The following is a 51,618-nucleotide window of genomic DNA, read 5'->3' as shown; positions in this document are numbered from 1 at the left end:
GTGGTTATTAAAACAAAAGGGGGCGGGGCTGCCATGCAGCCGCGCCCGCTTTCTCTTTGCCATGACGATCAGGCCGTGATCACGTCGAGCACGTAGTTGTACATCTCTTTTTCCTTCTCGTGCGAAGTCGCCAGCCTGTTGATCAGGCGATCGACGAGAACGTCACCGGCCGATCGGATGGTGAAACCGGTCGACTTGATGTACTCCGCGCCCCACGGCTTGAGATTGTCGAGGAAACGTACGCCGTTGCTGAACTCGTTGCTGCTGATCGTCTCGCTGCCACCGGCCTTGAACATCGTCAGGTAGCGCATCTTGTCGCCGCAGATGCCGGTGTTGAGCGTGAGGATCGAGATGAGCGGAATATTGAGCGCATATCCTCGATACCACTCGGTGAAGGCAAACGGCCGGCGGTGCAGCGAGTCCACCGAGTTGCTGTTTTCCCAGTATCCGCGGGCCTCGGCGCAGAACGCATTGATGCGCACCGCCTCCACCAGGCGCCAGATGAACTTCACGACCAGCTCGGTGGCCGACACCACGAGGTTGACGATCGCACCGGCGCCAAAACCCACGGCATCCATCGTCAGCGCACCAACGCCCTTCAGCGTCTGATACAGCCCGTCGAACAGGCTCAGCGTCATGGCGCGTGTGATGGACTGCACGATCACCGCCGGATGACCCTGTGCCACTTCCACGTCACGTCCGTCCTTCCAGGCGCGGAAACGCGTGATGGCCGCATCGATGGTCTTGCCCACACCGCGCACGATGTCGAGACTCGCGCCGACGAACGGGGCCGCCTTCGAAGCCACCACACTCACGATGCCCTTCACCAGCGTCTTCACCATCCCGGCAATGCCTTCCACCGTGCCGAACTTCTGCTTGATGATCTCCTGGACCTTCTGCACGAGCATGTCGAACCACTCCTGCAGCTTGTCCTTGATCACCTGCAGGTTGGAGCGCGAGGCGAGCTGATTGGCGCGCTCGGCGTCGCGCAGCAGTTGCTCGGAGGTGACCAGGGTGGCCCGGGCACCCGCTTCGATGCTCGGCTTGGCGTTCTGCGGGAGCGACATGTTTTGGGGCTGCACCTGCGGGATCAGCTTGCTCTCGATCTTGTTGCCGACCCATCCCACCGGACCGCCCGTGCTCTTGCCGACCTTGGAGACGATACCCTTGTCGTGATCGCTCGCACCGCCGATATCCATCGACTGACCGGCGATATCGAAACCGCCTTCGAGCACCAGCTTGAATAGTCCGGGCGCCACACTGACGCGACTGAACAGGTACAGCACCCCCAGACGCGCGTTGATGAGATCTTCGTGCATGAAGTCGGGTGCCCGGCCATCGGAGAACGCATTGTCGTCGTCCCCCTTGCCATCGAGCATCGCCTGGAGCTTTTCGGGCGCGCGCAGGTGGTTGCGCGCGCTCTTCTTCCAAGCGTCACCGGTGCCTTCCTTCTTCTTCCACGCATTGAAGGCGTTGAGCAGCTTCTGTCTGGCGGCCGGCGTACCGAGTTTTTCGAGTTCGAGGAACGCGGTATCGATCGCCTTCAATTCATTGCTGCGCGTACGACCGATGCGGGCCGTGTCCTTCATCCACGTATCATGATCGATCAGGGGCACTGGAATATCTCGGTGATTGGGGAAGAGGAGGGGAGGGGATTGCTGCGGAACTAGTGGGTCAGACCGTACACCACGTAGTTCGTGGCGAACTTGTAGGCGTCGTTGGAGAGATTGACGGGGTACCACCCCTCGCCGGACCACTCCATGTAGTCACCGATGTCGTTGTTGAAATTGATGACCACCTGCAGACGCTTCGTCGGATCGTTGTCCTCGTGGATGCCCAGATAGACCGCCTTGGCGGCCCGGGTGGCCGGATGGGTCATACCTTCGAGGGTCTCGATCTTGAAGAACGAATTGAACACCGGATGGGAAACATTCAGCAGCTCGATGCGCCCCTGCGGCAGCACCTTTTTCATGCCGGCTTCGAAAACGGCCCATTGCTGGGCAAAGTAGAAATCGTCCACGATGAGGAAGCCGCCCTTGAGGATCCAGTTGCGCAGCCCCTCGGCTTCCTGATCGGTGGGGTACCAGTAACCCGGCTCGGTGAGGTAGGCGACCGGATAGCGTGCCAGTTCGGGGTCGTCGAGCGTGTGCACATTGCTTCCGCGCCGGTGCAGGCGGAGGGTGGACAGGTCACCCAGAATGGCCATGAAGTTGCGTTCCATGGCCGGGTAGTCCGCGCTCCAGGCCATGCGATAGCCCTGGGTATACCGGAGGCGCACGAAGGTGAAGCGTCCATCGTAAGCCACATTCGGCTCGATGAACACGCGTCCACGCTGTGACCACGCGATCGGCGCGATCGCCAGGGCCAGCAGCAGGGTTCCGAGCGCGGTACGACGCATTACGGACGGGCGCATCCTCATAAGGTGCGCCTTCCCACGGCCCCTCACAACAGCGGGTGTGAACCTGGTACCTGGAGCGCGAGGAGAGGCCTGCGGTCAATCCACGAGGTCGGCCAGCTCGCGCGGCGCCACTCGCCGCCAGCCCTCCAGGATGATCACCTCGAGCTGGTCGAGCGGGATCTCGTCCAGGCGGACGAGCACGGCCGGATAGCCGTTGTAGTGCGGTTCGGTGAAGAAGATGCCGGGTTCTGCGGCGATCATGAGATCACGCTCCGCCACGCTACTCGTGCGGACCGCCACCATACGCGGATTGGGGACGCGTGCTTTCTTCGGGTGGAACCGCTCCAGCCAGACCCACACGAACCCCTTGGGTTTGTCCTTCACCGTCACGAAGAACGCGAAGCGGTCGTCGGCCTCCTCGGCGCCCGGGAGGGACAGCACAATGCGACGGACGTCGTCCTGGGTGGCCATGTGCACCTCGGCGTGGGACGGAGCCGGTTGGTGGATGTTCGGTGGACGCGCGATTGACGCTTACGGATCGCGGCCAGCGGAGACGAGGCGTGCGATGGCCGCCAGTCCCTGGTCGCCCACATCGAGGGAGTGCTCGTTCACGTAGAGTGCGATGTGCTGCGCGCACACCTCCGGGGACATCTCCTGCGCGTGAGCGCGCACGTACTCGCGACTCGCCTCGGGATGATCGAAGGCATACTGCACCGACGCACGGATGGCCTGCTCCACTGCGGTCGTCATATCGGCATCGAGATCGGCGCGGGCGCAGATCCCCGCCAACGGGACCGGCAGCGACGTCTCCCGTTCCCACCAGTCGCCGAGGTCGATCACCTTGTGCAGACCATGATCGGCGTAGGTGAAGCGGCTCTCGTGAATGATGAGACCCGCGTGCACCGCTCCGTCGGCCACGGCGCGCAGAATGCGGTCGTAGCGCAGCTCCACCGTGTCGGTGAGCGACGGCGCCGCGAGACGCAGCAAGCGGTATGCCGTGGTCTCGCGGCCCGGAATGGCGACCGGGCCGCCGGCAATGGCCGCCTCGAGTGACATGGGTGCGCGTGCGACCACGAGGGGACCCACGCCCTTGCCGAGTGCCGCACCGCTGCGGAGCAACCGATAGCGATCGCCGACGGCGGCAAACGCCCCGACACTCAGTTTGGTGAGATCGAACGCGCCATCGTGTGCCCGGCGATTGAGCTCCTCGATATCGAGCAGCACCGGTTCGATGGTGAACGGTGCGTCGACCAGTCCATGCGCGAGCGCATGGAACGCGAAGGTGTCATTGGGGCAGGGCGAGTAACCGAAGATGAGTGTGCGCATGACGGAGAACCGATGAGCGATGTTACGCGTCGGTCCAGCGACGCAGCAGCACACTCGCGTTCACGCCACCGAAGCCGAAGCCATTGGAGAGCGCGTATTCGACGGACGCAGCCCGCGCGACCGGGCCCACGACATCCAGTCCCTCGGTGGCCGCATCGCGTGTGGTGAGATTGAGCGTGGGCGGCAACATCTGATCACGCAGCGCCAGTGCGGTGAAGATGGCTTCCACGCCGCCTGCGGCGCCGAGGGTGTGACCGGTGGCGGATTTTGTCGCACTGATGGCGGGTGATGCGTGCGCGCCGAACACCGAGCGGATGGCCGCGAGTTCCGCCTTGTCTCCCACTGGCGTGGACGTCGCGTGTGCATTGAGATGTCCCACCGCGTCCGGCGCCAGATGGGCCTGCGCGAGTGCGGCGCGCATGGCCCGTGCGGCGCCATCCCCCGTTTCCGGACCCGCCGTGATGTGATAGGCGTCGGCCGCCGTACCGTATCCCACGATCTCGGCGATCGGTGTGGCACCGCGGGCCTGTGCATGCTCCAGTGATTCGATCACCAGCACACCCGCGCCCTCGGCGATCACGAACCCATCGCGGTCGATATCAAAAGGACGGGACGCCTGCGTGGGACGATCGTTGAAACCTGTCGACAGAGCACGCGCTGCGGCGAACGCCCCGATGCCCACGATGTTGAGCGCGGCCTCGGTGCCCCCGCATACCGCGATATCGGCCTCGCCGGCGCGGATGTGTCGTGCCGCATCACCGATGGCCTGCAGGCTGGCCGCGCAGGCGGTGCCTGGAGCGCCAAGCGGGCCCTTGAAACCGTGACGGATGGACACCCAGCCCGCCGCCATGTTGGGCAGGAAGGACGGCACCGTGAACGGCGAGAGACGACGCGGACCCGCACCATCGGTGGTGCGCACGGCATCGGTGATGTTGAGGAACCCACCCATGCTCGACGCGATGATCGTCGCTGTGCGGGCGCGTTGTTCGTCGTTTTCCGGGTGCCAGTTGGCCTGGGCGAGCGCCTCGTCGGCGGCCGCCAGTGCGAACGTGATGAAACGGTCGACCTTCTTGAGCTCCTTGGACGGCAGCACCTGCGTGGCATCGAAGCCATGCGGTTCGTCGGCACCGGGCACGACACCCGCGATGCGACTGGAAACATCACCGAAGACATCCGGCGGGAGCGCGCGGATACCGGAGGTACCGGCGAGGAGGCGCGTCCAGACCGCTTCGGTCCCGACACCAAGCGGGGAGACGAGACCCATCCCCGTGATCACGATGCGAGTGGAGTTCACGTGGTTCGATGCGTGTCAGTGCGTATCAGTGATTGGCGATCGGCTGGCGGAGCGCGTCGCGCACCGCGGCGACCAGCGCGGGCGTGGCATCGGTGATGGCTTTGAACGCCGCATCGAAGTACCAGCGGGCGCGGTCCTGTTCTTCGATCTCGTTGGAGATGGCGCGGACCTCGATGGCCGGCACGCCCGCCTGCTGGGCGGCGCGCAGCACACCGAACCCCTCCATGGCCTCTACCTCGCAGGGATCCATGAACGAGCGCGCGGCGGCGTCGATGGTACCACCCACGCTGGCTGTGGTGCCGATGGGCATGGCCGGTATGGAGGGGAAGAGACGTCGTATTCCGGCCAACAGGAGCACGGAAGCGGGGATGGTGTTGGGCGCCCAATCGGCGGGCACTCCGAGATCCACGTAGCGTGCTTCACTACCGACCACGAGCGCGGCCGGCGCGAGGTGCGCGCGGCGGCGGGCGCCAGCGATCCCCACGTGCAGGATGGCCGACGGACGTTCATGGGCGATGGCGGAGGACGTGGCGATGGCCGCTTCCACCGGCCCCACCCCGCATTGCAGAGTCCGCCACCCCTCCGGTGGCGCGAGTTCGCGGGCCGTGGCCGCCACGACCAGGATTCGTGCAGTAAGAGGCATGGGTGGGAATGTAAGGGATCGACCTATTGCGGATCGGACCGGACTGGGGAAGTTCGGGGGGAGCGGATGTTGGCGTCGGGAGCCGGACGCGACCGGTGCGCCGGACCGTTGCCGTCACACACACAGGAGGATTCGTGCAGAAGAACATGGGTACGCTGGACCGTGCCATTCGGACCGTGCTCGCGCTGGTGATCGTGGCGTTGTATTTCACCGGCAAGATCAGCGGGACGTTGGCGATCGTGCTGGGTGTGATCGCGGTGGCATTTCTGGTGAGCAGCCTGGTGTCGTGGTGCCCGATGTACGCGCCGTTCCGGTTTTCGACGCGGAAGTAGGTGGAGGCGGGACGGGAAGGACATGCACCGTCATGAGAGGCGGATGATGGGAGTGATTGCGTAGAAGAGACACGACCGGGAAGGAAACGATGACGGTCCGAGGCGTGTGCACGCGTATGCTCTGGTATGACCGGAGAACGTTTGTTGACCCGTGTGCGGAACCGTGGGACGGTGCGTCGCTACAGTCCGCGCACGGTGGACGCGTATGTCCGATGGATCCGGCAGTATGTGCGGTTTCACGGGATGCAGCATCCCTCTGCATTGGGTGGCCATCAGGTGGGGGAGTTTCTCACCTGGTTGGCGCGCGAGCGGCGGATTGCGGCGTCGACACAGAATCAGGCGCTTGCCGCGCTGCAGTTTCTGTATCGGGACGTACTGGAGCAGCCACTTGGCGCAATCGGTGGCTTTCTGGCGGCCAAGGTTCCGCATCGTCTGCCGAACGTCCTGTCCAGAGATGCAGTGCGGCGTGTATTGCAGCAGATGGATGGCGCCCCGTTGCTGATGGCGTCCCTGTTGTACGGCGCCGGCCTGCGTTTGAGCGAGTGCTGCCAGGTTCGGGTGAAGGATCTCGATCTCGACCGGAAAGAATTGCGGGTTCGCCAGGGAAAGGGCGGGCGTGATCGCATCACCATGGTGCCGGACGCATTGGTCGCTCCCCTGCGGGCGCATCTCCGACAGGTGAGAGCCCTCATGGCACGGCGGATAGCGGCCGGCGGCGGGTACGTGGCCCTGCCTGGGGCAATGGATCGCAAGGCACCCCACGCGAGTCGGCAGTGGGGATGGTGCTGGGTGTTCCCCGCGGCACGCGAGTACCGGGAAGGTCTGAGCCTGCAACGGCGCACGCATCACGTGCATCAGACCGTCCTGCAGCGCGCCGTGGCCGCGGCCGCAAGACAAGCCGGGATAGGACAGCGGGTTGGGTGCCACACATTCCGGCATTCGTTCGCCACGCATCTGCTGGAAGACGGCTACGACATCCGTACGGTGCAGGAGCTACTGGGGCACCGCGATGTCTCGACCACGATGATCTACACGCACGTGCTCAATCGCGGTGGCCGGGGTGTCCGAAGCCCGCTGGATGTGCCGAAGGGGTAGCGCCCAGGTCGACTCTCTGCGCGATCGAGTCTTATGCAGCGTTCGCTGCAGCATAAGATGACAGGGGCATTTTGACCGATAGGCCCAAGTGAGTCTTGCTCAATGACTTGGGAAATTGAAGAGTTGTGTCCGTCAGAGATTTAGGCGGCAAGGATCGCGAATATAAGACGGTGCTTGCAGTGATCCCCCGCAGGCTAATACGCGTTAGGCTGGCCAAGGAGCTTCTTCTTGACGAAGAGTATCCATTGGGATACATTTCTAAATGAGCGTTCTCCTTCGGACGACGGAGTTCGATGAGTGGTTGAAGGCCCTCCGCGACCCGATCGGGAAGGCGCGCATCCTGGCGCGGCTTCGTGCGGCCGAGCTCGGCCACTTCGGGGATCACGCGGCCGTAGGCGAGGCGGTGTTCGAACTCCGGATCCACACCGGACCGGGGTATCGGGTGTACTACTGGCGGGAGGGCCGCGTGACGTACTGGCTGCTGTGTGGCGGTGACAAGGCCAGCCAGCGTCGTGATATTCGGCAGGCCCAAGCGCTGCGGACCAAACTGGAGAGGGAGCGATGAAGAAGCCCGTGGCCTTCGATGCGGCCGACTACCTCGATAGCGAGGAGGTCATCGCCGAGTATCTGAATGTGGCCCTTGCGAGTGAGCATCCCGATCTCTTCCTCCAGGCCATCGCGGATGTGGCGAAGGCGCGAGGGATGGCGCAATTGGCGAAGGAGACGGGCCTGGGTCGCGAGAGTCTCTACAAGGCGTTGGCGCCCGGCGCGAAGCCGCGGTACGATACGGTCTTGAAGGTGATCCGCGCCCTGGGCGTCGAGCTGCAAATGACGCCTGTCCCGCGCAAGGCCTAACGTGGCTTGCTGCAGACGGGCGAGCTATGGTAAGCGCGCACGGCGTGCGCGCACTCCATTTCATTCGCCCGCAGCAGAAGCTTGGCGTTAGACATCCCGATCAACAGCGCTCCGTGCCACAACCGACGTCGCGTCCCATCGATGCAATTCTTCTGGGACCGTCCGTCCTGCGTGCGTTGACGGTTCATGGCGCGACGCGCAAACTTGAGAGGTACAGGAGCGGCGCCGTGCGCGCGTGTCCGCTCGGCCTGGTTGATACGCGAACTTCCTCATGGCTCGATGCGACGTCTTCGATTGATTGGGCTGGTAGCTCTCAGCAGCGTGTTGCCCATCTTCGCCGTGCGCGCGCAAGCCCCGGCCGCGGACTCGACGGGCTTTCGCGCGGGGCAGTGGGGCGCGGAGTTCTCGCTCGGGAGTAATCTCGGCAGTTCGACGGGGGTCGGCGTCCTGCGCTTCCACACCGGACGCCGCGCGCTCGTGCTGGATGTGGCGGGGCAGGTGTCCCGGCAGTCGGGCAACGCTCCGTTGACGCAAACGCAGTCGTTCGCGCGGCTGCGGCTGGGCACCCGCTGGTATCGGCCCGTGGCCGGGAAGGTCCTGCAGTCGCTCACCCTTGGCGTGCTGATGTCGCGCGATCAGCGCGCGCAAAAGAACCTGAACCTGATCTCAGGTGCGTCGGCACAAACGCGCTCGACGTTGACGGGCGGCGGACCCTTTGCCGAACTCGGTGGCAGCTGGATGGTGACGTCGCAGTTGAGTCTCGGGGCCGCGTGGCAAGGCGATATCCTGTACTCGCGCGGCACCCAACGCACGGTCGGCGGAGATTCGACGGTGCGCGTGCCGGACGTGCGCACGACGCTGTGGAGTGCCTCCCTCGGCCAGCTCGTGCTGCGCGCCGGCGTGTACTTCTGAACCCCCATCATCGCGCGGCGGGGTCTAACCTTGCGTTGCTGCAGTCAAACGCTGCGAAGATCAGTGTGGCGAGCGCGGGGCGTTCGCGATAGTGTCAAGGGCCGGTGCGAACGCCCCGCTTGCCTCCGAGTAGGCGTTTGCTGCAGAACGCGAGCGTTAGACGGTCAAGTCATATCGTTGCGCAAATCCACTACCCACCAGTCTATTCTACCAGTAGGAGTGACATTGCATGTGGATCGTATCTGTGATCAACTACAAGGGCGGCGTCGGCAAAACGACTACGACCGCTAACTTGGCGGCCGAACTTGCGTGGCGAGGCCAGCGGGTTCTCCTGATCGACCTCGATCCGCAAGCAAGCCTCACATTCTCGCTGGTTACGCCCGACGAGTGGGAGCGCGATCTGGCAGCCTCCAAAACGATCAAGTCGTGGTTTGACGCCTTCATGAATAAGTCGACTGGCGCGCTCACCGACCTAGTGGTCACTCCAAGACGAGCGGCCGCTGTCTTGAGGGGAAAAGGAAAGCTTGACCTAATTGCGTCGCATTTGGGACTGATAAACGTAGATCTTGAACTCGCCACTGAGCTGGGCGGAGCGACTCTAAAGCAGAGCAAGCTCAACTACCTTAAGGTCCATCGCCGTCTTGCAGATGGTCTCAGTCAGATCGCGGACGATTCATATGATATCGTGCTTATCGACTGCCCTCCGAACTTCAATGTCGTAACAAAAACCGCGATCGTAGCCAGCGATTTCGTGCTCATCCCAGCAAAGCCAGACTATCTCTCAACGCTTGGTATTGATTACCTGCAGCGAAATCTCAATGAGCTCGTTGAATCGTACAACGAGTATGCCAACCTTGAAGGGACTGCAGGTGTCGCACGGATCTCGCCAGAGATCTTGGGCATAGTGTTTACGATGGTGCAGATCTACGGTGGCCAACCGATTGCGGCTATTCGCCCGTTCATTGCGAAGACGAAGAAGCTTGGAACGCATGTGTTCGATGCCCACATCAGAGAGAACAAGACTATTTTCGGGGACGCTCCCCAAATTGGTCTGCCCGTCGTCCTTCACAGGTATAGCTCTGGGACTCACAACGACGTCGTCCTCGGTCTCGAAGAATTCGTCGACCAGTTTCAGGCAAGACTAGCACACTGGAGCCCAGCATGAAGAAGGCAAGTAGGCAGGGTCAGATACTTCGTGTAGTCGCAGAGTTTCTAGAGGCTCTTTCTGACGCTGAGATAGAGGCACTGCTTGACGGTCGACGGCGGCTTCAGACCAGTGAAGTGCCAGAGATGCATGCGCGGGTACCCCGTTCCGCGAGACGCACGATTGATCATGCGGTGATTCTGGCGTCCCTGCGAGAAGCGAGAACGCGACAAGAGGCAGCACTAGCCCTCGAAGTTGAGGGAGTGTCCAAGGTGACGCTGGAGAGCATTGCGCGTCACCTCGACTTGCCAGTTCTCCGGTCGGACTCCGTTGAGCGGCTTCGTCAGAGGATCGTTGAGGGCACGGTTGGATTTCAGATCAACTCTGACGCAATTCAGGGTAAGTCCCGTTGAGACGCCGTCTAACTGTGCGTTGCTGCTGACAGCGGCCATAAGGTGGCGGCTATCCCTCGCTGCGCTCGGCCGCCGCACCTTATTGTTGGCCGCTGCAGCAGAACGCGCGCGTTAGGCGGCAATACAAACATCTGAGTAATGACTAGCGAGCGACCCGCACTATCGAGTGGCGACACGCTGTTGAAGGCAATCAACAAGCGTATAGCTAAGGAGTTAAAGCAGCTTGCGGCCGTGGCTAAGGACGACGTCGAATTCGATCACGGCGCGGACGAAATCACTCGGCGATTCACGGCTGCAATCCCCGAGATTGTTCAGGAAGGCGCCAAAGCGATCGCCGATAGAATGGAGAAGAGGACCGGCAAACTCCTGCGCCAGCTTCGACGCGACAGGTCTGGCTTTCGGCGACGATTGCACGATCGTTGGGCAGACGGACTGGATCGGCTTGAGGTGCTAGTACACACCGCCGTCGAGTTCGGCCATGAAATGCACGAGCGAATACGCAAGGATGAAGTGTTAGGCAAGAATCCCATCGTCTGTGCATTGCATCGCCTTCACGCACGGGCGTGTCGGGTGTGCGGTGAAATCCTGGCTCTACTGGAATCGGGATATCCAGATGGTGCTCACGCCCGTTGGCGCACGCTTCACGAGATCGCTGTTGTAGCGATGTTCCTGCGCCAAAGTGAATCCGACGTCGCGGAACGCTACTTGCTGCATGACGCTGTGGGCGCTAGTCGCGCGGCCCACCAGTTCGAAGAGCACGTCGCGGCGCTCGGTTGGGATCCTGTCCCTCCGAACGAATTGGCTGAACTACGGTCAAGGCACGACGAGCTCATTGCCCGATTCGGAAAGTCATTCGGCGGCGACTATGGGTGGGCGTGCGCTGCGCTCGATAAAGAACGTGTTACTCTGGCCGATATTGAAGCGCATCTCGATCTCAAACGATGGCGGCCATTCTATCGATGGGCAAGCGAAGCCGTCCACGCTGGCCCAGGCGGACTACGAGCCCTCGGCGTAACCGCTGCACAAGATGATATTCTGCTTGCTGGGAGCGTGAATCATGGACTTGCTGACCCCGGGCAAAATGCCGCGCTATCACTGGAGATGGCGACGGTGGCGTTCGCGCAAGTGCTACCATCGGTCGACCACAGGCTGTATGCGGAGACGTTCATAGTACTGGCGCGTCGATGTCAGTCAGCATTCATGGACTGTCACCGTTCGATGGAGAATGCTCGTGAATCCGACGAGCAACAGTGAGCGAAGAGTTGAGTTCTTCGTGTAGAAGCGTCCCTTTCCTTGCGATGAAGCGAGGGAAGAGCAAGTTCGCGCAAGCATTGAACAGCCGGGATGATGGGTAACACAAAAGTCCAGCAACATGGGTAACACTTGGTGAGTTACCCCGTGATCCGATAGTCGCGCTCGTCGAAGGTGGCGAGCAGGACCATGTTGAAGTGGATCGCCCAGATGCCGTCATCGGTTTCTTCCAGTCCAATGTGCTGATCGACCATCGCGTTGGCGAGATACAGCAAGCGATCGCGGAAGCGAAAGGTGCCGCCCGTCGTCACCTTCTTGACCAGGAAGTGCCCTGGGTAGTCCGGGATCGGCAGCCGCTCCGGATAGGGGCGCGGGGAGTCCCGGTACTGCGACGCCGGCGTTTCCTGACCCAGCCGCTCGTGCGGTCGCTCGGTGTTGTATTCGCGGCGAAAGGCGTCGAAGTTGCGCTGCTGGGCGGCACAAGTGGCGCGCACCGGCTTGATCGCTTGGCGCTTGAGCGTGCGATGCATGCGCTCGTGCGCCCCGTTCTCTTGCGGACAGCCTGGGCGAATACGTTGGTGCGCGATACCGAGCTGCATCCACCACACGTTCAGGTACGAGAGACCATGAATGGCCTGCGTGGCAAACGGGACGCCGTTGTCGGTACGCATCGCGATGGGCAGGCCATGCTCACGAAACACACGCTCAAACACGGGTTTGGCCGTCACCGTTTGCGTGGACAGCAGGCCGCGACACTCGAGGAGGAAGCGCGTGTGCTGGTCCGCGATGGTCAGCGGATAGCAGTAGACCCGATTCCCCGTGCGGAACTGGCCCTTGAAATCGGCCGTCCACAAATCATTCGGCGCGGCCGTGGTGGGCCGCACCACACCAGGATGCATCGACGGCCGACGGCGGCGACGTTTCTGTACGAGGCCGTGCCGCGCGAGCAGATCCGCGGCGGTGCTGGCCGCTGGCCATCGCTCAATTTTCGGATACCGGGTCTCTAGGACCTTGAGCAGCTTGCGCGCTCCCCAGAACGGATGCGCCTGCCGCTCCTGGAGCAGCAGGGCCTCCACCGCCTTTGGAATGCGATGGGGGCACTCATGCGGCGCACGACTGCGATCCCGCAGTCCGGGTCGCCCCTCCGCCTCATAGCGCGCCAGCCACTTGTACCCGATCCGTCGGCTGATGCCGTAGCGCGCACAGAGCTCGCTCATCGTGAAGCGATCACTCAGCGCGTCCCGCACGAATTGCAGACGCTCCTCCATCGGTCCAGTCTCCGTCCAGGGCATCAGCGACCTCGTCAGAAAGGGGCTCGCTGTGCACGTTATGGGGAAACTGTTACCCATGTTCCCGGACTACTCTGTTACCGATCTACCCGGTCTGTACCACAGGACTGCCTAACAATTGGTTGCAAGGGACGAAGGGCCTGGCATGATTTCAGACGGAGTTCCAGGTTACGGCGAGTGGCCCTTCGCCCTTGAACCAAAGGGCGTTAGACATCCTCGAATCGAGCAACCATGAACCTGAAACTTGGCCGACTACTAGGTGATGGAGCGTATAGTGATGTGTATGCGGCCGAAGATGAGATTGGCCGCAGTGTCGCGGTGAAAATAATTCGGCCTGATCGAGATGCAGACAGCGTTGCACTTGGCCATGCAAAGATTCTCGCAAAGGCTGATCACCCGAACATTGTGCGCGTGCTGAGCGTAGAGAGTATCGAAGATCCCGTTGATCCATCTCGGCGAGTCCAGGCTATAGTGATGGAGCAGGTTGAAGGAGAGACGTTGTTTAGTCTCTTACTTCAGGATCGATTAGAACTGTCTATCGCGCGAAGCATTGGGCTCGGAGTTATGGATGCACTACTCCATCTTCACGAGAAGGGCGTGGCGCATGGAGATCTACATACCGAGAATGTCATGATTGCGGATGGCTCGGCAAAGCTTATCGACTTGCTCTACATCACCAATGGAAGCCATCTAACCACTAGGACATTCGAGGAACGTGTAAGAAGAGACACTCTCAGTGCCCGCCTGGTCCTCCAAGAGTTGCTCCAGCAAGTAAAAGAGCCGCCAGGACTGGCGAAATCTTTCAACGATTCTCTAGACATCGCAGTTAGTGCATCAGGTCTTCGATCGTCCTTTGATCAGAAAACAAACGGGGCAATTACAGCAGATTCCACAGAAGCAGTGAGCTATGGGCTGCAACTCGTTCTTGATGAGGCCTTTGTTGAAGGCGATGAATATGCAGAGGCTGTTCTCGAGACGTTGCCATTTACGACTGCACCAAATCTGCTGCTTGCGCTTATAGAAGGAGGTCACGTTCGGGATGTGCATCGCGCAATTATTCGCATCCTACACGCGAAGTGCTTACCACATATTCGCGAGCGCATTGCAGAATTCTTGAGCGATGTTCTTACAGCAGAGGTGCCGAACGGCAATTGGGTGAATCATCTACGCGCTTTGTTGTATTTGGGCGCAGATGGTTGGGAAGCACTCACTCCGCTCTGCAGGCTGCGACTTGAGAACGCGATTGTCAAGGACACGCTCAATGGCAGGGTTGATCTCTTTAGTCCAGTTCGGGTACGCGGAGGTTCTCTCGGTACATGGGCGAACTCACTTTACCCTCGATTCAGAAACCGAGACGCATTGGTCGGCGCACTTGTTGGTCTACTGGAACAAAACTGGTACACTCAAAATTACGTCGCTGACTATTTCATGTCAGTGTTGCCGAAGATTGCCTCCACGGAGGGGCACCGAAGAGCACTGATCTCCGCTTTGCGATCGGCGGTGCAGAACGACGCTAAAGTTGTAAAGCAAAAGCTCACGGTTCTTCCGCAGGAGTGGCAGGATGCTGTAAGAGCAAGATAGGCGAAGAAATGTCTAACGAACCGTTGCTGCCGACGGGTCAGGTTGAGGAGGGCGGCTGGCTCACTTCGTTCGCCTGCCGCATTGTTGTAACTGCCCGCGGCAGAACTTTGCGTTATAGCGCGGACACTTTTCTTGGTGGGCCCGGCGTGGCGTCGTGCTCCGGTGCGCGAGGGTCAGCGGCGAGTTCGTCGTGACTTCCCCGGGGGCGGGTTGGTCCCGGCGCGAGATGGCCCACGGAGGTCCCTGCGGCGGCGGTCCGACTCTACGGCGGGCGACGGCGGGAGGGCCCGGTCCGTCTCGGCCGCCGGCTCGCGCGGGGGCCACTCGCTCAAGGAGTCCGCGTATAACGAGCCGCTGCTGTTGACGGCGCACCTCTATTCGGTCGCGCGCTGCGCGCGCATTCTATGAGATGCGCCGCAACAGAGCGACATGGCGTTAGACATACTAAATCTATGAAAACCTCACTTACGCAAGAGCAAGCGTTCCTTGGCGAGATCGGACGCCAGATCCGATTCGCAATGCAAGCTGTGGAGCAAATGAACACTGCATTGCGAGATGAAAACGCCAGACCGGTCAATCACGGTATGTATTGGCCCGCTCTACAAGACTTTGTGCTTGCCGCTGCGCAGATCTCTAAAATGTTGTGGCCAAACGTCAGCAGCGGTTCAGCTATCGAACGCACTGACCGCGCCAATAGGGGCATCCGACTCCGGGAGTTGTTAGACGTTGCAGACGACAGTGCGCTCCTATCGCGGAAATGTCGCAACCACCTTGAACACTTCGACGAGAGGATAGATGTGTGGCTCGGGCCCTCCACCCCAGGGCACTGGGCTGATTTCAACGTCTTCAGCGGGATTGGTGACGATTCTCCGGCGCTGAAGGGACAAATTCGGGCGTTAAATCTCAGTATGGGTTCGCCAGTCGTTTTCGGCGAAGCATTTCAGTTACAGCCGATCATCAACGAACTGGGCGAAGTTTGGCAGCGACTTCCTGCGGCGTTGAAGAAATCTCGAGAAGACCACAAAGCCTAGGGGTCGTGCCGACGTCTAACGGGGCGTTGCTGCCGACAGCGCGCTTCGGTGTGCGGCAGGCGGGCGCCATGCTGGCGCATGTCGCCCGTCCGGCCGCCTTCTATTGGAGGCGCTGCAGCAGAACGCTGGGCGTTATACCGATACCGAAGCGTGAGGTGATGCGAGCATGAGTGATCTGAGCGAACAGCGTCTCGTTGACTACACCAAGGCATCAAAGGATGCGTGCGCTGTCCTCAGCGTGCTACACGGACTGGAGATATCTGGCCTCGACCTTCAGAATGCGCTGACCGAAGTACTGGAGATCCCCGAGAACACGCCTTCTGCGATCCTCGACAAGGGTCTCACCGCATCCCAGATAGTTGAGCACCTTCGGTCATTCAACTTCAAGAAGTTCCATCCAGAGATTCTCGCCGAGTTTACCGAGAACGAGCCGTTGGTTCCCGAAGACATTCCACGTCACCTGACCGAGCAAACCGTTCGAGTAAAGGGCGAAGCTTGGCGTGTTCACAAGAACGATGCCGATTCGTTTCCTTCGAACCCACATGCTCACAACTATGAAACCCGCGTGAAGCTGCATCTCGGCAGCGGCGAGATGTTTGATCACAATCGGAAATCCATCGGCACGATCGGTTGTAAGAAGCTTGTCCGAATCCGCAGTGGTCTGAACGGCTTGGTGCTCCCGCCAAGCGACTGCGATTGATCAGGAAGCAGCACGGCTCTCTGCACAAGTGACGCCTCCTTCATACCAGCCCTTCACTCAGCTCTCGGCTCCCGCAGCGTGTGACGGTATAACGATGCTTGCTGCAGTCGGGCGAACGGTCGGAAGCGCGCTGCGCGCGCATTTCGTTTGAGCGCCCGCTGCAGAAGCGGGCGTTAGCCTGACCAATCTCGTTGTTGTGCCGTTACTCCGCACCCGTTCGGACCTCATGGGGAGTCTCTATGCCCATCGTGTTGACCTTTGACCTCGATACCACCAAGATCGAGAACACCGACTATGGTCGACTGCAGTCCATGTTCGAGCGTTTCGGTTGGCAGAATCTTGGTGGCACGGCGTATCGATACCCACGGCTTGGAACGACTGACCAGCCGGTCGAAGATTGGCTGAATCACGTCGCGCCGGCCTTGATGATGTTTCGTGCATATTGCGCCAAGCGCGACGCGTTGAAGGCATGCACGCTGGATGTCCAAAGCTCATCCGGATACGATCCTGAGGCGGCCTTCGGTCGCAACGCGCTCAAAGCGAACTCGTCGGAGTTCAAATGGTATTCCCCAACGAGTCTTCAATTCGGCGAGAAGAATCTGAAGGACTGGCTCGACAACGTAGAGTTCCCCTACTAGCGAAGATGGTCTTTGCCTTCAGGATTCATCGGAGGGTACATGGAGTGGGTCTGGACGCGGGGCGGTGAATCGTTTGGCTACTTCGAGGACAACGACCTTGCCTGGCCACTTTCGGTGACCACTCGTGGCTGAATGAAGGGCGAAGGATCTCCGCGCGGCAGGCTAACGTTGCTTGCTGCTGACGGGCGAGCTATGGTAGGCGCGCACTGTGTGCACGCTCTATTAGGTTCGCCCGCAGCAGAAGCTGGGCGTTAGCTGGTCCAGGCGGTCGCATAACGCTTGACGTTATTATCGCCGAGCGTTACGATATCTTCATGATCGCCAGTTTCGCCGATCGCGATAGTGAGCGGCTTTTTGATCGCCAGCCTGTGCGGCGGTTTCCGCCCTCGTTGCGGGGCGTGATGCTCCGCAAACTACTGGTGCTCGATGCTGCGGTCGCGCTCGAGGAACTGCGGGTACCGCCCGGGAATCGCTTGGAGAAGCTCAAGGGCGATCGGGCGGGGCAGCACAGCATTCGCGTCAACCAACAGTGGCGAGTCTGCTTCCGCTGGAAGGACGGCGCGGCGCACGACGTCGAGATCGTGGACTATCACTGAGCCTCATATGACACCCAAGCTCGCTCCTATCCACCCTGGCGAGATCCTGCTGGCGGAGTTCCTCGAGCCGCTCGCCCTCTCGCAATACCGGCTAGCACAGGACCTGTCGGTGCCGCCGCGCCGCATCAACGAGATCGTGCATGGCAAGCGCGCCATTACGGCGGATACCGCGCTGCGTCTGGGCCGCTATTTCGGCACCTCCGCGCAGTTTTGGCTCAACCTACAGACCCGGTTTGATCTGGAAGTCGAGCGTGATCGTCTCGGTTCGCGCCTCGGCACGGAAGTCGCGGTGTACTCGGCGGCCAGCTAACGTGGCTTGCTGCCGACGGGCGAGCTATGGTAGGTGCGCGCTGCGCGCGCACTTTATCTGATTCGCCCGCAGCAGAAGCGGGGCGTTAGCCTGACAACCAGCATCTACGGAGACATCTCGCTGAGTCCAAGGCTGTACCGCCTCTCATGGCGCCGACCAGGAATCGCGTTGCGTCTCGACTCGTGTCGCCCGTGGGCGTGGGCGATATACTGGGGTTTATCCGCGCACGGGCTTTCATCGACTGTCCACGATGGATCATGACGAAACTCAGCGTGAACCTGAACAAAGTGGCCCTGTTGCGGAACTCTCGCGCCATCGGCATTCCAAGCGTCGTCCACGCGGCTGAGCTATGCCTTGCCGCCGGCGCGCACGGCATCACGGTGCATCCTCGCCCTGACGAGCGCCACATCAGGCGATCCGATGTCCAGGACCTGGGGGCCCTGCTGCGTGCGCACCCCGCCATCGAGTACAACATCGAAGGCAACCCCTTCCCAGATTCATGGCGTTAGTCGCCGAAGTGCGCCCACATCAGGTCACCCTGGTTCCCGACGCTCCGGACGCGGTGACGTCCGATCAGGGCTGGTGTCTTGCCGATTCGGCCGGACGGCTCGCGCCGCTAATTGCCGAGGTTGTGCGCGGCGGAACGCGAGTGAGTCTGTTCATGGATATCACGAGCGACGAGTGGACGCTCGCGAGGGAGCTTGGTGCCGACAGAGTCGAGCTCTACACCGAGCCGTATGCGGCCGCGCATGCTCGGGGCGACGCGTCGGCCGTACTCAGACAGTGCATCGCTGCCGCTGAGGCAGCGCAACGCGCCGGCCTTGGCGTGAATGCCGGACACGATCTCAATCTTCAGAACCTTCCAGCGTTCCGACGGGTTCCCAACGTGCTCGAGGTTTCAATTGGCCACGCGTTGATCGTCGATGCTCTCGAACGCGGGTTGGCGGGAGCAGTGCGCGCGTACCTCGACGCGCTCCAATGAACCGACGCGGCATCTACTCGCCTCGTTCGGTCCTGCGCTTGTAAGACGTGACATTCACCCGGTCTAGTTCCGTGCGCAGCAGGCTAACGAACGTTGCAGCTGACAAAGGATCGCTATTGATGTGTGCGGGCTTCGCCCGCACTCTTATTTGAATCCTTTGCAGCTGAACTCGGGCGTTAGCGAGTCATACTTTTCCGACGACGTCGAGAGGATCCCCAATGGATGAGAAATTGGTGTGTTTGAACCGGCTGACGCAGGCACGGCAGGATCTGGCGGAGATCTCCGCGCGCGTCGCGGCGCTGGCGGCGCGGATCCCCGAGCCGGTGGCCAGCGTGGCGGAGGCCCTCGCGAGTTTGACTCCTGAACAGCAGGAGGTCTTGTGGTTTCATCGGACGGAAGCCCTTGCCGTAATTGCGCAGCAGATCGTCGAGGAGCAGCATCAGTGGCAGCAACTCACCGCGCAGTACCAGCATGCCATGGTGGAATGGCAGCAACTGGTTGAGCGCGGTGACTGGACTTGTATGTCCGACCTGGGGTCGAGGCTGAACGACCGCCGTAATGAACTGAGTCAGCGCCGAACGGCGTTGCGAGAGTTGGAGGTGCTATATGAGGAACTGTGGGCGGCTCCTGATTCGACCGATCCATCGATGACTGCTCGCTAACGGACCGCTGCTGTCGACGGGGCGGGCTTCAGTGGGCGGCTGGCTCGCTGCGCTCGCCTGCCGCATTGTTATAGGAGCCCCGCGGCAGAGCGCTGGGCGTTAGGCGTCGCTAGCCTTCGAGAGGGGTGCCGCCGCGTGGCCCTTGAGATTCGGCTTTCATTCGGCTAGAATCCGGGGCCCTCCTACGGAGATCCCGATGAACGACATGAATCGCAAAGCTCCTGTCTTCCCGATGTGCAAAGTCGCGGAGTACTCGGTTTCAGCGAGTTCAACTCGGCGGCGGTCATTGGTTCGAGCGCAGATCAAGCAGGTCTTAGATGACTCTGAGAAGCGCCGCTGGTGGTATGTCGAAGCGAAGACGGAGATCCGAAAGTACCTGCGGCTGCCACTGACTACTCGCCGCGATCTGAGCGCAGGCGCGAATCGACTCCGAGATTCGGCGGCTTCCGAAGCGAAGAAGTCCAAGCAGGATTCCCTGCTGGCTTCTGCCCGCGCGATTGAGGCTTTCTCACCGATCGCGGATTCAGTTCGGTCGGACAAGGTCATCGCTTCGGCGGGGCAGCGCGAGGGCGCTCGAATTCATCGCGGCAACGTCCAGATCGTGGTAGCTCCCGACCTCCTGCTCCTTGAGCGTGGTACCGAGAGAGTCGTCGGTGCGATCAAGCTGCACGCCTCTCAAGAGTTCAAGCTTAGCAGCGAGGCCCTACTAAACGCATCGTCGATTCTCTACACGTATCTCGGCGAGCACGGGGATCACCCCGTCAAGACGCACTGCAGAGTTGTGGACTTGTTTGCTCCTGCGTTCGAGGCCGCACCCGCCAGCCTTAAACGTCGCATGCAGGCAGTTGAAGCGGCGTGCCAGGAAATTGAAGGGTGGTGGGATGCGATGTACGACGAAATCCGACTGGAAATGGAAGCCAAGCGGCGCCGGGCAGAGTAGCGCACTCAGTGAGCGCGGCGAACCGCGACGCCTAACCCTGCGTTGCTCTTGACAGGGCCGCTATTGATGGCTCCCTGTTCGCTACGCTCACTGGTCGCATTTGATTGAAAGGCCCTGCAAGAGAACGCGAGCGTTAGGCCTCATGGAGGGGTCATGTATCAAACCATCAAAAAGAGCGCCTTCTCCAAGGCGCGAAGACTGATTGATAGCGGAAGTGACGAAGACCTCACCTACGCCTGTCTCGAACTTCGCTTCGTCCTTGAGGCGCTAACATACGCAAAACTCCAAACATTTTCCGATAGAATTCCACCGTCCGTCCTGGCGGTCTGGCAGCCACCTCAGGCAATGAAGGCGTTGTCAGAATTTGAGCCCGACGCGAACAGACCAGTGATCGTGCGCTTTGCGCCGGAGACTCCCGACGGTCAGCTTGCGGCGCCGCTAACGGTTCTCGGAGAGAGAAAAGTCATTCCACTCGCTCGCCTACGAAAGATCTATAACTCTATTGGGAGCTATCTTCACGTAGCGACACCCACGGTGAACGGCGTGACGCACGTTGACTACGTAATGCTTCGGAGGAAGTTGGCGGACTTTGTAGCCGAACTACAACCAGTTGTCGACAGTACATTTGAATCGACTCTTGCGACCATCATCAGCTTTCCATGCAAGAGGTGCAAGTCGGTCGTAGTTCGCAACGAGAAGTCCGCGCGCAGCCTGCGTCGCGCTGATTGCCTGAATCCTGCCTGTGGTGCGCAGTATCATTTGGATGAGGTCGATGGTGGCTTCATTCCGAAACTCATGGCGTCGGACTTTCAGTGCGTCGCCTGCGGAGCATCCACCACCGTAGAAAACCGGCATCTTGATATCGGTTTTGAGTTCGACTGCAGCGCATGCAAGATCAAGCATCGGATTGTTGGGCGTCAGTGGCAGTATGGTGCTGAAGTTGAAGAAAAGTCGTCGCCCTCGACTGAGGCCTAACCTTGCGTTGGTACTGTCGGGGCCTTCAAGGATTGCGACCTTGCTCGCTGCGCTCGCTGGTCGCATCCTGTTGAAGGGCCCCGCAGTACAACGCGAGCGTTAGCCAGAGTTCAGTATTCCCCCGACTTCTCGCAAGGAACAAACAACCATGGCAAAACAGAACCTCACTCCTCTCGACAAGGTTGCATACCTCGCAGTGCCAAGCGGCATCGGCGACCGGAACACAGTCTCGAATGGGCCTGACAACGGTGCCAACAACAACGTCGCAGCTCGTTTCTGGCAGTGCAAGCGCCACGGCTCCACCTCTCACGCGGTCGACAATCTGCTCATTCCCGTAGCTCTGACCATCGCACCGGACCTCCCTGAGCTTGAGAAGGGGACGGGCGCATGCAACATTGGCGGGCACGGCAGCGAAGGCCTTCTGGAGACAGGCGCTGGGCAGTCGGGGCCATTTGACACCAACAAGTACATTCTCGGGTGGAACGAGTATTCTTGGGGTCCCCAACTGGAGAGGTTGAAGTCTTCGCCGTCCCCATTGATGTCGATCTGGGCTTGCAACACAGGAGCTGGCGAAGACGGCGCGGATCTGCTTTATGCGATGGCCAAGCGTTTTGGTAGAGCTGTGAAGGCTGGCACAGGGTTGCTCTTCAGCAACAGTTCGAATGTCTGGTGGCAGAACGGCAATCAGTTCCAAGTCGCTACCCCGAACAATCGACCGACTCCCATCCCCGCTCCGCCGCACCCGCTCACAATGGACAACGATCTGACGTTTCTGGTCTCATCGACCGTCTATGCCGTCGACCAGCTGGCTGAAGTGACAGTCGGCGTCTCGACGTTTGGTGCGCGCGCACCAGCAAAGCGTCTCGTTGGTAACGATGCTCAACTCTTTGTCGGACAGCTCTTCGTCGGCGCGCCCATCGACTTCGACGCCGAGGTCATGGGGATGGTCACGGCCCAGATGTCGCTTCGCTTTGATGACGATGCCGTGGCGAATCTTGAGATCTACAACGACCGTATCGCGGTCGACCGCGCTGCCAAGCAGGCGATCTACCTTCGAAACGGCTTCAGGCTGGCGATCGCCACACTGTAGGCAGAGGCAGCCACCCTGGCTAACAAGGCGTTGCAGCGGACGGCGCTTCGCGCCGCCGCTGAACGCCAGTACGTTAGACGGCAACCACGTTGGTTTACGGGATACACATTGTCGACGTTTTTCGAACCATGGCCTATCACAGCGCTTCGGGGACGATTGGTCACGGACCAAACGTTGCGGACCCTTTGTCGGCCGCGAGTGACCGGCGGTCGATTCGACGTTCGCGAACACCTTCTAGAGAGGCTCATGCGTGACGTCGTTCGTGATCAATTGGTGGTTGACGGATTGATCGAGCGAGCGGAGCTTCGTCAGACGCTAGGTATATCGACTCAAGCGTTTCCTGCCAGAAGTCGACCGGATCTCGTTGTTCAACGTGGAGATCGCTTTCATATTCTCGAAGTGAAGTCGAGCAAGGCGGACGATCGCCGCTCGCAATGCGTGCTTGGCAAGCCGTTTCGTGTGCACCTCGAGAATCGCGGGCATACGGGACCGGCACCTTGGGAAGTCGAACAGGATCTCATCAAGCTCGAACTTTTCGCGGAGTTGTCTCCGGCTGTGGAGAGTTGCATGTTCCTGATGGTTGATGCGTATGTCGGCAGCGGGCCGTGGTGGTCTGATGTGTTTTCCAGTGTCGAGCTATTTCGCACGACGATGCGGACGCAGTTTGTGAAGGAGTCGGCGGCGCGTTTTCTCGCGAACACGGTCGTTGAGCCAATCGTATCGGCAGATTGTAAGGCTCGGCTAATCATGTGCGAGGTGGTGAACCGTCGCCAATCGCATGCCGTCTAACGACGCGTTGCTGCCGGCGGCGGCGCCATAAGGAAGCGGCCTTGCTCGCTCCGCTCGCGGGCCGCACCTTATGGCAGCGCCGCCGCGGCAGAACGCTGGGCGTTAGGCAGACAACAACGGAGTCCGGTTGGACAATATCTTCCTCGCCATACTGCCGTTGATCGGGATCGTCGTTGGTGCGGCGCTTCAATTCCGACTTGGTCGGCGGTCAGAACACCAGAAGCAGCAGGATAACTTACGATCGCAAGCGTACGTCGACTACCTAAAGGCGCTTGCAGCATCAGCGCATCTGCGATCAGACGAAGAACTCCGCGACGTATATCGCGATGGAGCGGACGCGAAAGCTCGGATCGCAGTCTACGGGAGCGCCGAAGTTATCCGCGCTCTCGTTCACTTCGAAAGAGTCGGTGCGGCAGTTAGGTCCGGGCCATCCGCGGATGCGCTGGCCACTGTAGTGTCGAAAATGCGATCGAAGGTTGACGATGTTTCGGTCCAAGACCTTCGCGTTCTGCTGGTTGGTCCTGAAGAAGCGGAGCAGAAAGCTGTTGGCTTGCCAGAGCGTGCGAGAATAGCGTAAGTGGTGTAACGAGGCACCGGACGAGTGGTGTATGGTTGCCAGCAGCAGTTGTGTTTCGCTACGGCTGCCTAACGGCGCGTTGCTGCCGACAGCGCAATGCGGTGTGCGGCAGGCGGGCGCCGCGCTGGCGCACGTCGCCCGTCCCGCCGCATCTTGTTGGAGGCGCTGAAGCAGAACGCTGGGGCGTTAGCCAGATACCCACCATCCTACTCAGGTTTCGATGCTACTCGACGATTCCCCGCCGACGCGTAACCTGTTGCAAACCAGCGAAGACGACAGGCTTTGGCGAGTCTTTCCATCCGATAGAGCACTGCAGCTCTTCAGCGAACGGAAGAACGTTCTGGTGGCACCGCGAAAGTGGGATGATCCGTTCGAGAACTTCCTCTCGCGCTGCCGCGTGCAAATAGGCGAAGATCAATTCGCTACGCTCGCGGGTCTAACGCATCGCTTCTATGGCCAGTGCTGGTGCCATAGCGAACCTGAGACCGATGCGACTTGGCGCATTTACGCGCCAGGAAAGGTGCGTGGTATGCGCCTCAAGGTGCGAGCAGGAGCACTTTTTGACACGATCTATCGAGCAGACTCACAACTCTCCGCGATTCAATGCTTTCTGGGTCGAGTTGAGTACCAGAAGGAAGACTCCATTCATCAATGGCTATCGAAGCTAAACGTCGGAGCACAGCTTTTGACGTCAGATGGCCTAGCGATTGCGAAGACGCTGCTACTCAAGCGCACTCAGTTCTCACATGAGATGGAAACGCGACTGCTTTTCGATCGCCATACGGGAAAGCAAGGTTGCAGTGACATTTTCAAGTTTGACTGCGATCCGAACGAGCTGGTGGAACACATACTTCTTGATCCCCGCTGGTCGAAAGAGGAAGCTCAGGTAGCAACACAGCAGTTACGGTGCGTCGGCTATCAGGGGACTATCGAGCACTCCACTCTATACTCGGTTCCGCAGTTCGCGGACCTTGCCCCGCTTGCTGGCTAATGTTGCTTGCTGCTGGCGGGCGAGTTTATAGAAGCAGCGGCTGCGCCGCTGCATTTTATGGGTTCGCCCGCAGCAGAAGCTGGGCGTTAGACGGCATTCAGCACTTTCTCAATGACTCACTCTCGGAATCCGACAGACGCCATTCCGGCTCTCGTAGGCGATGCAAATTGGCAGTTCATGATCCTGCTCGACTACGTGTGGAAGACTCCGCAGCTCATCGACACGCTCAAGCGGATCGAATCACGGAAACTGGCTGCGTACTTCCCCACCGCCTCAAAAACTCGCGCGCTACGGATTGGGCTCGAGTCCGAGAGTCTTGACTCTGCATTTCCACACTATCAAGCCGTAAGCAATCTCTTTGTGGCTCTCTCGCTGTTGGAGGTGTTCACACTGCGGTTGGCGCGACTCGCGCTTGAGGACTCAAAGGAGCCAGTCTCGGCTAAGGGGCAGGGACTACAGCGATCGCTCAACACTCTCAGCAAGCTGGGAGTCAGTACTTCGCGGCAGGAACTTTGGCCACAGGTGAATGCAGCGTTGAAGATCAGACACTGTCAAATGCACGCAGGCGGACTCTTGAACGAGTCGCGTGACGCCGGAGCGCTACGGCAGATTGTTCGAACAAAGGCGTTTCTGCAGGCGGCGCACCGAAAGAGTGTGAGCAATGCCGAAGCATATGTCGTCGTTACTTCGTCGCAGCACGGCGATCAATTGCGGATATCCAACGAGTACTCGTGGATTGCGACGGCTTACGCGCGCGACTATTTCCTTGCGCTTTGCGTCGAAGTCCAGACGCGCCTGGCATCACACAGATTGCCGACACCGAGAAACGGTGAGGCAAGCACCGCTGCCGTCTAACCTTGCGTTGCTGCTGGCAGGGCCTTCAAGGATTGTGGCCTTGCTCCCTTCGGTCGCTGGCCACATCCTTTGGAAGGGCCCCGCAGCAGAACGCGAGCGTTAGGCATCTTCGACTACCATCGGCGCAAGGCAAACACCTGTGATCTCTGACGAATCCATTCACGTATTCGCGAATCGGGCTGACGGATTCTGTGCACTTGTGGACAGCGCGTTGCAGATGTCGCCCGAGAGTTTCCTGCACGAAGTCCATAGGCGGCTTCCGGTCCTCTATGCATCTGCACTGGCGCTGCCCGACGTGACAACTTTTGTCGATGATGCAAAGGACCATGACGAATCTGACGCGAATGACGTCGAACTCGACCTGGGCAATAGTCCTCGAACGCGGCCGGAGCCAGAACTCGAATCGACTTCCGAATTCATGACTCGGATGCGAGCCCTGACCACCCATCTGGGTCCTCGCGCCCGATATCGTGAAGTATTCGCACCGTATTCTGCAGAGTCGGAAACTCCCGTCACAGGAAACCTGGCAGACGACATCCTCAGCATCGCGCGCGACCTCCGCCGCGGATTGCTCCCGTGGCGGCGCGGCGAGATTGACGTCGCTGCATGGCGATGGCAGCTACATTTTGGAACGCATTGGGGCGAGCACGCGACGGGTGCATTGCGCGCTTTGCATGCGCTCGCATTCGATCATGACCTCGGCCCACCTCCGCGCCGAGAAGATGCCTAACGAGCGTTGCTGCAGTCAAAGGCAGGGCGGTAGGCTGTGTAACTGCGCAGGGCTCCGCCCTGCGCAGTTCACCGCTAATTTATGAGAGCCTTTGCCGCAGAACGCGGCGTTAGGTGTCACTCACGATTCATCAGAGGAACCATGCTGTCGATTCTAGGCAGTGGCGGATTCGCAGACATTATCGACTTGGGTGACGAAACGGTCGCTAAGGTCTACCGCCGCGCGAAGCATACTCATGATCCTGTCGAGGACTGGGAGGACCATGACTTCGTTACCGCTCGTCTCTTCGAGGCAGAGGTTCGCGCATACGAATCGATTCAGGATGACTCCGAGCTGGTTCGCTTCACTCCGAAATACTTCGGCCGCCTTGATCTAGCCGGACTCGATCTTGGCCCGTCCAGCACGGGCCAGCCGTACGTGCCAAGGTGCGCCTTTCGCATCGAGCGGCTGAGCGGACACGATGTGAAGGTGAGGGACGTCGCCGGGCCGCCTCGCGAAGAGATGGAAAACGTGCTCAAGCTGATCGCGGCAAGACTTCCGCGTATCGACGTACTGGATGCCTCGTGCTTCGTTCCAGGAGCGCGAGAAGCGTTTACGATCATTGACTTCGCGCTGTGGTCCGGGCACTCCAATGCGCAATTCTATCTATCGACGTATGGACGCCTCTCGCCCGAGTTACGCGCAGGGCTGACTGCTGGTGATCCGTGACACCTAACAAATCGTTGCAGCTGACGGAGCCGCGCATAGTCCTAGGCGGGCAACAAAAGTCATCCTCGCGGCTCCGCAGCTGAACTTCGGCGTTAGACGGTTGCACGAAACTTTCAGGGAGAGCGATGGTCGCCTCGCGGTATTCCCCTCCCGAATCGAGAAATGGTCTATACATGCCGACAAGCGCACACGAGCAACTAAAGGAGCACGACCTCGCGGCGTTCATGAGGTCACTTCAAGACCAGATGTCGAATGAGTACGCGCGGATTCAGTCCCGGGTTGGTGAAGATCCCGGCACTGCCGGTGACCAAGGAGAGGAAAACTGGGCGACCCTGCTACGCAACTGGCTTCCGGCGACCTATCCTGTTGTCACTAAGGGGCGAATTCTTGGTGCGAGCGGCGAGGCGAGTCCTCAGGTTGATGTGCTGGTTCTTCGCCCTGACTACCCACTTCACCTTCGCGACAAGAAGACATATCTCGCAGGAGGCGTCGTAGCTGCGTTCGAGTGCAAACTGACTCTGCGCCCTGCTCATCTGCCCAAGATTGTCGAGAGCTGTAAGAGTATTAAATCGATGTCTGAGACACGCACTGGCACGCCGTACCGAGAGCTGCAGCGTGAGATTGCCTTCGGTGTACTCGCCCACTCTCACACGTGGAGCGCCGGAGAGGACACAGCATACTTCCGACTTCTCGAGAGCTTGGAGAACGCGATCTTCGATAGGGTCGAGCATCCTTGGCAGATTCCCGACGTCGTTTGTGTCGCCGATCTCGTAACGTGCGTTGCCACTAAGTCTTTGGCCGTCTTTCCTCACGTCAACGATGATCACCGAGAGCTCTTCGAAGCAGACGACAGGGTAGGCGGTCCAGTGACCTGCTACATGATGAGTCGAAACCTCGACGCTACCCAACGTTCGCGAGGTGAAGTCATGAGTGCTCTCGTCGAACATCTTACCCGACTCATGGCGAAGGAAAACGCCGCGCTTCGCACGTACGCGACCTACTTTCAACGAAGTCTCTTTGTGGGTGGACTTGGTCGTTCAGTCGGCTGGTCATCCGACGCATTCTCCCCGCCAGTATTGGAGCGAATCCAGCGAGAGGGCTACTCGGACGACCTCTGGAGTGACTGGGCCGAGTACGTCGTATAGGCAGCTTGCCGTCTAACCTCGCGTTGGTGCCCGACGGCCGCCCGGTCGTCCGCCGTGTAACTCCGGCGCTGGCGCGCCTGCGTTCACGGCGTCCTATTCGAGGCGGCCGCGGCACAACGCTGGCGTTAGGTCGCAACGACAGACTTCTAGAGTCCCGTTCATGCCTGTTGTGAAGGTGGTTCCGGTCGTGCTGCGCCGACAGGGCGACCGATTTGAGGTGCTCGTGTTCGAGCATCCCCTCGCGGGCACCCAACTCGTGAAGGGCAACGTCGAAGCGGGCGAAGCGATCGCTGCGGCCGCCGCGCGCGAGCTGTTGGAGGAGTCAGGCGTCATCGGCGCGGTCTCCGTGCGTGAGCTCGGTGCCTGGCATCAGGGGCCCCCTGGTCAGGTGTGGCACTTCTGCGAAATGGCCACGTCATCGTTGCCCAACACGTGGGACCACGACACCGCCGACGACGGCGGCCACCGCTTCACCTTTTGGTGGCATCCCATCGCGGAGCGGGCGCCACCGAGTTGTTCGCGTATCTTTGTCGACGCGCTGGCATTCGTGCAGCAGCACGTGGCCGCCGACCTGGCGTCGTCGCTGCGGCCGTAGCCCGTACGCACGGTATCGCCTTCGTCTCTGGTGGAGCCCGCGTGGACCAGCCCTCGTTTTCTACCGCTCGCTTGATCATGCGCCCGTTCGCGCTCGCCGACGCGCCGGCCGTTCAGCGGCTCGCGGGCGCCGCGGCAGTCGCCGAGATGACGCTGAACATTCCGCATCCGTACGACGACGGCATGGCGGAGGCGTGGATCGCGACACTCGACGAGGCCTGGCGGGCCGGGACCGCGGTCACGTTCGCGATCACGACGGCAACGGACGGCCTGTGCGACACGGTCAGCCTGCGGATTACGCGCGTGCATGATCGCGGCGAGCTCGGCTACTGGATCGGCCAGCCCTTCTGGGGCCGAGGATATGCGACGGAGGCGGTCCGCGCGGTGCTCGCGTTCGCATTTGACACGCTCGCGCTCCATCGCGTCCAAGCCTCGCATCTGCCGCGCAATCCGGCGTCCGGTCGCGTGATGCAGAAGGTGGGGATGGAGCGCGAGGGCCTCCATCGGGGGCGCTATCGAAAAGGGGCGATCTACGAAGATGTGGAGGAGTACGCGATCCTGCGGTCCGATTGGGATGCGCGTGTCGACTAGCAGGTCCGTGCGGGCGGTGCGACCGAACCTCGCGTTGGTGCCCGACGGCCGCCCGGTCGTCCGCCGTGTAACTCCGGCGGTGGCGCGCCTGCGTTCACGGCGTCCTATTCGGGGCGGCCCCGGCACAACGCTGGCGTTAGGCGGACGCGCCACATCTTCGGCGCTGACGCTGTTTGGTCCCGTCCCAAACTGCCTGCCTACCTGCCGCGGCGGCGTATCTGATTACCCGAACACGACACGGCTACCTGCATCTAGCGGATGAAAGGAAAACATGAAAGGCAATCAAACTCCAAATTACGGCCAGGATGCCCCGGTAGCGGTGCGCAACATGCTCATCGTCGCGGCGTTGGGAATGATCTCGCTGATCACGCGGCTACTTGGTGAATGGTCCCGGCAGGATGCTATTGCGGTGATCGCCCGGCCATTGATGTTGGTCGGCTTGGGCTTCGGCGCCATGGCGTTGTGGATGATTTACGACAGCAAGATCGGGAAGATACGCGAGCGAGAAACATATCTGGACAAGATCAACTGGGACGGACATGAGCGTGTGCTGGATGTGGGGTGCGGGCTGGGATTGTTTCTCATCGGTGCAGCCAAACGTCTCTCAACCAGCTGCGCCGTCGGCATCGACAAATGGCAGCAGGAAGATCTCAGCGGCAACAACGCCGAGGGCACGTTACGCAACGCAGTGATCGAAGGCGTCTCAGATAAAGTCGAGGTGCAAACCGGAGACGCGCGAAAACTTCCCTTCCCTGACGCCAGCTTTGACGTGGTTCTGTCGAGCATGGCGCTGCACAACATTTATAACGCCGGCGAGCGTCGGATCGCCGTGCTCGAGATCGCGCGCGTATTGGCGCCTGGCGGGCGCGTGCTCATCGTCGACGCGCGGCACACATCGACATACGCCGCCACGTTGCGTGATGCCGGCTTAACGGATGCGCGCTGCGTGCAAGGGGTGTTCTCGTATCTGCTAACGCTGATCACGTTCGGCTCGGTAGGATGGGGCTATGTGATCTGCAGCAAGGCAATCGAAAAAAAATCGCCGGGCGCCGCCTAACAATTCGTTCAAGCCGACGCCGCTTCGTGGCACGGTTTTGGGCTTTACGCTACGCTAGCCCAAAATCCGCGCCACTCCGCTGCGCGGCTTAACTCAGGCGTTATGTAGTGACTTGGGCTTCGCAGTCACGTCGAACGGACATCCGAGTTCGTTGAAGAACTGGGGTGACTGGTGATGCCAGGGTCGCGCGCCGCCGGATCAAGACTGCAATCGCGGAGCCTGCGCACGGCGGGCCCGCGCGGGCCACGCGCAATGAGCGAGGCGCCCGGGGCGCCGCCGAGCGCGACGTCGGCGAGAGGCGGCGATTGGCCATGAGCGACGGCAATGGCGCGCCGTGTCCTTGGCCGACAGGCAGATCGAGTTGGCAGCGATGTCGGCTGACGTACTCGCCGGCAGTCGCCGGCGCCCACACTTCCGCGAACCCTGACCGCGTCCGCGCATCGTTCGGGTCGAGCGGACCGCGCGCTGGAAGGTGTCAATGCCCGGATCATACCGTCGGTGGTGCGCAGTTCCGGCGAGACTGCAAGTATGTCGGGTCATACACCGCAGCGCCTGCTACAGGCCTCCTGGCTTGTCGGCTGCCGGCGCCGACCGCGTGGCGAGCGGTGCCAGGGGAGCGAGCGTCGACTCGAGCGGGCGCAGCGGAGCCAGCTCCGCGTCGATGGGAGCGAGGCGCGACTTCTGAGCGACGAGCGAGGCGGGCTTCAGGGCAAGCCAAGGGGCTGCGACGCTCGCGAGGGCAATGGCGCAGACCGTGAGCAGCGTCGACGTGCGGCGCAGATGGGAGGGCGTGGTGTCGTTCCCGGCGAGAATACGGTCGATGCGGCAGGCGAGCGTCCCCCGACGCGAGATCCCCAGCGACAGGCGCGGCGCCGAGACGCGGGAGAAAGTCAGCAGCATCTCCGCGTAGCCGATCGCGTCCGGATGCGAGGCGAGGACTGCATCGTCGCTCCTTTGCTCCGCGAGCAGGGCGAGACGTCGCTCCATCCACCACGCCAACGGGTTCGCCCAGCACGCGCCGCGGTAGACGCGCGCGAGGAGCATCCACGCGAAGTCGCCGTGGCGCACATGAGCACGCTCGTGGGCGAGGACACGCTCGAGCACCTCCGTGCTCCAATGCTCCCATCCGTGCGGCAGCAGAACGCCCCGCGCGATGGCTGATGGACCCGCAACCTCCACACTGCACCGCACGGCGATCCCGTCCGCCGACAGCGCCGGAATCCGCGCCGCGCCGCGCCACACGCGCGTCACCGCGAACAAGCCGAGCCCCACCCGCGACAGCAGCACCAAAGTGACCGCGACGTACCCGATCACCACACCCTCCGTCGCGCCGCGAGCCACCGTTGCATGGGTCGGCACCAGCGCGGGCGGGAGCGCGATACCGGATGTCACGGCGGGCATCGCCGCGCGCAGGGCGGGAAGCAGCAGCGGCATACAGGCGGATGCGAGCAGAACGGCTCGCCACACCGCCAACTCGCGCGCCGGATCGCGGACGCGCAGCAGGCGCAGGAGCAGCCACGCGCCGGCGCCCAGCACACCGGAGCGCAGCATCGACTCTGCCAGCAGGAGCGTCATCTCGTTCGTTCCCGCGCCCGCGCGACCTGCTCAGCCAGCTGATTCAATTCGTCCGGCGTGAGCCGCTCGTCGTCCACCAGTCCCACCAGCAGGTCGGCGAGAGAGCCGCGATAGATCCTCGCTGCGATCCCACGCACGCTCCGCTCCGCCACCTCCGCCGCCGGCACGGCCGGACGAAAGACGTACGTGCGTCCATCCACGCGGTGCTGCACGTACCCCTTCTCTTCCAGCCGCCGAAGCACCGTGCGGACGGTCGACTCCTTCAGCGGCCGCTCCAAGCGCGCGCGCAGCTCCTCGGCCGTAGCGGAGGTGTGTCGCCACACCAGCTGCATCACCGCGTCTTCCAGTTCACCGAGCGGTGGCAGCTCCTTCTTTGGGGGCGTCATATGCTACAATTTGTAGCACTTCTGTACACGGGTCAAGCCGCGCCCGCTCAGTCGGCGCTGCGCGAGGGTTGACCGGGACAGGGGTGTATGCTACATAATGTAGCACTACCAACCGTAGCGGTAAGATTGCGACCCCTGAATCGTCTTCGTCACTCGGAGCGAAGAGCATGAATCGACTAGCCTGCTGGATTTCGATCGCCGTGCTCGCCATGTGCGGCCTCGGCAACGCGTCGGAAGCGACGGCGCAAGCGCCCGGCTATCGCGCACGCTTGGACAGCCTCTTCACAGTGCTGGAGGTGCACGACCGGATGATGGGCACAGTGACCGTCCGTCGCGCGGGGCGCGTAGTGTATCAGCGGTCGCTTGGTGCGAGCGACAGCGCGCACAACGGATGGCGGCGCGCGGACGAGGCGACGATGTACCGCGTGGGCTCCGTGACCAAGCCGCTCACCGCCGCCATGATCTACCAACTCGTCGACGAAGGGCGGCTCACGCTGGATACGCGGCTGTCACGTTTCTTCCCCGCGCTGCCGGGGGCAGACGCCATCACCCTCCGCGACCTGCTCGGCCACACCAGCGGGCTGCACGAGTACGCCGTGGAGATGGACCCTGCAGTGCCACTGACCCGGGATTCGCTGCTGCGCAGAATCGCGGCGCGTCCGCCTCAGTTTGCTCCGGGGACAGCGCGAAGATACAGCAACAGCAACTACTTGCTGCTCGGCTACATCCTCGAGAATGTCACGGTGTCGAGCTACGCGGAGCAGTTGCGGCGTCGCATCGCGACGCGCGTGGGCCTGCGGCGCACGCGCGTGGGCGGCGCGGTTCGGCCGGAGCGCAACGAGGCACGCTCGTACTACTTTGCCGACGGGCACTGGGCTCTGCAGCCCGATCAGGCACCGGAGAACGCGGGTGGCGCCGGCGCGATCGTCTCCACCACGGCAGACCTGACGCGCTTTCTCGCCGCCCTGTTCGAGCGCGGCCTGATCAGTGCCGATGGCGTGCGGGAGATGACGAACGGATTCGTGGATGGCGAGCGGCGCAGCGGGAAAGGCCTCAGCCCCTTCTCCATCCCCGGTGCCGGGCGGAGGGGCTTCTCGCACGACGGATCGACGGGCGCGTTCACGGCGCTCGTGGGGTACGTGCCGGACGATTCGCTCGCGCTCGCGCTGACGATCAACGGGCACAACTACCCGCAGAACCGCATTTTCTTTCACGTCTGGGACATCCTCTACGGCGTCGCACGGCCGCTCCCCGGATTCACTCTTGTCCCACTGACGGAGGTCGCCGCGGCCGCCCTCCCCGGCGTCTATGCGGCAGACGCGTATGGGCTGACGATTACCGTGCGGCGCGTCGGTACGCGGCTGGAGGCGCAGACGGAGGGGCAGGCGCCGTTCCCCCTTGTCCACATCGGCCAGAACCGCTTCGTGCACGAGCACGAGGGTATCCTCATCGAGTTCGCCGAACCGATCGACGGCGTCGCGCCGGGCTTCACCCTCTTCCAGCAGCGCGTACAGATTCCGCTTGTCCGCCGCCGTCCCTGAGATCGCAGCGGCGGCGCGGTGGGGATCGCGATGGACACCTTGACCGCGGTCCTCACACTCGCCAGCCCAACGATGCTTGCTGTGGTCGAGCGGACCGACCATCATCGCAGCACGAAGCATCGGAAGGTCCGCTCGCAACAGAAGCTGGCGTTAGACCTCAGACTTACTCTCACGAGAGGTGACAGATCATGTTTCTGCCAATGTGGCTCATCCTGCTCGCTGCCCTGCTATTTGTCGGCCTCGCTATATGGACTGCCTTGCTTGTCACTGGCCGCAATCCACTTCCATTCCCGGACGTTGGCTCCCGCATCTTTGCCGCTTCATCCCCGGAAGCAAAGGCAGCAATAGTCGCGCTGCTGAAACAAGACGGGATTCGTGAGCGCTTCCGCTCTGACTCAAGCGACATACTTCGCTCCATCATGTGGGACGGCACCATCATTAATTACTCGCGCCCCGAGGTCGTGCAAAAGCTTGATTCTGCAACTTCCGGTATCGGCCTTGTTTCAAGCAACCCGGAGGCCAGCGCCAACCGAGCAGCGGAGTTCCTGCGCTCGCGCGGCTTCTCGGCGAGAGTCGTCACAGACGTTGACCCTGGCTTGCCTATTGCTTATGTCGTGACCAATGCAATGCCCGGCACAATCATCAACTATCGCAAGCATGTCATCCACTTGCCACGTCCACAGCCCGTTCCCAGTGACGCGAACTGAGGTCTGACAATTCATTCAAGCTGACGCCACTTCGTTGCGCGGCTCAATTCAGACGTTAGGTGAACGTATGCCGACAGATAGTCTACGACGTTGCCTGATTTGTCTGCAGCCTGGTCTTCTCCCAGATCCTGCTCCAGCCGGACTCACAAAATGGCGGTAGTGTAGAGGCTGGTCTCAAGGCCCGAGACCGGGCTGCGGAGGACAGCGGAGGTGGAGCCGCACACACTGCAACGGCGCATCGATCAGCTACCACGAGCCCTGAGGATCCAACGCGCCGGGAACGATTGAGCCGCTGGTTGATGCATACCCGGCGCGAAATCGATGACTCCAATCCCTGAGCGCGTCGATCGCCCGCATGCTCCGTGGTGGTGGACCGGGAGGGTTCCGTCGCGCCTTCAGCGGGAGACCGACCCCGCGCTCACCGCCGCGCGCCCGTCCACACCACGATACTGCCGCAGCCGCTGAAGATGTCCTGGAATTCCGGCGGGGCGAAGCCGGCCTGATACACCTCGACCGCCGCTACGAAGTCGGGCGGGAGGAAGCTGTCGAGCGCCTCGGTGCCGGGAATGCGCATACGGTCGACAAACACGGTGGGCACGCAACGGCCGTACGTGCCGCGCATCGTGATCACGCGATCTGCCCTGCCAGTCAGCTCGAGTCGCACACCGGGCACCCCGCGCAGCACGTCAGTGAAGCGAAATAGTAGCATCTCTTCCAGGTCGCCTGGCCCGAAGAAGCGCCCGAGTCCCGCGCGCCGCCGTTCCTCGAACGCGGCGAGATTCCGTCCGAGCGCCGTGCGCGCGGTCGCCGTGGCGCGCACCCGCACCGTGTCCATGGCCTGCGCGCGCACCAGCGCCACCACCTGTCCCACGGTGTCACCGGGCATGAGGTCCACCGGCTGCTGCCACGGTGCGTAGCCAAACGCCCGCACGTCGAGCGTCCATGTGCCGGTAGGCGCTTCCGTCAGCAGGAAACGCCCCGCGCTGTCGGTGCGCGTGTCGAGCCCCGTCGCACTCAGGCTCACCAAGGCGTTGACGAGCGGGCGCCCGTCGAGCGTCTGCACCGTGCCGCGCATGCCGCCGGCGCCACGCAGCACGATGTCCACGACGCCGCTGTCTTCTGGGGTCTGCGGGCCACTCGGCGTTGTCACCACCGTGTCCGCACGCCCCAGCACCAGGTCGCGCGGCACAATGCCGATGGCTGCCGTGTTGAACGTGGCCACGCCGCTCACTTCCTCGGCGCCCACCGCACGCAGCCGTACCGTCGTCTCGGTGGGCACGCCGCACACCACGTAGCGGCCGTTGTCGCCCACCGGCACATCAGTGGTCACGATGGTGCGTTCGACGCGTCCCGCCTCCAGGCGCAGGTCGAGCCACTGCGCCGTCACCTGTCCCGCGCTCAGGGGCAGGGTGCTGACCGATGACGTGGCACGCGGCGACGTCCGCGCCGGCACCGCGCGCCGCAACGTACCGAACAGGTAGCCGGTACCCGGTGCGGCCGCGCTTCCGCACACCCGCGACACGAGCGTGCGCGCCGACGGTACCGCCGCGTGTGCCGTCACACCGCGCCCGGCGCGCACCGTGAAAGGCACCATCACGCTCCCGACGCCCAGCGTATCGAGCCGCGCGTGACGCGCCGTGAGCACCCACGGCCCTGCCGCCAGGCTGTCCACCCGCGCGCGTCCGCGCGCATCGAGCGTGGCATCGTACACGCGTGTGGTGTCGAGCACCGACACGAGGCGCACGCTGGCGCCGGCGAGTGGCCGGCGCGTGATACTGTCCACGCTCGTGATGTCGACACGCCCCGGCCGAACGGCCGACGCGGACGCTTGCGCGTGCAGGCACGCGCCGCCCAGCGTGCCGGTACACGCGAAGAGCACGGCGATGGCGCGCGGAGCGCGGCGGTGCACCATGCGCGTCATCACTTGCGCTGCTCCACTGGAATTAGGAATTTGAATCGGGGCGGGTCGACGATCGGTCGAGTATACGACGCGATCACCGTCCGCGCGAGCACCGACTGGCGGGCGTGTGGGCCGTCCTCGGGTGACCGGCGCAGCGTCGGCGGACGGGCGTGGGGCGCGTGCCAGGCCCCGGCTCGCGGGGGCCCACATCGATGGCGGGCTCCGCGTGGTGACGTGGCCCTTGTCAGGGATGTGCACCAGCACGCGGGCCAGGAACTCGAGCGGGTCGGCGGTCTCGGTGCCCGCCGTCGGGCCGTAGGACTTGTCCGACGTACGTCACCGTCTTGGCGGCGCGGGCGTAGGTCAGCCGCTCGAGCGCGACGGGACTCCGGGCGCAGTAGCGCGCGAGGCGGGTGGCGAACGCGCGATCGCCCTCGGGGACCAAGGGCCCCGTGCCACACGGCGGTGTGCCCGTGGAACCCGGAATGCGGCCACGTCAGCATGCGCCCGCGTCCTGGTCTTCATCGAAGAGTTCGAGCCGCACGAACAACCGCAGCACGGCGCGGCGGAACGCCTCGGTCAACCGGGCGGTGTCCTGCACGGGCCATGTAACGAACGTCCCATCAGGCCGAAGGCCTCCGTCCGTGACGAGGAGGTGCAGGTGCGGGTGCCAGTTGGCCCGAGCGCCGTGCGTCTGCAAGCACGCCACGATACCCACCGCAAGGTCGCGCTCGCCCGTGAGCGTCCGGATGACGGCCGTGACGGTGCGGGCGGCGACGCGGGCGATCTCGCCGAGCAGACAGCGCCGATACAGACAGTAGGCGCGCGGCCGCTTGATGGCACCACCTGCCGGCGCGGCACCGGCGCGAGCAAGGTCGTGTCCAGCCACTGCGTCCAGATCGCTAACCGCTTGGCGTTGCAGCTTGGGCAGAAGTAGCGGGACTTGCAGGAGAACGCGAGCACGTACTCGTGTGGACAGTCGTGGCAGCGGATGCGGGCGAAGCCGTGCTCGAGTATGCCACATGCGAGGAACTTGTCGGCCACGTGCGCGACGACGGGGCGCCATGGGCCATACTCGCGCGCGAAGCGCTCGTCGTAGACCGTCTGCAGGCGGTGCAGGTGATCCGACACCAGTCGAGGGAGCGGCGACGCCTGCGCGCGTCGGGCATGCGCGCTCCGGGACCGAGGAGCGCCGAACATACTCGCGATCCTTCCGTTCAAAGAATTCTTCGACGCGCTCAACGCGGCGGAGCGGTCGGTGTTTTACATCCTGCTCGGCGCAGCCGCGGTGCTCGGCTTCGTGCTTGGCCGCCGCCGCAAATCCGACTCACGCGGGTTCAGGTCCTTCGGCGCATGGCGGTTCCCATCCTTCCAGAACTCCGGAGAGGAACTCGTATCGCGTGTGTTGCTCGGACACTTTCGCGCACCCGACTATCACCTCATGAATCACGTCACGCTACGCATGGACGACGGGACCACTCAGGTGGACCACATTCTCGTCTCGCGGTTCGGCGTGTTCGCGATCGAGACCAAAGACTACCACACCTGCTTGAGTGCGTTCCGCGCGACGCCATCAAGTCCGTTGTGGTGTGCTGCGGAAGCGCCGAGTTCAAGACCGATGTACCCGCGGGCGTCATGCACATCGACGAACTCGTTCCGTTCCTGCAGCGACATTCCGTGAAGCTCTTGCCTCTCAACCGCATGCAGTATGCAGTATGCAGTATGCAGTCGGTCGGCTCGAGACAGCCCGCCTGGCATTGAGCAGGCAGACGGATGTCGAGCACGTGGAGACCCTCCGGCGGCTTGGCCGCGACGTCGTATAACGACGCGTGCTGCCGATGACCGCCGGTGCGAATGGTGGGGCGGGATGCGGCGCGTCATCCGTTCGCAATCGCTGCGCCATACATCTCACCGCGCGACCCCCGAGTCGCTGAAGGTCGCTGGCCGAGCGGCGCTGCGACCGCCAACTTACGGAGCCGTCGCTGCTGGCATCTCCACCCCATCCTTCACACGAAGGCGGATATCGCGGGTCGCCGCGAAGTCTGCGAGCGGATCGGCGCCGAGGGCGAGGAAGCTGGCTTCGTAGCCAGGCCGGAGCTTTCCAAGCTTCCGCTTTGGGAACAGCGTACTCGCGCAGGCCGCGCCCCAGACATCGAGCAGTGCGGCATGGCTGAACACACCGAGTCCCTGCAGGTAGTCGATCTCGGCGGTGCTGGTCTGTCTCGTCTCGTCGCTTCCCGCCGCCAGCACGACTCCAGACTGTCGCAGGAGCCGGAGGTTCTCGATCTGTGCGGCGCGCATTGCGAGATAGTTGGTCGTGTCCCGCTTGCGCGCCGGACGCTCGATGAGCACCGCCGTCGTGATCACCCGCACGCCGCGTGCGGCGGCCAGGCGTGCGTCGGCCGCTGCGATGCGAGCCGGCGAGTCGTTCCCGGGGAGGTGAGCGATGACGTCCACGCCAGCCTCGACCGCGACGTGGAAGTCGTGTGCGCTCTCCACGTGAGCGAAGACCCGCAGTCCCTGTCGGTGCGCGCGTGCGACGATCGGCGGCACGAGCTTCGGATCGAGTCCCTTCTGCCCGAAGTAGGTCGTGTCGCGCTGACGTCGCGGAAAGTCCTCGGACCACAGCAGGAAGACCTTGATGCCGTCTGGCCGGAAGCCGACGATTTGCGGCCACTTCCGATTCAAGTCCGCGAGCGAGTCGACGACGAAGTACGAGTGATCCGCCAGCGACTCACGCGTGAAGCCCGGGTACAGCCCTCGTTCAAGCAGGGACTCGCGAAGACGGATGGGATGCCCGCCCGTGGCCGTCAGGCCGCCGTTCAAGAAAATCGCGTCGACGCTGCGGGCGTTGTTGTAGGTCTGACGAATCGGATCCGTCAGCGCCGGCAGGTTGGATAGCACCCCGACATAGAAGATGCCTTCGCGGAGGTATCGATCGATTGCTTCTTGGTTCCCGTCGGCACTGCCCAAGTTGTGGTTGTGCGCCTCGCAGAACGGCGGCACGAGGAAGGCACCGGACAGGTCCACGGTGCGGCTTGCCGTCGCCGGATCGGCGTCCACGAAACGCCCGCCTTCGACGACAAGCGCGCGCGCGACGAAAGTCGAGTCGTCGAGGACTCGCGCGTTGATGAAGGCGATGCGGTCGGTACTCGCGGCGCCCGTTCCATAAGCCGCGTAGGCGGCAGAGAGTGCAGCAAGCGCTATCGTAGCGGTTCTCAACGGTTCGCTCCTATTGAATCGACTCTCACGGAGGCTGGCAGCTGAAGCGACGAAGCCGCTACCGCGATTCGCCGAAGGCACGACGGGAAATTTCTGGGCAGCGGTACCCTGTGTGCTTCGACGGTCTGAACCCCGTAAAGGGTTTGCAGGTTCACCGGGCACATCCGATCGATGGGACGAACCGTCGTTCGAGCGCCATAAAGTTCTTCCCGAGCCGTATAGCGACGCTTGCTGCCGACAAGCGCGGAGGCGGTAGCGGTTGTGGGGCCACTACTCCACTTTGTGGAACGACTGCAGTGGCCCCACAACCGCATCTTATGGGAGCACTTGCAGCAGAAGCCCACGTTAGAGAGCGACAGGCATTCATTTCGGAGCGACCATGCGACGTGTATCGATTGTCCTCGGTGGCATTGGCGTATTTTTCTCGCTCGCGCGCGATGCCCGCGCTCAGGTCTCCGACCTCCGGGGGATCGCCTTCGTCGTCGATACGACCCCGGACGTGACGCCTGGAGGCCCTGGTCCAGTGAGGCCGCTGGGTATGCGAGTCACGTGGGCCGGAACGCGCGGGCGCATCGATATTCTCACGCGGTCCCCACGGCCTGTGATCAGGGTCGGAGATGTAACGGTCGGACCGTCACCGGCCGTGGCTGGTGATTACTACCTTTTCGATAGTACCGGTTTCGTCTTGGTCCGCTCAGCGGCCAGGCAGTTTTCGATACTGCAGATCGCCGACGCTGCGTTCAACTACGCAGGGCGGCGGGACGGCTGGCCAGCGTTCTTCCCGTTCGCACAGACGCGCGTAGACACTGTTTCTGCGGATTCGGTGACAACCACAGACCATGCCGAACACCGCATCTACTGGCACGTCGAGGTTGCGACGGACACGGTGTGTGCCGCGGGTGGATGTAGCGTCGAGGAGCTCGCGCGCGGTCGCACGACGATCGCCGATGTCCCAGTCGCCGAGCTGATCGTTGCTCGTTGGTTTGGCCCTGCGCAAGCTCTCGCTGAGATTCCAGGCGGTGTGTCGCGCTTGAGCGCCCAAACGATTCGGGTAACTACCGTGAGCCCTGTAACCGGCATTCATCGCATTCGCGACCTGCGCTCTACTTCTGTCGCCCGCGCTTCGCTTACGGTGCCTTTGGATTCTGTAGAAGCACCGTGTCCAGGCCTCCCCGCAAGTGCAGCAAACAGGGGCGTCGACCGCGATGCGAAGTGGCACTCGCTTCCGATAAGCCGCTGATCGTACCTCGAGTATCCGCTCGCCGCTCTCTAACGAACACTGCAGCTGACAGGGGCATTTCGGAGGTGCGCTGCCCGCACCATTGTCCGACTCCCTTGCAGCTGAGCTGGGGCGTTATGGTGACGTGACCAGGGATTGCTGTAGCCCGCTGGTCTCGCCATTTTTCCCCTCATGGTCGATAAATCGCCGACACTCGAATCCCTCACGGCCCAAGAGCGCATCACGCTCATCGGTCGCCTCTGGGATAGTCTCGACCCCGCCGTAGCGGCCCCGCTCTCGCCCGCACTCGCGGTCGAGCTCGATCGACGCGAGGCCGAAGCTGATGCGGACCCTGATGTCGGTATCCCGTGGACCGTGCTTCGCGACGAGCTCCGCGCCCGACTCCGCTAAGTGCCCGCGCTCGTCGTCCGGGGCCGCGCTCAAGCGGAGATTGACGACGCCTTCGAGTGGTATCGCGTTCGGTCGCCAGACGCGGCGGCCCACTTCCTCACGGCCGTCGATCGCGCGCTCGAAGAGATCGCGGCGGAGCCGGAGCGCTATCCCGTGGTGCGCGGGCGCTTGCGCCGTGTACTGCTGGCACGGTTCCCCTACGCGGTCTATTTCAAGATCTACCCGCGTACAATCAGCGTGGTTGGCGTGATCCACGGGAGTCGTCACCCGGACCACTGGCTCTCACGCGCTGCACCATAACGACGCTTGCTGCTGTCGGGCCTTTTCGGAAGCGCGCTCCGCGCGCATCGTATTGGAGCGTCCGCAGCAGAAGCTGGCGTTAAGCACCTAACAACAGCTGTGCTGAACGTGAACGTGCCCCGATTTCGTGGAGAGATGAAGCGCTCGGGCGTATCGCGCAGCGCTACCCTGGCGCGCGAGTAGACGCGTGCACGATGAGTCCGATGAAGGGGAATCGCATAAGAAGACGGACTCGGCGAGGTGAGTGGTGGACGCATGGCAATCGATAGCGTATCGCGCACAGGACTACCGCCTCCGATCGCGCGTAACACCCGTCCACAACACCACACTGCCGCAGAAGGTTTCCGCCTTGTATTCCGACGGCACAAGGACCGGGTTGGTGTAGATCTCCACGCCGCGCAGGTCGGCGGCGTTGACGTACATATCGAGGGTGAAGTTGCCGGCGGCCGGCACCCCGTTCACGTAAATCGTGGGATCGCACGATCGTCCAGGCGCTCCAAAGACAATCTTGTCGCCACCCGGGCCGGGTACGACGCGAACGCCCGGCACGAATCGGAACACGTCGACCGGCGTGATCGCGTTGATGCGGGCGAGTTGCAGGGTATCGAGAAATCGTCCGATGGCGCCCCGACTCCGCTTCTCGAAGCCGCTCAAATCCACTCCCATTATCCTCGAGCGCAGCGCGCGAATTTGTATGGGTGTCAGATCGGCTGGCTTCTCGAGCGCGGCGGTGATCATCGTGGGTTCACCCTCGACGATGTCGATCACTCGTCGTGTCAATGGATAGCCGATCGCGCGCAACTCGAGCACGTGCGATCCGGTGGGGAGGTCCGTCAGCGCGAAGCGACCATCGGACCCTGACGTCGTGTTGACCCCCGTGCCCCAGACGGTGGCGTGCGCGTTCGCGAGTGGTGCGCCGAAGGTCGTGCGCGCGCCCCCGCGTACGATACCTGTACCGCGCAACAACGTGACGGTTGCGCGCGACGCGGAGGCCGGTGACGACGTATCGCCTTCGAAGGCGGCTGATGAATCGGACGCGAGCACCGTATCCGGTAGCGGGATGCGCCGCGCGGCGCCGAGCGTGAGATCGAGTTTACCGATCCCGTGCGACGGCACGTCCGCGAGCAGTATCCCGGTGGAATCGGCGCCGCTCCACGCCTGGATACGAACGAGTCCGTAGGGCGGCACGCCGCACACGGAGTACTCCCCGGTGGCTGTTGTACGCAGCGTGAGTTCACGCAGCTGACGCCGAAAGACGCCGCCCACGATTTCCGGTTCGGGCCACTCAACGCGTACACTGCCCGACACCGCGACGTGTGGTGGCCGCGCGTTGCGGAGCGTGCCGAACAGGTAGCCGCTCGAATCGATCGCCACACTGGCGCCGCACTCCTGCGTGATCAGTGAACCCGCGGACGGCACGGCGATCACGGCGCGGGTGACGCCTCGCGATTTCACATCAACGCCGCGAGTCAGTTGCACGATGGCGAGCGAATCGAGCCGCGGGTGATTGGCGCCGACGATCCACTGGCCCGGTGCGACGCTGTCGAACACAAAGCGTCCGCGCTCGTCCGTGGTCGCGAAGCGAATCACGGCGACGTTGCTGGCGAATGCCAGTTGGATCGTCGCGCCCGACAATGGCCGCGCATAGATGCTGTCGTACGCCACGCCTTCCAGTCGACCAATGGAGCCCTCGGTCGCTCGGCGTGATTGCGCCTGTGTCGTGGTCGGTACAATCGCGCCGACGCTGAGGATGACCCAGAGCACGACGTCGGCCGCGCGTCGGCGGACTCGAACGCCTCGCGGAATTGGTGAATAGCTAGCGCAGTGCATATGCATATCGGACGTCGGGTTCACGTGCGAATTCGGAGGCATACCCCTCTCTCGCCAGAGAGAGGGTCCCCGCCGACCAGTCGTCCGCATGTCGTAGTTCGCGCCCATCTTCCGCGACATACCCCAGCGTCTCCTGGTAGCGCAAAAATGGCTCAAAAAGCTGCGCGCCGTAAGTTCTGATCCAGATCTAACCGAACGCCGCGATGATCACGACCATCAAAAAAAGAGGGCACTAAGAAGACGTAGATTCCGCTCATGAACACAGTCTGCAGCGAGCGCGATACCGTGCCCAGCGCCGAACGCATGTCGGCGATTCGACCCATCACTTCACCAACGCGATGCCTTTCGAGGAAGCGCATCGGCAGATGCTGCAGGTGATTGAAGTACAATAGCGCAACAGCACCCGACATCTTCGCTGTGATTACTTGAGTGTAGTAGCTCCGTATCGCTCCCATCAGCGCTGACGCAATTGAGAAAGCCGTGCCCCCCCCGACTAGAGCACGGAGAAGGCTGACGTCGTGCGCCGGATAGACGTTGTCGAAATGGAGTTTAGACGCATACGGTACCACCAATCCGAGCATACCAACGAGCGCCGATAGCGCGAAGCCCTGTGCCATGCCGCTCCAGTAGCTGCGAATGAGCGTCGTCAGCCGCATCCAATGCGACAATGCCTCACGAAACGACGGTACAGATGTCGGAGTGTGGGATCGACGACTTCTCATGTACTCGTGGTTTTCCTCTTCTATATAAACGCATCCAGCAGTGGCGAGTATCAATCTTGACTCGAACAACGGCAAGTCTGCTACACCAATACCCTTTGAAATCCCTACCATGTGTCCCGTGCCAGCAAACAACGACCGTCAATACAGGCTTGACAGGTTTTAGGGCATCCGTATATTCGCCACCACGGCGAGGTGTCGCATTGGTGAATGTCCGCGACAGCACTCGTGTAGTGCAGTCTGACAATCTCCCAAGGAGGAGCAGTGGCCGAATCACAGAAGGTGCGAATGCGTTTGCAGGATCTCAAGGTCAAGTCGTTTGCAACGACTCCAAGTCTGAAGCGCGACGAGGGTACAGTTCGCGGGTTGGATACCTGTACAGTCTGCACCCTCGTTTCGGACGACACTACCTGTGGGCTCATCACGACGAACGACCCTACCTGTGGAGCCTGCACAATCACGACGGATGACGCCTGCAACATTCAAACCGATAGCACCGATACAGGGGGGACCGGAACCGGGGGCGGCGGTCCCTGCGGTGTTGTCACTGAAGTCTGTGGCACTGTCACTAACGGTTGCACTGGATGCACGGGCGGGCCTGAAACTTGCGGTTGGGGCGCCTTCTCCGATATCTGACGCTCGATACGAGTACGTGCGCTAACGGTCGGAGCACCGGCGGCTTCGCTGGTCTGAAACGCGGGTGCTCTGATTTGTGCGTGTCAGTGGCCGCGGAAGCGGCGAGCCGCATTCCCTACGCCTGCCCACATTGCCGATGCTCGTAGTATGACACACAGCGATGAACAGGAAGACGTTTGGGTTGGCGCGCACATCTATCTTGAACCCAATGCTGGGCGACAGGCATACGACGACGTTCTTAGGCGCGCGATCGCTCCAACAGCGCGAGCTTGCATTCGCCGCGGGGACGCATCGCGGTTCTTTTTCATCCGATACGGTGAAAACGGCCCGCACCTCCGGCTGCGATTGCGCATTGGGCGCAGAAACTTCGCTTCAACAAAAGCACTGTTGGAGGATGAATTGGCCGCTCAGCTCACTGCGACCAGACTCGGTGCGCCCGTTCCCGCGCTCCCTGAGCCTGCGCAGCCATCATCTCTGTCGGGGGTGTGGTGGGTTCCATATGTGCCAGAGACGGCGCGATACGGCGGCAGCGGCGCTCTGCCTCTCTGCGAAGTTCTCTTCGCAACATCAAGTGAACTCGCATGTCGGGTGGTTGAAACCTTCTCGCTTGACGCCCTTGAGAGTCGCTATGGCATAGCGCTATCGGCCATGGTTGCGCTCCTCGCGATCAGCGGAGTGGGTCGCAACGGCGCATCAAGAATTGCTCAATTGCACCGCAATCATTGGTTGGGTGCGAGACTTCGCGTAGGCCAAGTGACGTCCGCGACCACGGAGGTTGTTGATCAGCTTGCGGTAGGCGACGGTCACAGCGAAATGATCGAACGTGTCTGGGCCGCTGCATCCTTCGAGGTTGACCAACTGCCCGAGCCGTTGTGTGACTTTGTTGAGAACACGTTGCCGCTGATGGCGGCGCTGCGTAATCTCTGCGCGAGCGGTGGCGTCGTAATCAAAGACGCTCCTGCAAACGATTGGGAAGAAGCATGCAGTGCTCTCCTTCCGAGTCTGTTGCACATGTCGAACAATCGGTTTGGTATACTGCCGTCAGAGGAAAGTGTTCTCGCGGAGATGATCGTTCGCGCATTGTGGTAGGTAGAGCGGGCACCACTGCGGATAATTGCTGGCCTTCAAGTCCGAAACAGCCCACGCAAACTCATCATGATCGGATCGATGTTGACAGCAAAAAGCGGACGCATTCACACCACGGAAGTATTCCTCAACCAGTCAACGGAGATCGCTGAACAACTCCTTGCAACGGCCTTCGCCGACAGCGATGGGCATCTAACATGGGGGCGCGGATTCGGCGCTGATCGGCAGGCAGTCCAGGACGCTGGAATCTTCTCTGGGCGGATCGGAGAGGCCGTGTTCTTAGCAGCGTTGGCGCGCGAGACTGCGCGACCAGACTTGCGAGATGCAGCGGTATCGTGCTGTGCGCGGCTGTTGAGTGTGGTCAGGCTGTCAGGAGTTCGCCAGACCCTCGTGGACGAACTCTCTCTCGGTGCACAAGGACTGGGCGGCGCTATCTGCGGCCTTGTTCGCGTCGGCCAATTTCTTGGAGAAGAAGAAATGTTGGCCGCCGCGGTTCAGCTGGCGATGGGCCTTTCGCGACAACGGCTTGAAAGCGACCAAAAACTTGACGTGTTCTGGGGGATGGGCGGGTTGCTGCCATCCCTGATCGCTCTTTACCGCTCAGGGGCGCAAGAGGTTCTGGGCTTGGCGGTCGCATGCGGCGACTTGCTGGTGGAACGCCGGGTGGTAGATGGAGGCACCGGAGTGCGCGCGTGGCGTACATTGGGCGATCGCCCGTGGGGTGGCTACGCGCACGGCAGTTGCGGAATTGCAGCCGGCCTCTTGCAGTTATTCGCGTGCACCGGTGACGCCAAATATGCGACCGCCGCCTTTGAGGCTTTTGAGTTCGAACGTCTCATACAGCGGGATGACGGAGTATGGCCAGACTACGTCGGCCAGGAAATCACAACGTCAGGCTGGTGTCATGGCGCTCCCGGAATCGCGCTGAGTCGCCTAGTCGCAATTGAGAATGTGAGCGAGAGCCTTCTTCCGGAGGAGATTCTAGGCGATCTCGATTCATCTCTATCGAGTACGATTGCTTCTCCCCTTCGGATGTCGTACACCGTGTGTTGCGGCACGGCTGGTCGCGCTGCAGTGCTGTACAGAGCGGCGAACGTTCTTTCCAACGATTCATTGCGAGCACATGCCAACCACATACTGCATTTCTCCATAGACCGCATCAACGCGGTCGGCATTGGCAGCCAGGTTGCAAGTGAGCCGCATCTGGCGAAGGGATTCTGGCAGGGGCTCGCCGGCGTTGGCTACACCCTACTACGGGCATCCAATTCGACGCGATTCCCGTGCATTCTGAGTCTCTAGGCAAACACTATCAGAATCATCGCATGACACTTTTTGAATCCGCGGGCGTATTCGAAGATTTTGTGTGCCGAGTTGCGGCTCTGCCGGCAAGTTGTACGCAGGAACTTCACTCAGGAAGATGTAGAAGTTTGTTAGATGATATATTCGGGATGAGCGAGCGGATTGCGGATCTGCGCGAACGGACTTCAAACGTCCTCCATGCCGCCGTGTCTACCCGAAGCGACCGCGATGAGCGACGCGATCTGATCAATGCACGGCGAAAGCTATTCAACGAAAAGCAGCTAAGTCCGCGCGAACGTGCCTCGATCTCCAAGTGTCTCTCGAGTGCGGATGTCACAATTGTAGAGGAACTCGCTCAGCTTCTAGACACACGGAATGCCCTTCGGCAGAAACTAAGGGATGCCTTCGCCTCGGAACTCGATCTGGCCAGGTCCCGTCTTCGAAATACTATAGACGACGGGTCATTGAGAAGCGGCATCCTCGCGTCAAGCGAGTCGCTCTACCAAGCGATGTCGCTCTATCGCGAGCGTCCCCATACGCTTTCGCCGGGTGAACGCTTGAAGACCGAACGCGGTATTCTTCGATACGTTACGCGCGCGAGCATGAAAGCCACGCCGTTCTCGACGTTGTGTTCAATCCTCCCAGGTAGATTTGTTGTCGATGATGACAACACGGCACATGACACGCCACGAACTACCGACTATCGCAGTTTGCGAATCGAAGGGCCGAAAGAGCAGATCAAGGCAATTCGATTAAACAAGAGGCTGTACGGCGTGCTGCGGCACAGTGTTTTACGTCACGCTGAGCTTCGACTGCACATGGACATCGAGCTGAATCCGACGCTCAAGCGCGAACCCACGGAGTTCGTGTTCTTGTTCGTCGGAGGTGGACGAGAGGTATTCCAGCGTGTCGAGCGAAACGAGCTGATCGATCTTGTTGTTGAAATGGTAGCGAGTGAGAGAACGACGCTATCTCAGCTGGCAGCTCGCATTGCAGAGCGTGCTGAGGTGGAGTCTACACACGAAGAAGCGATCGAATTCATCAACAAGCTTCTGGCCGCCGGACTTCTGCGCTTTTTTTTCGGCATTCCTGAGCAAGAGGCGGTCTGGCACGATTTGTTCGCCTCAACCATGGAGAGATCCGAACTGGCTATCGGTCGCCAAATCGCCGACGACCTTCGGCGACTGGGCGGTGCAGCGGATAGCTACAGCCATGCGTCAGCGGAAGGACGTCCGCTTATTGCCGAAGAGGCACAACAGGCCATCGTCAACCTGATGAGAAGCCTCAATCTTCCGGATACGAGATGGATCGGGCCGATCTTTTTCGAGGATGCTTCCGCGAACGCGCAAGCAACGATACCGTGGACACCCGCGCTAGCTCGCATGTTTGGTGACCTGCGGCGATACGTTGGCCTTACACGTCGTCTTTCGCAGACACGAATCGATCAGGCAGTTATGCGTCGCTTCTTTGACGAGCGCTATGCCGATACCGCGGCTCCGATTCCTCTGCTTGAGTTCTACGAGGATTTCCACAGAGATTTTCAAAAGGAACACCTCGTGCGCGCCGCAAAGCAGGCCGCTGGCGCAGCCGATCCCGACTACAACGTGGCGAACCCCTATAACCTTGAGGTTGTGGCAAACGCGTTCGCAGCACGTGGTAGAATCGCCCGCCTCATTGCAGCAGAGCAGAATAGGGACGCTGACGCGGTTGAAGTGTCGATCTCACTAGATGAGCTGTTCGATTGCGTTAAAGATGTGCCGGACGTCAGCGACGAGCATGTTTCCGTCGGGATGTTTCTCGACCTGGTTGAACCGGGGGACGGATCGAGTTCGCCTCGCGTTGTGCTGAACAAAGCACATTATGTTGATGGTTTTGGAAGGTTCTTCTCCCGCTTTTTGCACGTCTTGCCCGATGCCGTTACGAAAAACCTTCGGGCTACGAACGCTGCGAGAAGTGGCAACATCGTCGCGGAGATTGGTAGCGATGGCAACTTCAACCCCAACTTGCACCCACCACTGCTTCCTTGGGCGATTGCGTACCCGACGACAGAAACTGGAGAAGACAAAGTTCTCTCTGTTACGGAGCTTGCTGTCACTCGCCGGAAGGAACGTTCGGATGCACTCTCGCTTTGGCACGTTCCTTCTGGACGCGAGGTAGCGCCTGTTGATCTGGGATTTCAGAGTCGCGACGGGCGCCCCGCCCTCTTTCAGCTCTTGGGTCGCTTTTCGCCAGCGGCGCAGTTCGCGCTGACACTGCCTTATTTATCTCCACGACACGCCAGTGGTAGCGAGGAATCGACCCCACAGGTTCGACATCTACCTCGAGTCGTGTTGAATGACACGATTGTCGTTTCCAGGCAGACTTGGGTGGTACCGTCAGAGTTGTTGCCGAAGCGAGCCGCTGGGGTGACCGACGACGAGTGGTTTGCGCAAGTCGACGAATGGCGCAAGCATCACGGCCTGCCTGAGGAGGTATACCTCCGCATTCGACAGCACAGCCGCTCTTCCGGCGTCGAGTCAGGCCAGCCTCAGGCAAAGGCTGCTGTGCCGCCGATCGCTTCGCGCGGCGAGAGAAATCTTGCCAAACCGCAGTACATCAATTTTGGATCGCCGATCCTACTCGGAGTGTTGACGCACACACTAAAGGAGTTGCCTTCCTTCATTGCAATATTCGAAGAGCGATATCCAGACGGTGATCAGATCACGTATTGGAACGACGAGCGACATGTCTTTGAACTCTTAGTTGAATTTGATGTTCCTCGTGAAGGCCTTTCGAGTTGTCGCACCATGGCCGAAGCAACGGATTCGATGCAAGTAGTCGGGACAAGCTAGCCGCCGGAAGTGGCGGCCTACGGAACACCGCGTTGAATGGTGCTCTGATTGCTCGCGAGAAAGCGGCGGAATTGGTCCGCACCAGCATTCGGGTGTGACTGACGGAAAATTGCAGCAATTCCTGACAGTTGCGCGGCGGCGTAGCTCGATCCGTTTCTGATGCGCTCGACACCGCCGATTGAGCGCGTGCGGACCAACCGCGGTCCTATTCGACATTCAGGCGCATTGTCCACTGCGTACGAGAACTCGTACGGTTCAGCGAAATCTCCGTTCTCGACGCTTATTACGCTGTCGAATGAGGCAGGGAAACGCCAACGCCCGGCCGGATCGCTGGCCGCGATGACAAGCGCCCCCTTTCGCTCCGCCCTGCTGCAGAGTTCTTGTAGCGGATCAATCGCGCTTGGCTCATCGGAGCCAAGGCTAAGGTTGATCACATCAACGTCTTGTGCGACTGCCCACTCTAGCGCTTTGAGGAGCGCCGTGACTGACGTTGTGAGGCTCTCCGCAAACACCTTTATCGGGACGAAGGTCGCTGACGGTGCCATGGCGGCAATCAGCAATACGCATTCTGTGCCGTGACCGTGCGAGTCTTGCGCAGAAGAGTCCTCAGCTCCGGAAAAGTTTTGTCCGGGAAGTACGCGCACGCCGGCAGTACTGTGATAGTCCCAGCCACTATCAATTACCGCAATCCGAACGCTCTCGTCGCGAATAGGTTTTTGTTTCTTCGTAAGCCGTACACCGCTGTGGTCGCCGTGGGCCATAGCTATTGCGGGAATGCTGTTAAACGATCGTGACGAATCAGCACCTGTTCCTCAGCGGCGCAGCGCAGCAGCTAACGTTGGGCAAGCCATTTTTCTTTCGTAATTGCTAGACAAAACGAGTCGCGAGGGATCGGGGACACCAATGGACTTACCGCCCATCGCCGCAACGTTCCCTCGACTGCAAGTCCGCTTTTTTCCAATACGCGCCGTGATGGCTCATTCTCAACTGCGCATGTTGCCCACACTCGCCATACATGGAAGCACTCGAAAGCAACATCGATCACGGTTTTCACAGCCTCAGTCGCGTACCCCACCCCCCAGCAGGACCTTCTGAAGATGAAGCCGAGTATTGCGCCGTGCGGAGCTATCGTGACTTCTACGACGCCCGCGAGGGTTTTTGTGTCCCGCAGGTCAACCACGAAGGCGAGCGCACCACCACCCTGTCGCCAGGCTTGTATCCATCGTTGAACGATGCGATCGGTCACTCTCACATCAGTATGCGGCTCGTACGTCATCCAACGCAAAGCCACCGCATCTGTCGCATAGGCATCAAAAATCGAACACGCATCCGTCTGGGTCGGAAGCCTCAGCCGCAGTCGGTCGGTTTCGATTGGATTGTGTTCCAGGCGTTCCAGGAGTTGCTGTCGACTTTCGTGAATAGACGTCATTTGTGAGAGACGGAATCGTTGATTGATTGAGTG

The 51,618-nt window shown here is 61.4% G+C and carries 49 protein-coding genes and 3 pseudogenes; 34 read left to right on the top strand and 18 right to left on the bottom strand.

The features are described 5' to 3' along the window. Positions 1-68 precede the first annotated feature (68 nt). The 6 genes from WG208_RS11070 to WG208_RS11045 all read right to left on the bottom strand — a co-directional run bounded on the left by WG208_RS11070 (position 69) and on the right by WG208_RS11045 (position 5,661). Positions 69-1,589 (bottom strand): hypothetical protein, encoded by a 1,521-nt coding sequence (locus WG208_RS11070; RefSeq protein WP_337171417.1) that lies wholly within the window; start codon positions 1,587-1,589, stop codon positions 69-71. Between the two features lie 77 nt (positions 1,590-1,666). Further along, positions 1,667-2,413 carry a DUF4159 domain-containing protein gene (locus tag WG208_RS11065; protein ID WP_337171416.1) on the bottom strand — a complete coding sequence of 249 codons (747 nt, stop codon included), beginning with the start codon at positions 2,411-2,413 and terminating at the stop codon, positions 1,667-1,669. An 81-nt stretch (positions 2,414-2,494) separates the two neighbouring features. Then, positions 2,495-2,869, bottom strand: a complete 375-nt coding sequence (locus WG208_RS11060) for a hypothetical protein (RefSeq protein WP_337171415.1) — start codon at positions 2,867-2,869, stop codon at positions 2,495-2,497. Between the two features lie 60 nt (positions 2,870-2,929). Continuing rightward, the gene (locus tag WG208_RS11055) at positions 2,930-3,724 is read right to left on the bottom strand and encodes a 1,4-dihydroxy-6-naphthoate synthase (protein WP_337171414.1); all 795 of its coding nucleotides are present in this window, start codon (positions 3,722-3,724) and stop codon (positions 2,930-2,932) included. A gap of 22 nt (positions 3,725-3,746) precedes the next feature. Continuing rightward, positions 3,747-5,018 (bottom strand): beta-ketoacyl-ACP synthase II, encoded by a 1,272-nt coding sequence (gene fabF / locus WG208_RS11050; protein ID WP_337171413.1) that lies wholly within the window; start codon positions 5,016-5,018, stop codon positions 3,747-3,749. Positions 5,019-5,043: 25 nt separating this feature from the next. Further along, a complete protein-coding gene (locus WG208_RS11045; protein WP_337171412.1) occupies positions 5,044-5,661 on the bottom strand; it encodes a hypothetical protein in 618 nt (205 codons plus the stop codon). A gap of 134 nt (positions 5,662-5,795) precedes the next feature. On the opposite strand from WG208_RS11045, the gene WG208_RS11040 reads away from it, so the two are divergent. From WG208_RS11040 to WG208_RS11010, 7 genes are all read left to right on the top strand, one after another. Next, positions 5,796-5,993, top strand: a complete 198-nt coding sequence (locus WG208_RS11040; protein WP_337171411.1) for a DUF2892 domain-containing protein — start codon at positions 5,796-5,798, stop codon at positions 5,991-5,993. Between the two features lie 126 nt (positions 5,994-6,119). Next, the gene (locus tag WG208_RS11035) at positions 6,120-7,088 is read left to right on the top strand and encodes an integron integrase (protein ID WP_337171410.1); all 969 of its coding nucleotides are present in this window, start codon (positions 6,120-6,122) and stop codon (positions 7,086-7,088) included. 262 nt (positions 7,089-7,350) lie between these two features. Then, positions 7,351-7,653 carry a type II toxin-antitoxin system RelE/ParE family toxin gene (locus WG208_RS11030; RefSeq protein WP_337171409.1) on the top strand — a complete coding sequence of 101 codons (303 nt, stop codon included), beginning with the start codon at positions 7,351-7,353 and terminating at the stop codon, positions 7,651-7,653. Further along, positions 7,650-7,943, top strand: coding sequence for an addiction module antidote protein (locus WG208_RS11025; RefSeq protein ID WP_337171408.1), 294 nt, complete (start codon positions 7,650-7,652; stop codon positions 7,941-7,943). Before WG208_RS11030 ends, WG208_RS11025 begins: the two co-directional genes overlap by 4 nt. Before the next feature lie 279 nt (positions 7,944-8,222). Further along, the gene (locus tag WG208_RS11020) at positions 8,223-8,855 is read left to right on the top strand and encodes a hypothetical protein (RefSeq protein WP_337171407.1); all 633 of its coding nucleotides are present in this window, start codon (positions 8,223-8,225) and stop codon (positions 8,853-8,855) included. Between the two features lie 229 nt (positions 8,856-9,084). After that, positions 9,085-10,020, top strand: a complete 936-nt coding sequence (locus tag WG208_RS11015; protein WP_337171406.1) for an AAA family ATPase — start codon at positions 9,085-9,087, stop codon at positions 10,018-10,020. 623 nt (positions 10,021-10,643) lie between these two features. Beyond that, positions 10,644-11,666 (top strand): DUF5677 domain-containing protein, encoded by a 1,023-nt coding sequence (locus tag WG208_RS11010; protein WP_337171405.1) that lies wholly within the window; start codon positions 10,644-10,646, stop codon positions 11,664-11,666. A 137-nt stretch (positions 11,667-11,803) separates the two neighbouring features. Here the strand turns inward: WG208_RS11010 and WG208_RS11005 are convergent, their stop codons facing one another. Then, complete coding sequence (locus tag WG208_RS11005; protein WP_337171404.1) at positions 11,804-12,931, bottom strand: IS481 family transposase; 1,128 nt, start codon at positions 12,929-12,931, stop codon at positions 11,804-11,806. 252 nt (positions 12,932-13,183) lie between these two features. On the opposite strand from WG208_RS11005, the gene WG208_RS11000 reads away from it, so the two are divergent. From WG208_RS11000 to WG208_RS10900, 20 genes and pseudogenes are all read left to right on the top strand, one after another. Continuing rightward, positions 13,184-14,533 (top strand): protein kinase, encoded by a 1,350-nt coding sequence (locus tag WG208_RS11000; protein WP_337171403.1) that lies wholly within the window; start codon positions 13,184-13,186, stop codon positions 14,531-14,533. Positions 14,534-14,985: 452 nt separating this feature from the next. Then, on the top strand, positions 14,986-15,564 hold the full coding sequence (locus tag WG208_RS10995) for a hypothetical protein (protein ID WP_337171402.1): 579 nt from the start codon (positions 14,986-14,988) through the stop codon (positions 15,562-15,564). Positions 15,565-15,730: 166 nt separating this feature from the next. Then, positions 15,731-16,264: a hypothetical protein gene (locus WG208_RS10990; protein WP_337171401.1), complete on the top strand. Its 534-nt coding sequence runs from the start codon at positions 15,731-15,733 to the stop codon at positions 16,262-16,264. A gap of 239 nt (positions 16,265-16,503) precedes the next feature. Then, complete coding sequence (locus tag WG208_RS10985) at positions 16,504-16,902, top strand: hypothetical protein (RefSeq protein ID WP_337171400.1); 399 nt, start codon at positions 16,504-16,506, stop codon at positions 16,900-16,902. A gap of 314 nt (positions 16,903-17,216) precedes the next feature. Next, a complete protein-coding gene (locus tag WG208_RS10980) occupies positions 17,217-17,498 on the top strand; it encodes a type II toxin-antitoxin system RelE/ParE family toxin (RefSeq protein WP_337171399.1) in 282 nt (93 codons plus the stop codon). Positions 17,499-17,505: 7 nt separating this feature from the next. Next, positions 17,506-17,808 (top strand): HigA family addiction module antitoxin, encoded by a 303-nt coding sequence (locus WG208_RS10975; RefSeq protein ID WP_337171398.1) that lies wholly within the window; start codon positions 17,506-17,508, stop codon positions 17,806-17,808. 257 nt (positions 17,809-18,065) lie between these two features. Next, a pseudogene (locus tag WG208_RS10965) lies at positions 18,066-18,790 on the top strand (pyridoxine 5'-phosphate synthase). A 218-nt stretch (positions 18,791-19,008) separates the two neighbouring features. Then, positions 19,009-19,452 (top strand): hypothetical protein, encoded by a 444-nt coding sequence (locus WG208_RS10960; protein ID WP_337171395.1) that lies wholly within the window; start codon positions 19,009-19,011, stop codon positions 19,450-19,452. Between the two features lie 196 nt (positions 19,453-19,648). Next, the gene (locus tag WG208_RS10955; protein WP_337171394.1) at positions 19,649-20,392 is read left to right on the top strand and encodes a hypothetical protein; all 744 of its coding nucleotides are present in this window, start codon (positions 19,649-19,651) and stop codon (positions 20,390-20,392) included. 153 nt (positions 20,393-20,545) lie between these two features. Further along, positions 20,546-21,367: a hypothetical protein gene (locus WG208_RS10950; RefSeq protein WP_337171393.1), complete on the top strand. Its 822-nt coding sequence runs from the start codon at positions 20,546-20,548 to the stop codon at positions 21,365-21,367. Between the two features lie 148 nt (positions 21,368-21,515). Next, positions 21,516-22,457 carry a hypothetical protein gene (locus tag WG208_RS10945; RefSeq protein WP_337171392.1) on the top strand — a complete coding sequence of 314 codons (942 nt, stop codon included), beginning with the start codon at positions 21,516-21,518 and terminating at the stop codon, positions 22,455-22,457. A 246-nt stretch (positions 22,458-22,703) separates the two neighbouring features. Further along, positions 22,704-23,246, top strand: coding sequence for a hypothetical protein (locus WG208_RS10940; RefSeq protein ID WP_337171391.1), 543 nt, complete (start codon positions 22,704-22,706; stop codon positions 23,244-23,246). Positions 23,247-24,043: 797 nt separating this feature from the next. Next, entirely contained in the window at positions 24,044-24,814 is a 771-nt protein-coding gene (locus WG208_RS10935) for a hypothetical protein (protein ID WP_337171390.1), read from the top strand. 177 nt (positions 24,815-24,991) lie between these two features. Beyond that, positions 24,992-25,669 (top strand): hypothetical protein, encoded by a 678-nt coding sequence (locus WG208_RS10930; protein WP_337171389.1) that lies wholly within the window; start codon positions 24,992-24,994, stop codon positions 25,667-25,669. Between the two features lie 139 nt (positions 25,670-25,808). Next, on the top strand, positions 25,809-26,399 hold the full coding sequence (locus WG208_RS10925; protein ID WP_337171388.1) for a DUF5063 domain-containing protein: 591 nt from the start codon (positions 25,809-25,811) through the stop codon (positions 26,397-26,399). A 141-nt stretch (positions 26,400-26,540) separates the two neighbouring features. Next, positions 26,541-27,107 carry a hypothetical protein gene (locus WG208_RS10920; protein ID WP_337171387.1) on the top strand — a complete coding sequence of 189 codons (567 nt, stop codon included), beginning with the start codon at positions 26,541-26,543 and terminating at the stop codon, positions 27,105-27,107. Positions 27,108-27,232: 125 nt separating this feature from the next. Continuing rightward, positions 27,233-28,252: a DUF6602 domain-containing protein gene (locus WG208_RS10915; RefSeq protein ID WP_337171386.1), complete on the top strand. Its 1,020-nt coding sequence runs from the start codon at positions 27,233-27,235 to the stop codon at positions 28,250-28,252. A gap of 160 nt (positions 28,253-28,412) precedes the next feature. After that, on the top strand, positions 28,413-28,847 hold the full coding sequence (locus WG208_RS10910; protein WP_337171385.1) for an NUDIX domain-containing protein: 435 nt from the start codon (positions 28,413-28,415) through the stop codon (positions 28,845-28,847). Positions 28,848-28,924: 77 nt separating this feature from the next. Next, the gene (locus WG208_RS10905) at positions 28,925-29,437 is read left to right on the top strand and encodes a GNAT family N-acetyltransferase (protein WP_337171384.1); all 513 of its coding nucleotides are present in this window, start codon (positions 28,925-28,927) and stop codon (positions 29,435-29,437) included. Between the two features lie 271 nt (positions 29,438-29,708). Further along, entirely contained in the window at positions 29,709-30,494 is a 786-nt protein-coding gene (locus tag WG208_RS10900) for a class I SAM-dependent methyltransferase (RefSeq protein WP_337171383.1), read from the top strand. Positions 30,495-31,049: 555 nt separating this feature from the next. Here the strand turns inward: WG208_RS10900 and WG208_RS10895 are convergent. Both WG208_RS10895 and WG208_RS10890 read right to left on the bottom strand, forming a co-directional pair. Beyond that, positions 31,050-32,069, bottom strand: coding sequence for a M56 family metallopeptidase (locus WG208_RS10895; RefSeq protein ID WP_337171382.1), 1,020 nt, complete (start codon positions 32,067-32,069; stop codon positions 31,050-31,052). After that, positions 32,066-32,455: a BlaI/MecI/CopY family transcriptional regulator gene (locus WG208_RS10890; protein WP_337171381.1), complete on the bottom strand. Its 390-nt coding sequence runs from the start codon at positions 32,453-32,455 to the stop codon at positions 32,066-32,068. The genes WG208_RS10895 and WG208_RS10890 overlap by 4 nt, the downstream gene beginning before the upstream one ends. 167 nt (positions 32,456-32,622) lie before the next feature. On the opposite strand from WG208_RS10890, the gene WG208_RS10885 reads away from it, so the two are divergent. Together WG208_RS10885 and WG208_RS10880 are read left to right on the top strand one after the other, a co-directional pair. Continuing rightward, complete coding sequence (locus WG208_RS10885; RefSeq protein ID WP_337171380.1) at positions 32,623-33,996, top strand: serine hydrolase domain-containing protein; 1,374 nt, start codon at positions 32,623-32,625, stop codon at positions 33,994-33,996. 188 nt (positions 33,997-34,184) lie between these two features. After that, complete coding sequence (locus WG208_RS10880; RefSeq protein WP_337171379.1) at positions 34,185-34,703, top strand: hypothetical protein; 519 nt, start codon at positions 34,185-34,187, stop codon at positions 34,701-34,703. 418 nt (positions 34,704-35,121) lie between these two features. Here the strand turns inward: WG208_RS10880 and WG208_RS10875 are convergent, their stop codons facing one another. The 3 genes and pseudogenes from WG208_RS10875 to WG208_RS10865 form a co-directional block, all read right to left on the bottom strand. Beyond that, the gene (locus tag WG208_RS10875; protein ID WP_337171378.1) at positions 35,122-36,624 is read right to left on the bottom strand and encodes a carboxypeptidase regulatory-like domain-containing protein; all 1,503 of its coding nucleotides are present in this window, start codon (positions 36,622-36,624) and stop codon (positions 35,122-35,124) included. Positions 36,625-37,099: 475 nt separating this feature from the next. Continuing rightward, positions 37,100-37,492 carry a transposase gene (locus WG208_RS10870; protein ID WP_337171377.1) on the bottom strand — a complete coding sequence of 131 codons (393 nt, stop codon included), beginning with the start codon at positions 37,490-37,492 and terminating at the stop codon, positions 37,100-37,102. A gap of 11 nt (positions 37,493-37,503) precedes the next feature. Next, positions 37,504-37,641: pseudogene (locus WG208_RS10865) on the bottom strand (transposase zinc-binding domain-containing protein); the annotation flags it as partial. A 220-nt stretch (positions 37,642-37,861) separates the two neighbouring features. Between WG208_RS10865 and WG208_RS18770 the strand changes: the two are divergent. Further along, positions 37,862-38,089 (top strand): annotated as a pseudogene (locus tag WG208_RS18770) (hypothetical protein); the annotation flags it as partial. 50 nt (positions 38,090-38,139) lie between these two features. Here the strand turns inward: WG208_RS18770 and WG208_RS10860 are convergent. The 5 genes from WG208_RS10860 to WG208_RS10840 all read right to left on the bottom strand — a co-directional run bounded on the left by WG208_RS10860 (position 38,140) and on the right by WG208_RS10840 (position 44,241). After that, a complete protein-coding gene (locus WG208_RS10860; RefSeq protein WP_337171376.1) occupies positions 38,140-38,277 on the bottom strand; it encodes a hypothetical protein in 138 nt (45 codons plus the stop codon). Positions 38,278-38,571: 294 nt separating this feature from the next. Continuing rightward, a complete protein-coding gene (locus WG208_RS10855) occupies positions 38,572-39,825 on the bottom strand; it encodes a hypothetical protein (RefSeq protein WP_337171375.1) in 1,254 nt (417 codons plus the stop codon). A gap of 1,354 nt (positions 39,826-41,179) precedes the next feature. Further along, positions 41,180-41,722 carry a hypothetical protein gene (locus WG208_RS10850; RefSeq protein WP_337171374.1) on the bottom strand — a complete coding sequence of 181 codons (543 nt, stop codon included), beginning with the start codon at positions 41,720-41,722 and terminating at the stop codon, positions 41,180-41,182. A 318-nt stretch (positions 41,723-42,040) separates the two neighbouring features. Continuing rightward, a complete protein-coding gene (locus WG208_RS10845) occupies positions 42,041-43,519 on the bottom strand; it encodes a carboxypeptidase regulatory-like domain-containing protein (protein ID WP_337171373.1) in 1,479 nt (492 codons plus the stop codon). A 218-nt stretch (positions 43,520-43,737) separates the two neighbouring features. Then, a complete protein-coding gene (locus tag WG208_RS10840) occupies positions 43,738-44,241 on the bottom strand; it encodes an ABC transporter transmembrane domain-containing protein (protein ID WP_337171372.1) in 504 nt (167 codons plus the stop codon). 846 nt (positions 44,242-45,087) lie between these two features. On the opposite strand from WG208_RS10840, the gene WG208_RS10835 reads away from it, so the two are divergent. From WG208_RS10835 to WG208_RS10825, 3 genes are all read left to right on the top strand, one after another. After that, on the top strand, positions 45,088-46,029 hold the full coding sequence (locus WG208_RS10835; protein WP_337171371.1) for a thiopeptide-type bacteriocin biosynthesis protein: 942 nt from the start codon (positions 45,088-45,090) through the stop codon (positions 46,027-46,029). 66 nt (positions 46,030-46,095) lie between these two features. Further along, the gene (locus WG208_RS10830) at positions 46,096-47,325 is read left to right on the top strand and encodes a lanthionine synthetase LanC family protein (protein WP_337171370.1); all 1,230 of its coding nucleotides are present in this window, start codon (positions 46,096-46,098) and stop codon (positions 47,323-47,325) included. Between the two features lie 23 nt (positions 47,326-47,348). Beyond that, positions 47,349-50,156, top strand: a complete 2,808-nt coding sequence (locus tag WG208_RS10825; RefSeq protein WP_337171369.1) for a lantibiotic dehydratase — start codon at positions 47,349-47,351, stop codon at positions 50,154-50,156. A 17-nt stretch (positions 50,157-50,173) separates the two neighbouring features. Here the strand turns inward: WG208_RS10825 and WG208_RS10820 are convergent, their stop codons facing one another. Then, positions 50,174-50,917 carry a S8 family serine peptidase gene (locus tag WG208_RS10820; RefSeq protein WP_337171368.1) on the bottom strand — a complete coding sequence of 248 codons (744 nt, stop codon included), beginning with the start codon at positions 50,915-50,917 and terminating at the stop codon, positions 50,174-50,176. A 254-nt stretch (positions 50,918-51,171) separates the two neighbouring features. Here WG208_RS10820 and WG208_RS10815 point away from each other — a divergent pair, with 254 nt between their 5' ends. Beyond that, the gene (locus WG208_RS10815) at positions 51,172-51,591 is read left to right on the top strand and encodes a hypothetical protein (protein ID WP_337171367.1); all 420 of its coding nucleotides are present in this window, start codon (positions 51,172-51,174) and stop codon (positions 51,589-51,591) included. Positions 51,592-51,618: the final 27 nt, after the last annotated feature.

This window comes from Gemmatimonas aurantiaca (assembly GCF_037190085.1).
In the GTDB taxonomy this organism is placed as follows: domain Bacteria; phylum Gemmatimonadota; class Gemmatimonadetes; order Gemmatimonadales; family Gemmatimonadaceae; genus Gemmatimonas; species Gemmatimonas aurantiaca_A.
This window is presented reverse-complemented; position numbering and strand designations above follow the sequence as displayed.

Coding starts and splice junctions, on each gene's coding strand:
- WG208_RS10935 (WP_337171390.1), top strand. CDS start 24,044: ATGCTACTCGACGATTCCCCGCCGACGCGTAACCTGTTGCAAACCAGC.
- WG208_RS11030 (WP_337171409.1), top strand. CDS start 7,351: ATGAGCGTTCTCCTTCGGACGACGGAGTTCGATGAGTGGTTGAAGGCC.
- WG208_RS10820 (WP_337171368.1), bottom strand. CDS start 50,917: ATGGCCCACGGCGACCACAGCGGTGTACGGCTTACGAAGAAACAAAAA.
- WG208_RS10930 (WP_337171389.1), top strand. CDS start 24,992: ATGATCCTGCTCGACTACGTGTGGAAGACTCCGCAGCTCATCGACACG.
- WG208_RS11045 (WP_337171412.1), bottom strand. CDS start 5,661: ATGCCTCTTACTGCACGAATCCTGGTCGTGGCGGCCACGGCCCGCGAA.
- WG208_RS11035 (WP_337171410.1), top strand. CDS start 6,120: ATGACCGGAGAACGTTTGTTGACCCGTGTGCGGAACCGTGGGACGGTG.
- WG208_RS10960 (WP_337171395.1), top strand. CDS start 19,009: ATGGATGAGAAATTGGTGTGTTTGAACCGGCTGACGCAGGCACGGCAG.
- WG208_RS10825 (WP_337171369.1), top strand. CDS start 47,349: ATGACACTTTTTGAATCCGCGGGCGTATTCGAAGATTTTGTGTGCCGA.
- WG208_RS11015 (WP_337171406.1), top strand. CDS start 9,085: ATGTGGATCGTATCTGTGATCAACTACAAGGGCGGCGTCGGCAAAACG.
- WG208_RS11000 (WP_337171403.1), top strand. CDS start 13,184: ATGAACCTGAAACTTGGCCGACTACTAGGTGATGGAGCGTATAGTGAT.
- WG208_RS10950 (WP_337171393.1), top strand. CDS start 20,546: ATGTATCAAACCATCAAAAAGAGCGCCTTCTCCAAGGCGCGAAGACTG.
- WG208_RS10910 (WP_337171385.1), top strand. CDS start 28,413: ATGCCTGTTGTGAAGGTGGTTCCGGTCGTGCTGCGCCGACAGGGCGAC.
- WG208_RS11065 (WP_337171416.1), bottom strand. CDS start 2,413: ATGCGCCCGTCCGTAATGCGTCGTACCGCGCTCGGAACCCTGCTGCTG.
- WG208_RS10940 (WP_337171391.1), top strand. CDS start 22,704: ATGCGTGACGTCGTTCGTGATCAATTGGTGGTTGACGGATTGATCGAG.
- WG208_RS10915 (WP_337171386.1), top strand. CDS start 27,233: ATGGTCGCCTCGCGGTATTCCCCTCCCGAATCGAGAAATGGTCTATAC.
- WG208_RS10840 (WP_337171372.1), bottom strand. CDS start 44,241: ATGCGGCTGACGACGCTCATTCGCAGCTACTGGAGCGGCATGGCACAG.
- WG208_RS10980 (WP_337171399.1), top strand. CDS start 17,217: ATGATCGCCAGTTTCGCCGATCGCGATAGTGAGCGGCTTTTTGATCGC.
- WG208_RS10975 (WP_337171398.1), top strand. CDS start 17,506: ATGACACCCAAGCTCGCTCCTATCCACCCTGGCGAGATCCTGCTGGCG.
- WG208_RS11055 (WP_337171414.1), bottom strand. CDS start 3,724: ATGCGCACACTCATCTTCGGTTACTCGCCCTGCCCCAATGACACCTTC.
- WG208_RS10995 (WP_337171402.1), top strand. CDS start 14,986: ATGAAAACCTCACTTACGCAAGAGCAAGCGTTCCTTGGCGAGATCGGA.
- WG208_RS10900 (WP_337171383.1), top strand. CDS start 29,709: ATGAAAGGCAATCAAACTCCAAATTACGGCCAGGATGCCCCGGTAGCG.
- WG208_RS10830 (WP_337171370.1), top strand. CDS start 46,096: ATGATCGGATCGATGTTGACAGCAAAAAGCGGACGCATTCACACCACG.
- WG208_RS10815 (WP_337171367.1), top strand. CDS start 51,172: ATGGAAGCACTCGAAAGCAACATCGATCACGGTTTTCACAGCCTCAGT.
- WG208_RS10885 (WP_337171380.1), top strand. CDS start 32,623: ATGAATCGACTAGCCTGCTGGATTTCGATCGCCGTGCTCGCCATGTGC.
- WG208_RS11025 (WP_337171408.1), top strand. CDS start 7,650: ATGAAGAAGCCCGTGGCCTTCGATGCGGCCGACTACCTCGATAGCGAG.
- WG208_RS10920 (WP_337171387.1), top strand. CDS start 26,541: ATGCTGTCGATTCTAGGCAGTGGCGGATTCGCAGACATTATCGACTTG.
- WG208_RS11060 (WP_337171415.1), bottom strand. CDS start 2,869: ATGGCCACCCAGGACGACGTCCGTCGCATTGTGCTGTCCCTCCCGGGC.
- WG208_RS10990 (WP_337171401.1), top strand. CDS start 15,731: ATGAGTGATCTGAGCGAACAGCGTCTCGTTGACTACACCAAGGCATCA.
- WG208_RS10905 (WP_337171384.1), top strand. CDS start 28,925: ATGCGCCCGTTCGCGCTCGCCGACGCGCCGGCCGTTCAGCGGCTCGCG.
- WG208_RS10955 (WP_337171394.1), top strand. CDS start 19,649: ATGAACGACATGAATCGCAAAGCTCCTGTCTTCCCGATGTGCAAAGTC.
- WG208_RS10835 (WP_337171371.1), top strand. CDS start 45,088: ATGACACACAGCGATGAACAGGAAGACGTTTGGGTTGGCGCGCACATC.
- WG208_RS10860 (WP_337171376.1), bottom strand. CDS start 38,277: ATGTCGCTGCAGGAACGGAACGAGTTCGTCGATGTGCATGACGCCCGC.
- WG208_RS11020 (WP_337171407.1), top strand. CDS start 8,223: ATGCGACGTCTTCGATTGATTGGGCTGGTAGCTCTCAGCAGCGTGTTG.
- WG208_RS11070 (WP_337171417.1), bottom strand. CDS start 1,589: ATGAAGGACACGGCCCGCATCGGTCGTACGCGCAGCAATGAATTGAAG.
- WG208_RS10875 (WP_337171378.1), bottom strand. CDS start 36,624: ATGACGCGCATGGTGCACCGCCGCGCTCCGCGCGCCATCGCCGTGCTC.
- WG208_RS10895 (WP_337171382.1), bottom strand. CDS start 32,069: ATGACGCTCCTGCTGGCAGAGTCGATGCTGCGCTCCGGTGTGCTGGGC.
- WG208_RS10945 (WP_337171392.1), top strand. CDS start 21,516: ATGGCAAAACAGAACCTCACTCCTCTCGACAAGGTTGCATACCTCGCA.
- WG208_RS11005 (WP_337171404.1), bottom strand. CDS start 12,931: ATGGAGGAGCGTCTGCAATTCGTGCGGGACGCGCTGAGTGATCGCTTC.
- WG208_RS10880 (WP_337171379.1), top strand. CDS start 34,185: ATGTTTCTGCCAATGTGGCTCATCCTGCTCGCTGCCCTGCTATTTGTC.
- WG208_RS10985 (WP_337171400.1), top strand. CDS start 16,504: ATGCCCATCGTGTTGACCTTTGACCTCGATACCACCAAGATCGAGAAC.
- WG208_RS10890 (WP_337171381.1), bottom strand. CDS start 32,455: ATGACGCCCCCAAAGAAGGAGCTGCCACCGCTCGGTGAACTGGAAGAC.